This window comes from Kitasatospora sp. NPDC127111 (assembly GCF_042677465.1).
GTDB lineage: Bacteria > Actinomycetota > Actinomycetes > Streptomycetales > Streptomycetaceae > Kitasatospora.
In genome coordinates, this window is the sequence record NZ_JBHXTG010000052.1 from 1 (window position 1) to 57,219 (window position 57,219).

Annotated in this window: 49 protein-coding genes (1 of these 49 only partly in view); 41 read left to right on the forward strand and 8 right to left on the reverse strand. The window is 72.7% G+C overall.

Annotated features, from left to right (window positions below; all coding sequences use genetic code 11):
* The first annotated feature begins 28 nt into the window (after positions 1-28).
* From ACFVHB_RS26965 to ftsY, 5 genes are all read left to right on the forward strand, one after another.
* Positions 29-526, forward strand: a complete 498-nt coding sequence (locus ACFVHB_RS26965) for a winged helix-turn-helix transcriptional regulator (RefSeq protein ID WP_380327385.1) — start codon at positions 29-31, stop codon at positions 524-526.
* A 24-nt stretch (positions 527-550) separates the two neighbouring features.
* Complete coding sequence (locus ACFVHB_RS26970; protein ID WP_380327387.1) at positions 551-853, forward strand: acylphosphatase; 303 nt, start codon at positions 551-553, stop codon at positions 851-853.
* A 423-nt stretch (positions 854-1,276) separates the two neighbouring features.
* On the forward strand, positions 1,277-1,480 hold the full coding sequence (locus tag ACFVHB_RS26975) for a hypothetical protein (protein WP_045702518.1): 204 nt from the start codon (positions 1,277-1,279) through the stop codon (positions 1,478-1,480).
* Between the two features lie 236 nt (positions 1,481-1,716).
* The gene (gene smc, locus ACFVHB_RS26980; RefSeq protein WP_380327389.1) at positions 1,717-5,367 is read left to right on the forward strand and encodes a chromosome segregation protein SMC; all 3,651 of its coding nucleotides are present in this window, start codon (positions 1,717-1,719) and stop codon (positions 5,365-5,367) included.
* Positions 5,368-5,610: 243 nt separating this feature from the next.
* Positions 5,611-6,825 carry a signal recognition particle-docking protein FtsY gene (gene ftsY / locus ACFVHB_RS26985; protein WP_380327391.1) on the forward strand — a complete coding sequence of 405 codons (1,215 nt, stop codon included), beginning with the start codon at positions 5,611-5,613 and terminating at the stop codon, positions 6,823-6,825.
* A gap of 165 nt (positions 6,826-6,990) precedes the next feature.
* Here the strand turns inward: ftsY and ACFVHB_RS26990 are convergent, their stop codons facing one another.
* On the reverse strand, positions 6,991-7,665 hold the full coding sequence (locus tag ACFVHB_RS26990) for a bifunctional DNA primase/polymerase (protein WP_380327393.1): 675 nt from the start codon (positions 7,663-7,665) through the stop codon (positions 6,991-6,993).
* 668 nt (positions 7,666-8,333) lie between these two features.
* Here ACFVHB_RS26990 and ACFVHB_RS26995 point away from each other — a divergent pair.
* From ACFVHB_RS26995 to ACFVHB_RS27020, 6 genes are all read left to right on the forward strand, one after another.
* The gene (locus ACFVHB_RS26995; RefSeq protein WP_380327395.1) at positions 8,334-9,788 is read left to right on the forward strand and encodes a hypothetical protein; all 1,455 of its coding nucleotides are present in this window, start codon (positions 8,334-8,336) and stop codon (positions 9,786-9,788) included.
* A gap of 371 nt (positions 9,789-10,159) precedes the next feature.
* Entirely contained in the window at positions 10,160-11,521 is a 1,362-nt protein-coding gene (locus tag ACFVHB_RS27000; RefSeq protein ID WP_380327397.1) for an ammonium transporter, read from the forward strand.
* Positions 11,518-11,856, forward strand: a complete 339-nt coding sequence (locus ACFVHB_RS27005) for a P-II family nitrogen regulator (protein WP_360193156.1) — start codon at positions 11,518-11,520, stop codon at positions 11,854-11,856. Before ACFVHB_RS27000 ends, ACFVHB_RS27005 begins: the two co-directional genes overlap by 4 nt.
* A 229-nt stretch (positions 11,857-12,085) precedes the next feature.
* Positions 12,086-14,734 (forward strand): [protein-PII] uridylyltransferase, encoded by a 2,649-nt coding sequence (locus tag ACFVHB_RS27010; protein WP_380327399.1) that lies wholly within the window; start codon positions 12,086-12,088, stop codon positions 14,732-14,734.
* A 134-nt stretch (positions 14,735-14,868) separates the two neighbouring features.
* The gene (gene ffh, locus ACFVHB_RS27015; RefSeq protein WP_380327474.1) at positions 14,869-16,434 is read left to right on the forward strand and encodes a signal recognition particle protein; all 1,566 of its coding nucleotides are present in this window, start codon (positions 14,869-14,871) and stop codon (positions 16,432-16,434) included.
* Positions 16,435-16,694: 260 nt separating this feature from the next.
* A complete protein-coding gene (locus tag ACFVHB_RS27020) occupies positions 16,695-17,261 on the forward strand; it encodes a GNAT family N-acetyltransferase (RefSeq protein WP_380327401.1) in 567 nt (188 codons plus the stop codon).
* Between the two features lie 45 nt (positions 17,262-17,306).
* On the opposite strand, the gene ACFVHB_RS27025 is transcribed toward ACFVHB_RS27020, so the two are convergent.
* Entirely contained in the window at positions 17,307-18,131 is an 825-nt protein-coding gene (locus ACFVHB_RS27025) for a class I SAM-dependent methyltransferase (protein ID WP_380327403.1), read from the reverse strand.
* Between the two features lie 196 nt (positions 18,132-18,327).
* Between ACFVHB_RS27025 and proS the strand changes: the two genes are divergently transcribed.
* The 18 genes from proS to ACFVHB_RS27115 all read left to right on the forward strand — a co-directional run bounded on the left by proS (position 18,328) and on the right by ACFVHB_RS27115 (position 35,213).
* Positions 18,328-19,740 carry a proline--tRNA ligase gene (proS, locus tag ACFVHB_RS27030; protein WP_380327405.1) on the forward strand — a complete coding sequence of 471 codons (1,413 nt, stop codon included), beginning with the start codon at positions 18,328-18,330 and terminating at the stop codon, positions 19,738-19,740.
* 436 nt (positions 19,741-20,176) lie between these two features.
* Positions 20,177-20,755, forward strand: a complete 579-nt coding sequence (locus ACFVHB_RS27035) for a hypothetical protein (RefSeq protein WP_380327407.1) — start codon at positions 20,177-20,179, stop codon at positions 20,753-20,755.
* Between the two features lie 663 nt (positions 20,756-21,418).
* Positions 21,419-21,847 (forward strand): 30S ribosomal protein S16, encoded by a 429-nt coding sequence (gene rpsP / locus ACFVHB_RS27040; RefSeq protein WP_196946892.1) that lies wholly within the window; start codon positions 21,419-21,421, stop codon positions 21,845-21,847.
* Between the two features lie 2 nt (positions 21,848-21,849).
* The gene (locus ACFVHB_RS27045; RefSeq protein WP_030306741.1) at positions 21,850-22,089 is read left to right on the forward strand and encodes an RNA-binding protein; all 240 of its coding nucleotides are present in this window, start codon (positions 21,850-21,852) and stop codon (positions 22,087-22,089) included.
* A gap of 235 nt (positions 22,090-22,324) precedes the next feature.
* Positions 22,325-22,894 carry a ribosome maturation factor RimM gene (rimM, locus tag ACFVHB_RS27050; protein ID WP_380327409.1) on the forward strand — a complete coding sequence of 190 codons (570 nt, stop codon included), beginning with the start codon at positions 22,325-22,327 and terminating at the stop codon, positions 22,892-22,894.
* Between the two features lie 95 nt (positions 22,895-22,989).
* A complete protein-coding gene (trmD, locus tag ACFVHB_RS27055) occupies positions 22,990-23,808 on the forward strand; it encodes a tRNA (guanosine(37)-N1)-methyltransferase TrmD (protein WP_380327411.1) in 819 nt (272 codons plus the stop codon).
* Between the two features lie 154 nt (positions 23,809-23,962).
* The gene (rplS, locus tag ACFVHB_RS27060) at positions 23,963-24,313 is read left to right on the forward strand and encodes a 50S ribosomal protein L19 (RefSeq protein WP_063347674.1); all 351 of its coding nucleotides are present in this window, start codon (positions 23,963-23,965) and stop codon (positions 24,311-24,313) included.
* A gap of 77 nt (positions 24,314-24,390) precedes the next feature.
* On the forward strand, positions 24,391-25,284 hold the full coding sequence (gene lepB / locus ACFVHB_RS27065) for a signal peptidase I (protein WP_380327413.1): 894 nt from the start codon (positions 24,391-24,393) through the stop codon (positions 25,282-25,284).
* Positions 25,268-26,245 (forward strand): signal peptidase I, encoded by a 978-nt coding sequence (gene lepB / locus ACFVHB_RS27070; RefSeq protein ID WP_380327415.1) that lies wholly within the window; start codon positions 25,268-25,270, stop codon positions 26,243-26,245. Before lepB (ACFVHB_RS27065) ends, lepB (ACFVHB_RS27070) begins: the two co-directional genes overlap by 17 nt.
* Positions 26,246-26,490: 245 nt before the next feature.
* Positions 26,491-27,495, forward strand: a complete 1,005-nt coding sequence (lepB, locus tag ACFVHB_RS27075) for a signal peptidase I (RefSeq protein WP_380327416.1) — start codon at positions 26,491-26,493, stop codon at positions 27,493-27,495.
* Between the two features lie 145 nt (positions 27,496-27,640).
* Positions 27,641-28,393, forward strand: a complete 753-nt coding sequence (gene lepB, locus ACFVHB_RS27080; protein ID WP_380327418.1) for a signal peptidase I — start codon at positions 27,641-27,643, stop codon at positions 28,391-28,393.
* Positions 28,394-28,571: 178 nt separating this feature from the next.
* Positions 28,572-29,045 (forward strand): NUDIX hydrolase, encoded by a 474-nt coding sequence (locus ACFVHB_RS27085; RefSeq protein WP_380327419.1) that lies wholly within the window; start codon positions 28,572-28,574, stop codon positions 29,043-29,045.
* 55 nt (positions 29,046-29,100) lie between these two features.
* Positions 29,101-29,427 carry a DUF2469 domain-containing protein gene (locus ACFVHB_RS27090; RefSeq protein WP_148642766.1) on the forward strand — a complete coding sequence of 109 codons (327 nt, stop codon included), beginning with the start codon at positions 29,101-29,103 and terminating at the stop codon, positions 29,425-29,427.
* 168 nt (positions 29,428-29,595) lie between these two features.
* A complete protein-coding gene (locus ACFVHB_RS27095; RefSeq protein WP_380327421.1) occupies positions 29,596-30,153 on the forward strand; it encodes a YraN family protein in 558 nt (185 codons plus the stop codon).
* 1 nt (position 30,154) lies between these two features.
* Positions 30,155-31,900, forward strand: a complete 1,746-nt coding sequence (locus ACFVHB_RS27100) for a YifB family Mg chelatase-like AAA ATPase (protein WP_380327423.1) — start codon at positions 30,155-30,157, stop codon at positions 31,898-31,900.
* Positions 31,897-33,078 carry a DNA-processing protein DprA gene (dprA, locus tag ACFVHB_RS27105; RefSeq protein ID WP_380327425.1) on the forward strand — a complete coding sequence of 394 codons (1,182 nt, stop codon included), beginning with the start codon at positions 31,897-31,899 and terminating at the stop codon, positions 33,076-33,078. Before ACFVHB_RS27100 ends, dprA begins: the two co-directional genes overlap by 4 nt.
* Before the next feature lie 612 nt (positions 33,079-33,690).
* The gene (gene whiG, locus ACFVHB_RS27110) at positions 33,691-34,557 is read left to right on the forward strand and encodes an RNA polymerase sigma factor WhiG (RefSeq protein WP_380327476.1); all 867 of its coding nucleotides are present in this window, start codon (positions 33,691-33,693) and stop codon (positions 34,555-34,557) included.
* 83 nt (positions 34,558-34,640) lie between these two features.
* On the forward strand, positions 34,641-35,213 hold the full coding sequence (locus tag ACFVHB_RS27115; protein WP_380327478.1) for a TetR/AcrR family transcriptional regulator: 573 nt from the start codon (positions 34,641-34,643) through the stop codon (positions 35,211-35,213).
* Between the two features lie 40 nt (positions 35,214-35,253).
* Here the strand turns inward: ACFVHB_RS27115 and ACFVHB_RS27120 are convergent, their stop codons facing one another.
* Complete coding sequence (locus tag ACFVHB_RS27120) at positions 35,254-35,667, reverse strand: murein hydrolase activator EnvC family protein (protein WP_380327427.1); 414 nt, start codon at positions 35,665-35,667, stop codon at positions 35,254-35,256.
* Between the two features lie 936 nt (positions 35,668-36,603).
* Here ACFVHB_RS27120 and rpsB point away from each other — a divergent pair.
* The 6 genes from rpsB (at position 36,604) to rlmN (ending at position 42,684) form a co-directional block, all read left to right on the forward strand.
* On the forward strand, positions 36,604-37,440 hold the full coding sequence (gene rpsB, locus ACFVHB_RS27125) for a 30S ribosomal protein S2 (protein WP_380327429.1): 837 nt from the start codon (positions 36,604-36,606) through the stop codon (positions 37,438-37,440).
* Between the two features lie 129 nt (positions 37,441-37,569).
* Positions 37,570-38,409 carry a translation elongation factor Ts gene (gene tsf, locus ACFVHB_RS27130; protein ID WP_380327431.1) on the forward strand — a complete coding sequence of 280 codons (840 nt, stop codon included), beginning with the start codon at positions 37,570-37,572 and terminating at the stop codon, positions 38,407-38,409.
* A gap of 263 nt (positions 38,410-38,672) precedes the next feature.
* The gene (gene pyrH, locus ACFVHB_RS27135) at positions 38,673-39,437 is read left to right on the forward strand and encodes a UMP kinase (RefSeq protein WP_360192477.1); all 765 of its coding nucleotides are present in this window, start codon (positions 38,673-38,675) and stop codon (positions 39,435-39,437) included.
* A 118-nt stretch (positions 39,438-39,555) separates the two neighbouring features.
* On the forward strand, positions 39,556-40,113 hold the full coding sequence (gene frr / locus ACFVHB_RS27140; RefSeq protein WP_380327433.1) for a ribosome recycling factor: 558 nt from the start codon (positions 39,556-39,558) through the stop codon (positions 40,111-40,113).
* 236 nt (positions 40,114-40,349) lie between these two features.
* Complete coding sequence (locus ACFVHB_RS27145; protein WP_380327435.1) at positions 40,350-41,492, forward strand: phosphatidate cytidylyltransferase; 1,143 nt, start codon at positions 40,350-40,352, stop codon at positions 41,490-41,492.
* A 91-nt stretch (positions 41,493-41,583) separates the two neighbouring features.
* The gene (rlmN, locus tag ACFVHB_RS27150; protein ID WP_380327437.1) at positions 41,584-42,684 is read left to right on the forward strand and encodes a 23S rRNA (adenine(2503)-C(2))-methyltransferase RlmN; all 1,101 of its coding nucleotides are present in this window, start codon (positions 41,584-41,586) and stop codon (positions 42,682-42,684) included.
* Between the two features lie 36 nt (positions 42,685-42,720).
* On the opposite strand, the gene ACFVHB_RS27155 is transcribed toward rlmN, so the two are convergent.
* The 4 genes from ACFVHB_RS27155 to ACFVHB_RS27170 all read right to left on the reverse strand — a co-directional run bounded on the left by ACFVHB_RS27155 (position 42,721) and on the right by ACFVHB_RS27170 (position 46,761).
* Positions 42,721-43,872: a hypothetical protein gene (locus tag ACFVHB_RS27155; protein WP_380327439.1), complete on the reverse strand. Its 1,152-nt coding sequence runs from the start codon at positions 43,870-43,872 to the stop codon at positions 42,721-42,723.
* A gap of 27 nt (positions 43,873-43,899) precedes the next feature.
* Complete coding sequence (locus ACFVHB_RS27160) at positions 43,900-44,685, reverse strand: ABC transporter ATP-binding protein (protein WP_380327441.1); 786 nt, start codon at positions 44,683-44,685, stop codon at positions 43,900-43,902.
* A gap of 211 nt (positions 44,686-44,896) precedes the next feature.
* Positions 44,897-46,291, reverse strand: coding sequence for an aspartate aminotransferase family protein (locus tag ACFVHB_RS27165; RefSeq protein WP_360186265.1), 1,395 nt, complete (start codon positions 46,289-46,291; stop codon positions 44,897-44,899).
* Positions 46,288-46,761, reverse strand: a complete 474-nt coding sequence (locus ACFVHB_RS27170) for an Lrp/AsnC family transcriptional regulator (protein WP_030306695.1) — start codon at positions 46,759-46,761, stop codon at positions 46,288-46,290. The genes ACFVHB_RS27165 and ACFVHB_RS27170 overlap by 4 nt, the downstream gene beginning before the upstream one ends.
* 253 nt (positions 46,762-47,014) lie before the next feature.
* On the opposite strand from ACFVHB_RS27170, the gene ACFVHB_RS27175 reads away from it, so the two are divergent.
* The 3 genes from ACFVHB_RS27175 to ACFVHB_RS27185 all read left to right on the forward strand — a co-directional run bounded on the left by ACFVHB_RS27175 (position 47,015) and on the right by ACFVHB_RS27185 (position 51,363).
* The gene (locus ACFVHB_RS27175; protein WP_380327443.1) at positions 47,015-48,508 is read left to right on the forward strand and encodes a gamma-aminobutyraldehyde dehydrogenase; all 1,494 of its coding nucleotides are present in this window, start codon (positions 47,015-47,017) and stop codon (positions 48,506-48,508) included.
* Positions 48,509-48,739: 231 nt separating this feature from the next.
* Positions 48,740-50,098, forward strand: a complete 1,359-nt coding sequence (locus ACFVHB_RS27180; protein ID WP_380327445.1) for an aspartate aminotransferase family protein — start codon at positions 48,740-48,742, stop codon at positions 50,096-50,098.
* Positions 50,099-50,163: 65 nt separating this feature from the next.
* Entirely contained in the window at positions 50,164-51,363 is a 1,200-nt protein-coding gene (locus ACFVHB_RS27185; RefSeq protein ID WP_380327447.1) for a spermidine/putrescine ABC transporter substrate-binding protein, read from the forward strand.
* Between the two features lie 44 nt (positions 51,364-51,407).
* Here ACFVHB_RS27185 and ACFVHB_RS27190 read toward each other — a convergent pair whose 3' ends face one another.
* The gene (locus ACFVHB_RS27190) at positions 51,408-53,060 is read right to left on the reverse strand and encodes a PucR family transcriptional regulator (protein ID WP_380327449.1); all 1,653 of its coding nucleotides are present in this window, start codon (positions 53,058-53,060) and stop codon (positions 51,408-51,410) included.
* Between the two features lie 445 nt (positions 53,061-53,505).
* On the opposite strand from ACFVHB_RS27190, the gene ACFVHB_RS27195 reads away from it, so the two are divergent.
* The 3 genes in view from ACFVHB_RS27195 to ACFVHB_RS27205 are tightly spaced (at most 52 nt apart) and all read left to right on the forward strand, a layout consistent with a single transcriptional unit that may run on beyond the window.
* Entirely contained in the window at positions 53,506-55,017 is a 1,512-nt protein-coding gene (locus ACFVHB_RS27195) for a gamma-aminobutyraldehyde dehydrogenase (protein ID WP_380327451.1), read from the forward strand.
* Between the two features lie 52 nt (positions 55,018-55,069).
* The gene (locus ACFVHB_RS27200) at positions 55,070-56,323 is read left to right on the forward strand and encodes a spermidine/putrescine ABC transporter substrate-binding protein (RefSeq protein WP_380327453.1); all 1,254 of its coding nucleotides are present in this window, start codon (positions 55,070-55,072) and stop codon (positions 56,321-56,323) included.
* Positions 56,324-56,360: 37 nt separating this feature from the next.
* On the forward strand, positions 56,361-57,219 hold the 5' portion of the coding sequence (locus tag ACFVHB_RS27205; protein ID WP_380327455.1) for an ABC transporter ATP-binding protein. It continues 284 nt past the right edge of the window; only the first 859 of its 1,143 coding nucleotides appear in the window; the start codon lies at positions 56,361-56,363; the stop codon falls past the right edge of the window.

Below are 57,219 nucleotides of genomic sequence, written 5' to 3' on the forward strand. Positions count from 1 at the left end.
ACGCAACCCTGTGTGGCAGGCTGGCGGTGTGACCTCCCACACCCCCCCGGCCCCGCCCGCCCTGCCCGGCCGGCCCTGCTCGATCGCCGCCGCCCTGCACGTCGTCGGCGAGAAGTGGGCCCTGCTCGCCGTCCGCGAGCTGCTCTACGGCAACCACCGGTTCGACCGGATCGCCCGCAACACCGGCGCCCCCCGGGACCGGCTCACCGCGCGGCTGCGGGCCCTGGAGGAGGCCGGGGTGGTGGAACGCCGCGCCTACAGCGAGCGGCCGCCGCGGTTCGAGTACCACCTCACCGAGGCCGGCCGCGATCTCGTCCCGCTCACCCAGGCGCTGCTCAGCTGGGGCGACCGCTGGGTGCAGACCGAGCCGCCGGTCGGCCTGCGGCACACCCCCGACGGGCACCCGCCGCACCCGTACGACCCGGCCTGGGTCTGCCGTACCTGCGGCGAGGAGGGGAACCGCGCCGACCTCCGGATCGAGATCCACAGCCCGGGCTGGACCATGGAAGGCCCGGTGGAGCCGTGACCACCCTCCCGTTAGGGTCGGGGCATGCACGGTCGTGATGCCCACAGCGATGAACCGGTCCGGGTGACCGCCTGGGTGCGGGGGAAGGTCCAGCAGGTCGGCTTCCGCTGGTGGACCAGGGCGCGCGCACTGGAGATCGGCGGCCTGACCGGGTACGCGAGCAACCTCGGCGACGGGCGGGTCCAGGTGGTGGCCGAGGGCCTGGCGGCCGACTGCGAGCAGCTGCTGGCCCTGCTCCGCGGCCCCGACACGCCCGGCAGCGTCTCGGGTGTGACCGAGATCTGGACCGCCGTCGGCGCCGGCTACGAGAGCTTCGAGATCCGCTGAACCCGGTGCCGGAGCGGGTCGTGGGCCCGTCCGCGGGGGACGGCCGGGAAATGATCGGCAACCACCGGTGTCATACGGTTGCCATCCGGGCAGACTCGTGGTTGACTCCGCATCGAACGATGATCCACGAGCACCCGGTGGAGACCGGCCCGAGACCCCCTGGCGTGACCACACCGCCAGGCAGGTGACAGGGGCGCGGTAGCGTGCGGTGATCGTGTTGACCCTTTCCGTCTTTGGTGAGACGCTTGAAGCCCGCGCACACGACCGCGTTTGTCCGGTAGGCGCATACCCCGTGGGCCCAGCTCACGGTGGTTGTGCCATGGTGCCCAGCCAGCACTGCCGGTGACGCGCCGCGCGTGCGTCCCCCTTCCCCCTAGACCTCACCGTTCCGGTTCGGTCACTCAGCGTGGAGGACCATTCATCATGGCAAAGGCGCTTCTCGGGTACGTCGGCGGCCCCGACCCGCGAATGCTCTCCGAGATGCGACGGCTTCAGCAGCGCGTCCAGGACCTCGAAGCGGAGCTCCTTCGGATGCAGGCTGAGAACGACGCGCTCACCGCTGTCGCTGACGAGCACTCGCTGCTCAACAGCATCGATCTGGACCAGCGGGAGCCGGCTCTCACCTGAGTCCCGCCCGGTCTGAAGCAGATCGACGCCGCTGTGCACTGAGCCGCCCCGATCAAGGGACGCAGCTTGCAAGGGACGCCCCGCGTGGCGTCCCTTCGTCGTGTCCGGAGGCGTGGGGACCTTTCCGGCGGTGACCGGCGCGGACGTGTCCGGACGGGTCCGCGCCGGTCACCGCCGGATACAGTCGCCGCTGGGGCCTGGAACGACGGCCCGGTGAGCGATGAGGAGACCGCCGCGTGCACCTGAAGAGTCTGACGCTGCGCGGGTTCAAGTCCTTCGCCTCCGCCACCACCCTGCGGTTCGAGCCCGGCATCACCTGCGTGGTCGGGCCCAACGGCTCCGGCAAGTCCAACGTCGTCGACGCGCTCTCCTGGGTCATGGGGGAGCAGGGCGCCAAGTCGCTGCGCGGCGGCAAGATGGAGGACGTCATCTTCGCCGGGACCAGCGGGCGCGCCCCGCTCGGCCGCGCCGAGGTCAGCCTCACCATCGACAACTCCGACGGCGCGCTGCCGATCGAGTACGCCGAGGTGACCATCACCCGGACCATGTTCCGCAACGGCGGCAGCGAGTACGCGCTCAACGGCGACACCTGCCGGCTCCTGGACATCCAGGAACTGCTCTCCGACTCCGGAATCGGCCGCGAGATGCACGTCATCGTCGGCCAGGGCCAGCTCGACTCCGTCCTGCACGCCGACCCGACGGGCCGCCGCGCCTTCATCGAGGAGGCCGCCGGCGTCCTCAAGCACCGCAAGCGCAAGGAGAAGGCGCTGCGGAAGCTGGACGCGATGCAGGTCAACCTCAACCGCGTCCAGGACCTGGTCGCCGAACTCCGCCGCCAGCTCGGCCCGCTCGGCCGGCAGGCCAGGATCGCCCGGCGCGCGGCCGGCATCCAGGCCGACCTGCGGGACGCCCGGCTCCGGCTGCTCGCCGACGACCTGCTCACCCTCCGCCGCGCCGTCGAGGCCGAGGTCGCCGACGAACTGGCGCTCAAACTCCGCCGCTCCACCGTCGAACAGGAGCTGGCCCGGGCGATCCAGCGCGAGGCCGTCCTGGAGGCGCAGGTCCAGCAGCTCGGCCCGAGCCTGGAGGCGGCCCGGCAGACCTGGTACCGGCTCTCGGCCCTCGCCGAACGCACCCGTGGCACCGTCGGGCTGGCCGAGGCGCGGGCCCGGCACGCGGCCGCCGGCGGGCAGGCCGAGGAGCGGCGCGGCCGGGACCCGGAGGAGCTGGAGCGGGAGGCCGAGCGGGTGCGCGAGGAGGAGGCGGCGCTCACCGAGGCACTGGAGCAGGCCCAGTACGCCCTGGCCGAGGCGGTCGAGACCCGGAGCGAGCTGGAACGCGAGCTCGCCGCGGAGGAACGCCGGCTCAAGGACGCGGCCCGGGCCATCGCCGACCGCCGGGAGGGCCTGGCGCGGCTGCAGGGCCAGGCGGCCGCCGCCCGGTCCAAGGCGGCCGCCGCCCAGGCCGAGACCGGCCGGCTCGCCGAGGCCAGGGACGAGGCGCTGCTGCGCGCCGAGGCCGCCCGGCGGGAGTACGAGGAACTGCGCGACCAGGTCGACGGCCTGGCCGGGGACGACGAGCGCGCCGACGCCGCGCACGAGGCCGCCCGGGAACGGCTCGCCGCCGTCGAACGCGACCTGGCCGCCGCCCGCGAGGAGGCCGGTGCCGCCGAGCGGGAGCGGGCCGGGCTGATCGCGCGGCACGAGGCGCTGGCGCTCGGGCTGCGCCGAAAGGACGGCAGCGGCGCGCTGCTGGCCGCCGGGGACCGGCTGGCCGGGCTGCTCGGCCCGGCGGCCGCACTGCTGCGGGTCACCCCCGGCCACGAGACCGCCGTCGCGGCCGCGTTCGGTGCGGCGGCGGACGCGGTGGCCGTCGACTCGCCCGGCACCGCCGCCGAGGCGCTGCGCCTGCTGCGCACGGAGGACGCCGGCCGGGCCGCCCTGCTGATCGCGGGCGCCCCCGAACCGGCCCCCGCGGTGCAGGAGTCGCCGGCCGGCGCCCGCTGGGCCGCCGAACTGGTCGACGGGCCGCCCGAGTTGCTTCCGGCCGCGCGGGCCCTGCTGGCCGGCGTCGCCGTGGTCGGCTCGCTCGACGAGGCGGTGGCACTGGTCGGCGCACACCCCGGGCTGGCCGCCGTCACCGCCGAGGGCGACCGGCTCGGCGCGGGCTTCGCGCACGGCGGCGCGGGCGGCGCACCCAGCCTGCTGGAGACCCAGGCCGCGGTGGACGAGACCGCCCGGGCGATCGGCGAACTGGCCGTCCGCTGCGCCGAATCCGCCCAGCGGCTGGCCGAACTCACCGAGCTGCGCCGGGAGTCGGCCGCCGAACTGGAGCAACTCGCCGCCCGCAGGCGGCAGGCCGAGAAGGCGCGGGCCGAGGTGGCGGGCGCCCTCGGTCGGCTCGGCGGGCAGTCCCGGGCCGCCGCCGGCGAGGCCGAGCGGCTCACCGCCGCCGCCGACCGCGCCGAGCAGGGGCTGGCCGGCCTGCTCGCCACCGCCGAGGAGCTGGCCGAGCGGCTCGCCGCGGCCGAGGAGTCGGCGGAGGCGGGCGAGGACGAGCCGGACGCCGCCGAGCAGCAGCGGCTGGCCGGGGCCGCCACCACCGCGCGGCAGACCGAACTGGAGGCCAGGCTCGCCGTCCGCACCCACGAGGAGCGGGTGCGGGCGCTGAGCGGCCGCGCCGACCAGCTGGACCGGGCGGCCCGGGCCGAACGCGAGGCGCGCGCCCGGGCGGCCGAGCGCCGCCGGCGCGCCGAGCACGACGCCGGGGTGGCGAACGCCGTCGCGGCGGGCGCCCGGCAGCTGCTCGCCTGCCTGGAGGTGTCACTCGCCCGCGCCGACGCCGGGCGGGCCGCCGTCGAACGTGCGCGCGAGGAGCGCGAGGCGGAGCTCCGGGAGCACCGCGAGCACGGCCGAGAGCTCAAGGCCGAGCTGGACAAGCTGGTCGACGCCGGACACCGGGACGAGGTGCTGCGGGCCGAGAAGCGGCTGCGGATCGAGCAGCTGGAGTCCCGGGCGCTGGAGGAGTTCGGCATCGAGGGCGGCGAACTGCTCGCCGGCTACGGGCCGGACCAGCTCGTCCCGCCCTCCACGCCCGATGAGGGCCGGGATCCCGGCGAGCCGCGCCCGTACGACCGGGCCGAGCAGGAGAAGCGGCTGCGGGCGGCCGAGAAGGCGTACCAGCAGCTCGGCAAGGTGAACCCGCTGGCGCTGGAGGAGTTCGCGGCGCTGGAGGAGCGCCACACGTTCCTCGGCGAACAGCTGGACGACCTCAAGCGGAGCCGCCGCGACCTGCTCGACATCGTCAAGGACGTGGACGAGCGGGTCGAGCAGCTGTTCACCTCCGCGTACCACGACACCGCCGCCCAGTTCGAGGGCGTCTTCTCGCGGCTCTTCCCCGGCGGGGAGGGCCGGCTGGTGCTGACCGACCCGGACAACATGCTGACCACCGGCGTCGAGGTGGAGGCCCGCCCGCCGGGCAAGAAGGTCAAGCGGCTCTCGCTGCTCTCCGGCGGCGAGCGCTCGCTGACCGCGGTGGCGCTGCTGGTGTCGATCTTCAAGGCCCGGCCCAGCCCGTTCTACGTGATGGACGAGGTGGAGGCGGCGCTCGACGAGACCAACCTGCGCCGGCTGATCGGGATTATGGAGGAGCTGCGGGAGAGCTCCCAGCTGATCGTCATCACCCACCAGAAGCTGACCATGGAGTCGGCCGACGCCCTGTACGGGGTGACGATGAAGGGCGACGGGATCTCGCAGGTGATCAGCCAGCGGTTGCGCGTGGGGGCACCTCCCAGCCGCCAGGCCGGGGGAGAGCACCGTGAGCGCGAGCCGCGCGCGGTGCTTCCCCGGCAGCTCGACGAGGTGGGCGCCTCCGGGCCAACGGACTGACATCCGTCGGCCGATGCCGGGGCGGATGCCCTCGGGCGCCCCCGGATCACGGATACTGGATGGGTTGTGACTCCTCCCCCTCGCGCGCGAGGGGGCTTCTCACTCAGCCGTTGGACGACCTCGTGACGGCCAAGCCCTGACCGGTGCCGGACGGCACGGTGGTCAGCGTAGGGGAGGCGGGGACGCTCGTGCGTCGGTGACCGAAGGATCACTCTGTCGGGGGACCCAACGAAGGAGATTGATGTGGAATTCGTGATCCTTGCCGTAGTCATCGCCGTGGTCGCCGTCGCCGCGATCGCCGGCCTCGTCGTTTCCGGCAGACGACGCCGGCAACTGCCTCCCAAGTCGCAGGCGCCGGTCATCACGGCGCCCCCGACCCCGCGCGAGCCCGCCGTCGGGGAGGAGGCCGCGCCCCCGACCGAGGAGCCCCGCCGCACCGTCGAGGAGGTGGAGCTCCCGGAGGCCGAGGCCGAGCCCGAGGCGGTGACCGTCCCCGAGACGATCGAGGAGGAGGCCCCGGCCCTCGAAGTCCCCGAGCCCACCGCCGGCCGGCTGGTCCGGCTGCGCTCCCGGCTCTCCCGCTCCCAGAACTCCCTCGGCAAGGGCCTGCTCTCGCTGCTCTCGCGCGAGCACCTGGACGAGGACACCTGGGAGGAGATCGAGGAGACCCTGCTGACCGCCGACGTCGGCGTGGCCCCCACCCAGGAGCTGGTCGAATCGCTGCGCACCCGGGTCAAGGTGCTCGGCACCCGCACCCCGGACGAGCTGCGCGGGCTGCTCCGCGAGGAGCTGGTCGAGCTGGTCGGCAAGGACGCCGACCGGACCGTGCACTCCACCAAGCACGCGGAGGGCCCGGCCGTCGTCCTGGTCGTCGGCGTCAACGGCGTCGGCAAGACCACCACCACCGGCAAGCTGGCCCGGGTCCTGGTCGCCGACGGCCGCAAGGTGGTGCTCGGCGCCGCCGACACCTTCCGCGCCGCCGCCGCCGACCAGCTGCAGACCTGGGGCGAGCGGGTGGGCGCCCGGACCGTGCGCGGCCCGGAGGGCGGCGACCCGGCCTCGATCGCGTTCGACGCGGTCAAGGAGGGCATCGCCGAGGGCGCCGACACCGTACTGGTGGACACCGCCGGCCGGCTGCACACCAAGACCGGTCTGATGGACGAGCTGGGCAAGGTCAAGCGGGTCGTCGAGAAGCACGGCCCGGTGGACGAGGTGCTGCTGGTGCTGGACGCCACCACCGGCCAGAACGGGCTGATCCAGGCCCGGGTCTTCGCCGAGGTGGTCGACATCACCGGCATCGTGCTGACCAAGCTGGACGGCACCGCCAAGGGGGGCATCGTGGTCGCGGTCCAGCGCGAGCTGGGCGTTCCGGTCAAGCTGATCGGTCTCGGCGAGGGTGCCGACGACCTGGCGCCGTTCGAGCCGGGCGCGTTCGTGGACGCGCTGATCGGGGACTGAGGCTCCGCCGTTCGAAGGGTCCGCTCCCACCGGGGGCGGGCCCTTCGTCGTGCGCGCCGGGGGTGGGCCCTTCGTCGTGCGCCCCGGGGTGGGCCCTTCGTCGTGCGCCCCCGGGTGGGCTCGCGGGGAGCCGGGCGAGCTGGGTGTTCGGGCGAGCCGGGCGAGTTACGACGCGAGCCAGGCGGGCTCGGGGGTGCGCTCGCGGCCGCGGTGGCAGGCGTAGGCGAGCGTGCCGAGCAGCAGCCGGGCCTCGGGCGGACAGCCGGCGTTGTCGCGGGTCGGCCGGCGCAGCCAGCGCACCGGGCCGAGGCCGCCGAGCACGGTGGGCGGGGCGGCGACGTAGCTGCCCTCGCCGTGGCACGCGAGGTCGAGCGCCGCGTCGTCCCAGCCCATCCGGTACAGCAGGTCGGGCAGTCGGCGGGCGGTGCCGGCGGCGACCAGGAACTGCAGCCGGCCGGTGGGGGAGGCCAGCACCGGGCCGATCTGGGTGCCCATCCGCTCCAGCCGGACGAGCGCCCGCAGGCCGGCCTGCTCGGGGACGTCCAGCACGTCGAAGGCGCGGCCGGTGGGGAACAGCACCGAGACGTCGGCGCCGGACCGGGCGGCCGGCGCGCCACCGGGGGCCGGGTGCAGGCCGGGCGCGGCGCAGCGCGGGGCGCCGCAGTGGCAGTCGGCCGGGGCGGTGGCCGCACCGGCCGGGTTGCCGACGGCGACCGCCCAACCCCAGCGGCCGGTGTACTCCGCGGCCGCCTGGGACGCGGTGACCCGGGTGCGGCGGCGCGCGCCCAGCGGGGCCAACCGCAGGTGCCCCAGTCGAAGTTCGCCGAACAGGTTGTCCATGCCTCCCCCAACAGGTTCTGGTTGCCGATGGTTACGGGATGGTGACTTTGCGTTGATTGTCCGTTGCGTGGTGCGTTGTGCGGTGGCGGCGCGCGGCGCGTGGCGTGCGCCAGGTGTGCGCTTGCGCCTCGGGCGCCCCTTGTGACGGGCGGTGCCGATGCCGGATCGTCGTGTGCGCGGGAGGGCCGTCGACCGGGCGGGCGGCGAATCCGCCGGTGGCTGCTGCGGGTTGCCTGCGGGCCGGGGCCGGTGGGGACTTGGCGGCCCGCATATGCCGGACCGTCGGGACTTCTAGTGAAGCGTGTGCGGACTTGCTTCGGTTCACTCCTGGGGGTGGCGAAAGGTGGCGTTTCGCCAGGGGCGCTCCCCCGGGTGGCGCACGGGGCACTACGTTCAGCACACGGACGTCGTCGGAGAGTCCGCTCCAGGCCCTCTGGGCGCGGGAGTTGGGGAACCTGACGGCTCGTCCGCCAGGATGGCACACCAGTACGACCAACGGTTCGACGAGCGAATCCGGGGCCGGAGATACCGGCGAACGGGGCGGGTGGTACGGGCCGGCGGCCGCGGCACCACCGCAGGTACGGCACGGCCGGCAAGAGCCCGCAACCGTCGGGCGGTCACGATCGGGGGCCCCGAAGCAGGGGCCGGGCGGGATGGGGACGTTACCCATGGCAGAGAAGCAACCCAATGAGAAGCTGACCACGTGGTTCACCCGCAGCGGTTGGTCGAAGGGCGAACTGGCCCGTCAGGTCAACCGCCGGGCCCGGCAGATCGGCGCCCACCACGTCTCCACGGACACCTCACGGGTGCGCCGCTGGCTCGACGGCGAGCAGCCCCGCGAGCCGATCCCGAAGATCATGTCGGAACTCTTCTCGGAGCGGTTCGGCTCCGTGGTCTCCATCGAGGACCTCGGGCTGCGGGCCGCCATCCCGGTCTCCACGGTGGGCGGCGGGGTCGACCTGCCGTGGAGTGCGCCGCAGACCGTCCAGCTGATCAGTGACTACTCCCGCAGCGACCTGATGCTCAACCGGCGCGGCTTCCTGGGCACGTCGCTCGCCCTGACGGCCGGCGCCGCGCTGATCGAGCCGATGCAGCGCTGGCTCGCCCCCGGCCCGACCGGCATGCCCACCCCGATCCTGACCGCGGCCAACGGCGGCGAGCCGTTCACCGGCCGGCTCTCCGAACCCGAGCTCGAACTCCTCGAACAGACCACCGTCATGTTCCGCCAGTGGGACGCCCAGAACGGCGGCGGGCTGCGCCGCAAGGCCGTCGTCGGCCAGCTCCACGAGGTCACCGACCTGCTCCAGGAGACGTACCCCGAGCAGACCACCAAGCGGCTCTTCCGGCTCACCGCCGAGCTGGCCCACCTGGCCGGCTGGATGTCGTACGACGTCGGCATGCACCCGAGCGCGCAGAAGTACTACGTGCTGGCACTGCACGCGGCCAAGGAGGCCGGCGACCGCCCGTTCGGCGCGCTGATCCTCACCGACATGAGCCGGCAGATGATCCACCTCAACCGCGGTGAGGACGCCCTGGAGCTGATCCACCTGGCCCAGTACGGCAGCCGCGACACCGCCACCCCCCGCCAGCAGTCGCTGCTCTACGCGATGGAGGCGCGGGCCTACGCCACGATCGGCGAGGTGAACCGCTGCGCCCGGGCGGTGCGGCTGGCCGAGGACACCTTCACCGACATCCGCGAGGGCGACGGCGACCCGGACTGGCTGAAGTTCTTCTCACCGGCCGAGCTGAACGCGGAGAACGCGCACTCGTTCCGCGACCTCGCCTACCACTCGGACAACGCCGAGCTCTACGCCTCGATGTCCGCCCCGGTGATGGAGCGCGCGGTGGACCTCTTCCGGCAGGACGGCGACCACGTCCGCTCGTACGCCTTCAACCTGATCGGCATGGCCAGCGTGCACCTGCTGCAGAAGGAGCCGGAGGAGGCGGCGGTCTTCGCCGAGCAGGCGGTGGACATCGCCACCAAGGTGCGCTCGGAGCGGCTGAACTCCCGGGTGCGCAAGACCACGGAGGCCGCGGCCGCCCGCTACCAGGGCGTGGACGCGGTGAGCCGGCTCAAGGAGCGGGTGGTCCAGGACATCCCGGAGTACGTCTCGGTGGTGTGAGTCGCCGTGGGTCACGGCGGGCCACCCCGACGGGTGGGCCCGCCGTGACCCACGGCCTTCGCCGTCGCGGGCGGTGGCCGTGGTGCTCGCGGCCTTCGCCGTCGGCGGCCGTGGTCTTCACGGCCGTCGCGGTCGGTCGCGGCCGCGGCACTCCTCGTGCCGTGCGGCGGCACGGTAACCCATCCGGCCGGGTGGCGCGGCCGTGGTTCACGCAGGCGTAACCCCTGCGTCGCCGCCGTCACGGTCGTGAAACAACCGGCCGCATCGGCCGAAACCAGCCTTCGGCACTCTCCTTCTCATCGCCGACACCCCGGGTGGCACGGGACAGGTAACCCGGATGTGGAGCGGCTTCCATTCATGAGGAGACGCCGATGCCGGACGGCTTCAGCGCGGGCGATACCGCCTTCGTGCTCATTTGTGCGGCCCTGGTCATGGTGATGACCCCGGGCCTGGCCTTCTTCTACGGAGGCATGGTCAGGGCCAAGAGCACACTCAACATGCTGGCGATGAGCTTCCTCTCGCTCGGCATCGTCAGCGTGCTCTGGGTCCTCTACGGGTACTCGCTCAGCTTCGGGCCCGACGCGGGCGCCGGCCTGATCGGCAACCTGGACTTCCTCGGGATGCGCGGCATCGGGCTGAACGACCTGGCCGGGACGATCCCGGTCACCGCGTTCTCCGCCTTCCAGCTGATGTTCGCGATCATCACCCCGGCGCTGATCAGCGGCGCCATCGCGGACCGCGCCAAGTTCACCGCCTGGGGCCTGTTCATCGCGCTCTGGGTGACCGTCGTGTACTTCCCGGTCGCGCACTGGGTCTTCTTCTTCGACGGCGGCAACGGCGGCTGGCTCGGCGACCGCAACGGTGTGATCGACTTCGCCGGCGGCACCGCCGTGCACATCAACGCGGGCGTCGCCGGCCTGGCACTCTGCCTGGTCCTCGGCAAGCGGATCGGCTTCCGGAAGGACCCGATGCGCCCGCACAGCCTGCCGCTGGTGATGCTCGGCTCCGGGCTGCTCTGGTTCGGCTGGTTCGGCTTCAACGCGGGCTCGGCGCTGGCCGCCAACGGCGTCGCCGCGATGGCCCTGATCAACACCCAGGTCGCCACGGCGGCCGCGCTGGTCGGCTGGCTGATCTACGAGAAGCTGCGGCACGGCGCGTTCACCACGCTGGGCGCCGCCTCCGGCGCGGTGGCCGGCCTGGTCGCCATCACCCCGGCCTGCGGCTCGGTCTCCCCGATCGGCGCGGTGGCGATCGGCCTGATCGCCGGCGCCCTCTGCGCCGCGGCGATCAGCCTCAAGTACCGCTTCGGCTTCGACGACTCGCTCGACGTGGTCGGCGTGCACGCGGTCGGCGGCGCGGTCGGCTCGCTGCTGGTCGGCCTCTTCGCCACCGGCACCGTCGGCCAGACCGCCAAGGGCCTGTTCTACGGCGGCGGCCTGGAGCAGCTCGGCAAGCAGGCGATGGGCGTGGCCGTGGTCGGCGCGTACTCCTTCGTCCTCTCCTGGCTGCTGGCCAAGGCGATCGACAAGACGGTCGGCTTCCGGGTCGCCGAGGAGGTCGAGGTGGCCGGCATCGACCAGGCCGAGCACGCCGAGTCGGCGTACGACTTCAGCGCGGTCGGCGCCGGGCTGGCCCGGACCACCCCCGCCCCGGCCGTGGCCGTGGTCGCCGCCCCCGCCGCCGGATCCGCCGCTCCGCAGACCACCGAGAAGACCGAGGTCGACGCCCGATGAAGCTCATCACCGCCGTCATCAAGCCGCACCGCCTGGACGACGTGAAGGCCGCCCTGCAGGCCTTCGGCGTGCACGGCCTGACCGTCACCGAGGCCAGCGGCTACGGCCGCCAGCGCGGCCACACCGAGGTCTACCGGGGCGCGGAGTACACCGTGGACCTGGTACCCAAGGTCAGAATCGAGGTCCTGGTCGAGGACGACGACGCCGACCAGCTGATCGACGTCCTGGTCAAGGCGGCCCGGACCGGCAAGATCGGCGACGGCAAGGTCTGGAGCATCCCGGTCGACACCGCCGTCCGGGTCAGGACCGGCGAGCGCGGCCCCGACGCCCTCTAGCGCGGCCCGGACGCGCCCTAGCATTCGGCTCGTCCGGCTCGTTCAGTCCGCAGCTCATACGGCTCGTACGGCTGGTACAGCTCGTTAGTTCGTACGGCTCGTTCGGTTCGTACGGCTCGTACGGATCGACCCACCCGCTGGCGGGCCTGCGACCACACCGTGGCCGCAGGCCCGCTGGCGGCGTATTTCAGTGCAGCCCGCTCAACCGCACGACGGACGGGGACTTCGCATGGCCACCGGAACCGACGACTCCCTCGACTACGGCGCCGCCCGCGCCCGGCTGCTGGACGCACCCGGCCCGGCCGGTCGGGCCCGTCGCGCCGCGCTGTCCGCGCTCACCGACGAGTGGCTGACCGGCCTGCTCGCGGCGGCCGGCGCCCCGGCCGGTGTCGCCCCGGCCGGTGTCGCCCTGGTCGCGGTCGGCGGCTATGGGCGCGGCGAGCTCTCCCCGCGCAGCGACCTCGACGTCCTGCTGCTGCACGACGGCCCGCTCGACCCCGGGCTGCCCGAGCGGATCTGGTACCCGGTCTGGGACGCCGGCACCGCCCTCGACCATTCGGTGCGCACCCCCGCCGAGGCCCGCGCCGTCGCCGCCGCCGACCTCAAGGCGCAGCTCGGCCTGCTGGACGCCCGGCACATCGCCGGCGACCCCGCGCTCACCGCCGAGCTGCGTTCCGCCGTCCTCGCCGACTGGCGGGCCGCGGCCCCCAAGCGCCTGCCCGAGTTGCGCGAGCTCGGCCGGGAGCGGGCCGAGCGCCACGGCGAGCTCTCCTTCCTGCTGGAGCCCGACCTCAAGGAGGCCCGCGGCGGCCTGCGCGACGTGGTCACGCTGAACGCGATCGCCGCCACCTGGCTGGCCGACGCCCCGCGCGACGGCCTGGACGCCGCGGCGCTGCGGCTGGCCGACGTCCGCGACGCGCTGCACCTGGCCACCGGCCGGGCCACCGAGCGGCTCAGCCTGCAGGACCAGGACCAGGTCGCCGAGCGGCTCGGGGTGCTGGACGCCGACACCCTGCTGCGCCAGGTCTACGAGGCCGCCCGCACCGTCGCCTACGCGAGCGACGTCACCTGGCGGTCGGTGGACCGGGTGCTGGCCGCCCGCTCCGGCCGGGGCCGCCGCTCCGCCCGGCTCTCCTTCCCGTTCACCGGTGCCGGGCGCGGCGCGGGCGCGGTGGCCCGGGGCGCCGTCGACCGCCGCCCGCTCGCCGAGGGCGTGGTCGAGCAGGACGGCGAGGCGGTGCTGGCCCAGGGCGCCCGCCCGGCGGCCGATCCGGTGCTGCCGCTGCGCGCCGCGGCCGCCGCCGCGCAGAACGGGCTGACCATCTCCTACGCGACGGTGCGCCGGCTGGCCGCCGAGTGCCGCCCGCTGCCCGTGCCGTGGCCGGACGAGGCCCGGGAGCAGCTGGTCACCCTGCTCGGCGCGGGGGAGGCCTGTCTGCCGGTCTGGGAGGCGCTGGAGGCCGAGGGGCTGATCACCCGGCTGCTGCCGGACTGGGAGCGGGTCCGCTGCCGGCCGCAGCGCAACGCGGTGCACCGCTGGACGGTGGACCGGCACCTGGTCGAGACGGCGGTGCGGGCCGCCGCGATGACCCGCCGGGTGGCCCGGCCGGACCTGCTGCTGGTGGCCGCGCTGCTGCACGACATCGGCAAGGGCTGGCCCGGTGACCACAGCGAGGCCGGCGAGGTGATCGTCCGCGACGTGGCGGTCCGGATGGGCTTCGACGAGGAGTCGGTGGAGACGCTGGCGATGCTGGTCCGCCACCACCTGACCCTGGTGGACACCGCGACCCGGCGGGACCCGGACGACCCTGCCACCGTGGAGGCGATCACCAAGGTGGTCGCCACCGTGCCGCAGCTGGAGCTGCTGCACGCGCTGACCGAGGCCGACGCGACCGCGACCGGCCCGGCCGCCTGGAGCCGCTGGCGGGCCTCGCTGGTGGACGGTCTGGCGGCCCGGGCCGCCGCCCAGCTGGCCGGCGGCCATCCCTTCCCCGCCGAGGCCGAGCCGACCGCCGAGCAGGAGCGGCTCGCGGTGGAGGCGGCCCGGACCGGCGGTCCGGCGCTCTCGCTGCTCGCCCAGGCCGAGGCACCGCCCGAGGCCGGAGAGCCGGGCCGGTCCGGGGCGTGGTCCCGGTCCGGGGCGCATGCCGGGGGGTCGTCACAGGTCGGGGGGTCGTCACAGGTCGGGGGGCCGTCACAGGCCGGGGGGTCGGCCCGGGCCTGGGGGCCGGGCCGCGGCGGGACGGCGGCGTCGGGTGAGGCTGCGGCCCGGGACGCGGGCCGGGCCGTGGCGGCGACCGGACCGGGCACCGAACCCATGGGCGTGCAGCTGACCCTCGCCGTGCCGGACCAGCCGGGGCTGCTCGGCACCGTCGCCGGGGTGCTGGCGCTGCACCGGCTGACCGTCCGCTCGGCCGGCCTGCGCGAGCTCGACCCGATCGGCGCCGGCCCGGTGCTGCTGCTCTCCTGGACGGTGGCCGCGGAGTTCGGCGAGCTGCCGGAGGCGGCACGGCTGCGGGCCGACCTGCGCCGGGCTCTGGAGGGCTCGCTGGACGTCTCGCGCCGGCTCGCCGAACGCGACGCGGCCGCCCCGCGCCGGCGCGGCATCCCGACCCCGCCGCCGCTGGTCGCGGTGGCGCCCGCGGTGGCCTCGGCCAGCGCGACCGTGCTGGAGGTGCGGGCCCACGACGCGCCCGGCCTGTTGCACCGGATCGGCCGGGCGCTGGACGGCGCCGGCGTCAGGGTCCGGACGGCGCACGTCTCCACCCTGGGCGCGGACGCCGTCGACTCGTTCTACCTGACCGACGACGCGGGCCGGCCGCTCTCGGCCCAGCGGGCCGGGGAGGTGGCGGCGGCGGTCCGGGCGGCGCTGGGCTGAGGTCCGGGGCGACCTGCCCCGGGGAGGCCCCGGGAGGGAGTCGTCCCGGGGGTGGAGACCGTTCCCGGAGTCGCCGGATACCCTTGGGGGCGACGACCGTACCGATTCCGATGCCGCAGAGGACCCGCGCCGACGTGTTCGACACCCTTTCCGATCGCCTCGCAGCGACGTTCAAGAACCTCCGGGGCAAGGGCCGCCTGAGCGAGGCGGACATCGACGCCACCGCCCGCGAGATCCGCATCGCGCTGCTGGAGGCGGACGTCGCGCTGCCGGTCGTGCGGGCCTTCATCAAGCAGGTCAAGGAGCGCGCGCTCGGTGCCGAGGTCTCCCGCGCGCTGAACCCGGGCCAGCAGATCATCAAGATCGTCAACGAGGAGCTCATCACCATCCTCGGTGGCGAGACCCGCCGGGTGCGGTTCGCCAAGACCGGCCCCACGGTGATCATGCTCGCCGGTCTCCAGGGTGCCGGTAAGACCACCCTCGCGGGCAAGCTCGGTTTCTGGCTGAAGAAGCAGAAGCACACCCCGCTGCTGGTCGCCTGCGACCTCCAGCGCCCCAACGCCGTCAACCAGCTCCAGGTGGTCGCCGACCGCGCCGGCGTGGCCTTCTACGGCCCGCAGCCCGGCAACGGCGTCGGCGACCCGGTGCAGGTCGCCAAGGACTCGATCGAGTACGCCAAGCAGAAGCAGTACGACGTCGTCATCGTCGACACCGCCGGCCGCCTGGGCATCGACGCCGAACTGATGCAGCAGGCCGCCGACATCCGCGCCGCGGTGAACCCGGACGAGGTCCTGTTCGTCGTCGACGCGATGATCGGCCAGGACGCGGTCACCACCGCGCAGGCCTTCCTCGACGGCGTCGACTTCACCGGTGTGGTGCTCTCCAAGCTCGACGGCGACGCCCGCGGTGGTGCCGCGCTGTCGGTCGCGCACGTCACCGGCCGCCAGATCATGTTCGCCTCCAACGGCGAGAAGGTCGACGACTTCGACGCCTTCCACCCGGAGCGGATGGCCTCGCGCATCCTCGGCATGGGTGACCTCCTCTCGCTGATCGAGAAGGCGGAGGACACCTTCTCGCAGGCCGAGGCCGAGAAGATCGCCGCCAAGCTGCGCGGCGGCCCGAAGCAGTTCACCCTGGACGACTTCCTGTCGCAGCTGGAGCAGGTCCAGAAGATGGGCTCGATCTCCAAGCTGCTGGGCATGCTGCCCGGGATGGGCCAGATCCGCGAGCAGATCAACAACATCGACGACAAGGACGTCAACCGGGTCGGCGCGATCATCAAGTCGATGACCCCGGCCGAGCGCGCCGAGCCGGAGCTGATCAACGGCTCCCGCCGGGCCCGCATCGCCAAGGGTTCGGGCGTCCAGGTCGGCGAGGTGAAGAACCTGGTCGAGCGGTTCTTCGAGGCCCGCAAGATGATGTCGGCGATGGCCTCCGGCAAGGGCATGCCCGGCATGCCGGGGATCCCGGGCATGGGCGGCGGCTCGAAGAAGTCCGCCAAGAAGGCTCCGCAGGCCAAGGGCAAGCGCAAGAGCGGCAACCCGCTGAAGCGGGCGCAGGAGGAGGCCGCGGCCGCCGAGCGGCGCGCGCTCGGTGCGGGCGGCGCCCAGGCGCCGGCCGACGGCGGTGCGTTCGGGCTCGGCGCGGGCAAGGGCCCGGCCGACTTCGAGCTGCCGAAGGAGTTCAAGGACCTGCTGTAGGCGTGGTCCCGCTGCGTGTGCGCGGCCCGTCGTCCGGTTCCCCCGGGCGGCGGGCCGCGCGCGTTCGGTCCTCGGGGTGGGGCAGGGCGGGGGCGGGGGCGGCCTGTGGCCTGCGGGCGGCGGGTCCGGTGCTTCCGGTGGCCGGTTCGGAGGCTCGGTGACGGGTCCGGGGTGGCCGGTTCGGAGGCTCGGTGACGGGTCCGGTGGCGGCCGGTTTGGTGGGTCGGTGACCGGTCCGGTGGCCCCGGTGATCCGTCGGCATGTCCGGGGACGTGGGGGGAGGGGATGATGAGGGGGTGAGAGTGACGATCAGGGCCCCGCGGGCCGAGGACGAGGTGGCGTACGCCGAGGCGGTCCGACGGTCCGCCGCGCACATCGGACGGTGGAACCCGGTCGAGCCGGACGGGCTCCCGGACCTGTTGGAGCGCCAAGGCGCCGGGCTCCGAACGTTCCTGATCATCGATCAGGAGACCGGCGGGCTGGTCGGCAAGGTGAACGTGGCCAACATCGTGATGGGCCGGTTCTGCAACGCTGCGCTCGGCTACGACTCCTACCTCCCGTTCGCCGGCACCGGCCGGATGACCGAGGGCATGCGGCTGGTGCTGGACCGCTGCTTCGCCCCGCAGGCCTCCGGCGGCCTCGGGCTGCACCGGCTGGAGATCAACGTGCAGCCGGACAACGAGCGGTCGGTCGGGCTGGCCAAGCGGCTGGGCTTCCGGCACGAGGGCTTCACGCCCCGGATGCTGTTCCTGCAGGGCGCCTGGCGGGACCACGAGCGGTTCGCGCTGACCGCCGAGGAGTGGCCGGGCTCGGACGCCGCGGCGTAGGCCCCCGCGGGCGGGACGGGGGCGTGCGGGGCGGGGCGGAGCGGGTCACCGGGGCTGCTCGGCGATCAGGTAGCGGAAGACGTTCTCCATCCGGACCGAGCCGTCCGGGCGCAGGTACGGGTGCAGGACCTCGGCCAGCTCCTTCGCCACCAGGGGCAGCCCCGAGAACTCCGCCGCGGCGTCGTACAGGCCGGTGGAGAGCAGCCCGCGCACCGCACTGTCCAGGTCCGGGTAGGCGAACGGGCAGCCGACCCGGCCGCTGCCCGCCGGGCGCAGGCCGGCCGGGGCCAACAGGTCCTCCAGTGCGCCGGGGGAGCTCAGCCCGAACGGGTCGCGCGCCGTGGTGCGCCCGGCCATCCGCCGGGCCACGTCCAGCACGGCCGCGCTCTCGCACCGCTCCGGCGGTCCCCAGGCGGCCAGCACCACGTGCCCGCCGCGGAGCGTCAGCCGGGCCGCTTCGGTCACCACCCGCTGCGGGTCGGCCGCCCCCGGCAACTGCTCGAAAACCGTGACCAGCGAATGGGCCGAGCGGGGGACGGCCGTCGCCGTCCGGGTGCTCGCGCCCACCTGCAGCCGGCGCCCGCGGGCCAGCTCGCGCAGCTCGTCCTGCGGCTCCAGACCGGCGACCTGAGCGCCCCGCTCGGCGGCCAGCAGCAGGGCCAGGCCCGACCGGCAGCCCAGGCCGAGCACGCTGGTCGCCGGGCCGACCTCCAGCCGGTCGTAGACCGCCTCGTAGAGCGGTACCAGCATGCGTTCCTGGATCTCCGCCCAGTCGCGCGCCCGCGCGGGCCACGCGCCCGCGGGCTGCGGGTCGTGCGGGCGCGCGCCCGCGGGTCGTACGGTCGTGCCGGTCGTCCGAGCTGAAGCCATCGCGGCCTCCCATCCGGTCCTTCGGTGTGCTGCTACGGCCTCCCCCAAAGTCCCGCCCCACTCCAGCGAACAGCGGCTCGGGCGCGGCGTCCAGAGGGGTGCAGGGTGGTGCGCGCGTGTCGCGGTCGTGCGCCCCCGGGTGCCGGTCGCGTTACCGATTCGAAGTCAGGGCCCCGCTCCCCGTACCATTCGCCCCATGGCAAAGGCACCCGTTCTCACCCCCCAGGCGGACGACTTCCCGCGCTGGTACCAGGACCTCATCAACAAGGCCGAGCTGGCCGACAACGGTCCGGTGCGCGGCACCATGGTCATCCGACCGTACGGCTACGGCCTGTGGGAGCGGATGCAGCAGGAGATGGACGCGCGGATCAAGAAGGCCGGCGCGCAGAACGCCTACTTCCCGATGTTCATCCCGCAGTCCTACCTGACCAAGGAAGCCGAGCACGTCGAGGGCTTCGCCCCCGAGCTCGCGGTCGTCACCCACGGCGGCGGCAAGCAGCTGGAGGAGCCGGTCGTCGTCCGGCCCACCTCCGAGACGATCATCAACGAGTACTTCTCCAAGTGGGTGCAGAGCCACCGCGACCTGCCCCTGCTGATCAACCAGTGGGCCAACGTGGTCCGCTGGGAGCTGCGTCCGCGCGTCTTCCTGCGCACCACCGAGTTCCTCTGGCAGGAGGGCCACACCGCCCACGCCACGTACGAGGACGCCCGTGACTACGCCTCGATGATCCACACCCAGGTCTACGGCGACTTCATGACCAACGTGCTCGGCATCGACGTCGTGCTCGGCCGCAAGACCGCCAAGGAGCGCTTCGCCGGCGCCATCAACACCCTCACCCTCGAGGGCATGATGGGCGACGGCAAGGCGCTGCAGATGGGCACCAGCCACGAGCTGGGCCAGAACTTCGCCAAGGCGTTCAACACCACCTACCAGCTGCAGGGCGCCGAGCGCGAGTACGTCTGGCAGACCTCCTGGGGCGTCTCGACCCGCATGGTCGGCGGCCTGATCATGTCCCACGGCGACGACAACGGCCTGCGGGTGCCCCCGCGCCTGGCCGCCGTCCAGGCCGTCGTCCTCGCCATCAAGGGCGACGACGCGGTCATCGCCAAGGTCCGCGAGATCGGTGCCGCCCTGGAGGCCGCCGGCGTCCGCGTGGTCGTGGACGACCGCACCGACACCCCGTTCGGCCGTCGTGCCGTCGACTGGGAGCTCAAGGGCGTACCGGTGCGCATCGAGGTCGGCCCGCGCGACCTGGAGAACGGCACCGCGATGCTGGCCCGCCGCATCCCCGGCGGCAAGGAGCCGGTCTCCATCGACGCCCTGGCGTCGCTGCTCCCGGGCGTGCTGGAGGAGGACCAGGCGCTGCTGCTGCGCCAGTCCCGCGAGCGCCGTGAGGCCCGCACCGTCGACGTCAAGGACATCGACGAGGCCGTCGAGGCCGCCGCGACCGGCTGGGGCCGGATCTCCTGGGCCGAGCTCGGCCCGGAGGGCGAGGCCAAGCTGGCCGAGCAGGGCGTCTCGGTGCGCTGCATCGTGGCCGCCGACGGCTCGGTGCCGGCCACGGACGACCAGGACGGCAACATCGCGATCGTCGCGCGCGCCTACTGACGCCCGCGGCAGATCCGGGGATGCCGGAGATGTCGAAAATCCGATGAGTACTGATGAGTAGTGGCGCTCGTTGACAAGCGCCGCCGGGAATTCCGGCGGTAAGCGTCCGGCGCTCGTCTCATCCGTCGACATCCCTACTCACCGGTCAACTCCCGGTATTAACGGAATAGCGGTACGGTGTACGGCCCGTGGCCCTGTCAACTCGACAGGATCATGGGCCGTACGTACGTCCGGGGGGCGACAGCCCGTTCCCCCGGGCGGAAAAGGTGACCAGGCCCGCCGAGCTACGTCGGGCCCAAACGTGCAGGGGGTTGGTCTTGCGACAGAACCGGAACGCGCATTTCGCGCGCGCTTGTACATTCCTGAGAGTTTCCTGGGAAATCCCGGAGAACGGGAACGCGCGGAACATCGGCTCGCACTGCATCGTTGGTCTAGCGTGAGCACGACACAGCCCCTCGTTCTCGCGGCCGAACTGGCCGCCGCCTGGAGCGACATCCAGGCCTTCCACCAGGACCTCCCCGACCTCGCCTCGCCCGAGGCGCTGATCGGCGAGTCCTCCTCGGCCTGTGGTACGCGGCTCGGTTTCGAGCGGCTCCTCCACGAGGCTGCCCACGGTCTCGCCGCGGCCCGGGACATCCGGGACACCTCGCGGGCCGGCCGCTACCACAACCGGCGCTTCCTGCTCCTCGCCTCGGAGCTGGGCCTGGCGCACCCGGTCGAGCCGCACGCGAGCAGCGGCTTCTCCCAGGTGACCATGCTCAAGGAGACGCGGGAGCGGTACGCCGAGACCATCGAGCGCCTGGACCGCGCCCTCGGCGCCCACCAGGAGGCGGTGACCGGGGACGGCGCGTCGCGCGCCTTCCGCGGGCCGGCCGCCCGGCACGGCTCCTCCGGGGGCGGCGTCCGGGTCAAGGCGGTCTGCGGCTGCGGCCGCAACGTCCGGGTGGTGCCGTCGGTGCTCGCGCAGGCGTCCATCGTCTGCGGTGCCTGCCAGCAGCCGTTCAAGATCGCGTAGCTGGTAGGGACGGCGACGTAGCGCAACGCGTACGGCGTAGTGCGACGCGTACGGCGCAGTGCGGCGTAGTGCCTCGTCCGTCATGCGCGAGACGTGGTGCCGCGGTACGGGTGCCACGGAGTGCGCGCACCGCGAGGTGCGCGTGGTGCGGAGCGCCTGCTCCGGTGGCCGGGTGTCCGGCGCCGGGGGCAACGGATGGTTCCGGGAGACCGGTCGGCGGCTGTGCGGGCAGCGGGTCCGGCCGGAGCGGTTGGCGGTACCGAGCGGCATCCGGCCGATCGGTGGTTGTACGTTGGGCTGACCGGGAGCGGGGGCTCCCGGTCGGACCTGCTCCTCTTGCCCCGGCCCTGCTGTGCCGGCCTCTGCGGGCGGCCCCTGCTGTGCAAAGGCCATTGACGTGGTGGCCCTGTTGTGTCGGGCTCTTGCCGTGCCGGCCCCTGGTGTGTCGGCCCCTGTTGTGTCGGGCCCTGCTGTGCCGCGCCGGGCGGCCGGAGGGCGGTCAAGGCGGTTCGCGCCGGTATGGCACAATGGACAGCTGAGTACTCGGCAGCCGAGCAGGACCCCTCTCTCCTACGGCTGGCGTGTCCCTTGAACGGCCCGCCCCGCAACCCCACGCGGTGGTGGAGCTGCTCACCCACGTCAACACCAGGAGAATCCACTCCCGTGGCAGTCAAGATCAAGCTCAAGCGTCTCGGCAAGATTCGCTCCCCGCACTACCGCATCGTCGTCGCCGACGCCCGCACCAAGCGTGACGGTCGCGCGATCGAGGAGATCGGCATCTACCAGCCGACCTACAACCCCTCGAAGATCGAGGTCGACAGCGACCGCGCCCAGTACTGGCTGTCCGTCGGCGCCCAGCCGACCGAGCCGGTGCTCGCCATCCTCAAGCTGACCGGCGACTGGCAGAAGTTCAAGGGCCTGCCGGCTCCGGAGCCGCTGAAGGTCGCCGAGCCGAAGGTCGAGGACTTCTCGCACCTGTTCGCGAAGGCCGTCGCCGGCTTCGAGGACGCCACCACCGGTGTCGCCATCACCCCGAAGGCCAAGAAGTCGGACAAGGCCGAGGCTGAGGCCGACGCCGCCGCCGAGGCCTGATCGTGATCGAGGACGCCCTCGACCACCTGGTGAAGGGCATCGTCGAGCACCCCGACGAGGTGCAGGTGCGTTCGCGCAACCTGCGTCGGGGCAACACCATCGAGGTGCGTGTGCACCCCGATGACCTCGGCAAGGTGATCGGCCGGGGCGGCCGGACGGCGCGCGCACTGCGCACCGTGGTCGGCGCCCTCGGCGGTCGCAACGTCCGGGTCGACCTCGTCGACGTGGACAGCATTCGCTGACGCTGCTGCTCGTTCAGCCGTCAGGCTTGAGGCCGGCCGGGACGCATGTCGTCCCGGTCGGCCTTCGCCGTTCCCCGGTTCGTCCCGGTCCGCGCCCGGCTCATCCGGGTTCCCCGGGCTCGTTGAGCTCGGGGCTCACCGGGCTCCGGGCCGACTGGGCTCCGATCCTTCCGAGCCCTTTCCGTTTCTGATCTTCCTAGGCCTTCCCTAGCACCCATCCAGGAGAACGATCACCGTGCAGCTCGTCGTCGGCAAGATCGGCCGCGCCCACGGCATCAGGGGGGACGTCAGCGTCGAGGTCCGCACCGACGAGCCGGAGCTCCGGCTCGGCCCCGGTGCCGTCCTGCTCACCGACCCCGCGTCGGCCGGGCCGCTGACCGTCGAGTCCGGCAAGGTGCACAGCGGCCGGCTGCTGCTGCGTTTCGCCGGCGTCAAGGACCGCAACGCCGCCGAGGCGCTGCGCGGCACCATCCTGATCGCCGAGGTCGACCCGGACGAGCGCCCGGACGACCCGGAGGAGTACTACGACCACCAGCTGATCGGCCTGGACGTCGTGCTGCTCGACGGGACCCCGGTCGGCGAGCTGACCGAGGTCGTCCACCTGCCGTACCAGGACCTGCTCACGGTGACGAAGCCGGACGGCACGGAGGCGCTGGTGCCGTTCGTCGCCCGCATCGTGCCGACCATCGACCTGGAGAACCAGCGGGCCGTGATCGACCCGCCGCCGGGTCTGATCGACCCGGAGCAGGCCGAGGTCGCGCGCGGCGCGGCCGAGGAGTCGGAGGAGTCGGAGGAGTCGGAGTGACCACCGAAGACCTGTCGTCCGTGTCGGAACCGATGTCCGCGCCGGCACCGTCGTCCGCGTCCGGGCCCGCTGAGTCGTCCTCCGTTCAGGACGGGATGCGGATAGACGTCGTCACGATCTTCCCGGAGTACCTCGAGCCGCTGAACATCTCGCTGGTCGGCAAGGCCCGTGCCCGTGGCCAGCTCGACGTGCACGTCCACGACCTGCGCGACTGGACGTACGACATCCACCGGACGGTGGACGACAGCCCCTACGGCGGCGGTCCCGGCATGGTGATGAAGCCCGAGCCGTGGGGCGAGGCGCTGGACGCCGTCGTCGGCCGCGGCCCGGCGGGGGAGGTGCCCACGCTGGTGGTGCCGACCCCGAGCGGGCGCCCGTTCACCCAGGAGCTCGCCCAGGAGCTCGCCGGGCGTCCGTGGCTGGCCTTCACGCCCGCCCGGTACGAGGGCATCGACCGCCGCGTGATCGAGGAGGCGGCCACCCGAATGCCGGTGGTCGAGGTGTCGATCGGCGACTACGTCCTGGCCGGCGGAGAGGTCGCCGTGCTGGTGATGGTCGAGGCGATCGCCCGGCTGCTGCCCGGAGTGCTCGGCAACGCCGAGTCCCACCGGGACGACTCCTTCGCGCCCGGCGCGATGGCCGACCTGCTGGAGGGCCCGGTCTACACCAAGCCCGCCGAGTGGCGCGGCCGGACCGTGCCGGACGTGCTGCTGAGCGGCAATCACGGCAAGATCGCCCGCTGGCGGCGCGAGCAGGCCTTCGCCCGCACCCTGGCGAACCGGCCCGACCTGGTGGAACGCTGGCAGTACGGCGCCTTCGACAAGAAGGACCGCGAGGCGCTCAGCATCCTCGGTCTGGCCTGGGACGGACAGCTCGGCCGATTTCGGTCCGTGGCCGATGGTGTGGAAGAATAGGCCGCTGCTGTCTGTCGCTGGGCTCCTCCCGTAGGGGTCACGTGGACCGGTGCCCCCGCCACGGGGGGATCACCGCCAGCCGATGCGGCCCGCAGCAGACCCCATTGTGACGAACTTCCGTGGGCGGCCCGTGGCGCCTGCGATGGAGAGCAACATGAGCAACAAGCTCGCTGCTGTCGACGCGGCCTCGCTGCGTAGCGACATCCCGGCCTTCCGCGCCGGTGACACCCTGAAGGTTCACGTCCGGGTCATCGAGGGCAACCGCTCCCGTGTCCAGGTCTTCCAGGGCGTCGTCATCCGCCGCCACGGCGCCGGTGTCGGTGAGACCTTCACCGTCCGCAAGGTCAGCTTCAACGTCGGCGTGGAGCGCACCTTCCCGGTGCACACCCCGGTCGTCGAGAAGATCGAGGTCGTGACCCGCGGTGCGGTTCGCCGCGCCAAGCTGTACTACCTGCGTGACCTCCGCGGCAAGGCCGCGAAGATCAAGGAGAAGCGCGACCGCTGATCCACCGGCCCCCGGTTCCACCCGGGGATCGGAGCGCTCTGGGGGGCGCGGCTGCCGCACGGTAAGCTCAGCCCCCGATGAGCACGCACGAACCACCCGCGGACCGCGACGACAGTCCCGCACCCACCGGTGCGGACTCGCCGTCGCGGTCCGCGGCCGTTTCCACGGTTCCCGCGGAGCCGGAGGTGGTTCCCGCGGAGCCGGGGGCGGAGCTCGCTGCGGGAGCGGGAGCGGGCACAGGGGCGGGCGCGGAGTCGGAGTCGGAGCCGGTAGAAGGGGACGCCGATGAGCCGGTCCGCTCGCGCTCGCGTGACCTCCTTCTGCTGGCCGGCATCTGTCTGCTCACCCTGCTGCTGGTGAACGCCTTCGTGGCGCGGCCGTTCGCGGTGCCCTCCGCTTCGATGGAGAACACCCTGCTCACCGGCGACCGCCTGATCGCGAACCAGCTGGCCTACTCCTTCGGGGGGCATCCGCAGCGCGGTGATGTCGTGGTGTTCGACGGGACGGGCTCCTTCCGGCGGGAGCCGGCCGAGCCGGCCGGCTTCGGGGACGGACTGCGGGGGCTCGCCCGGGACCTCGGACTGGCCCCGGCCGGTGACTCGGTCTACGTCAAGCGCGTCATCGGCGTCGGCGGCGACCGGGTGACCAGTACCGGCCCGGGCGCGCGGATCACCGTCAACGGTGTGCCGATCGACGAGTCCTCCTACCTCGCGCCGGGTGACGAGCCGTCGAACGTGCCCTTCGACGTGGTGGTGCCGGCCGGCGAACTCTGGGTGATGGGGGACCATCGCAGCGCCTCCCGGGATTCGCGCGACCATCTGGGTGAACCCGGCGGCGGCTTCGTGCCGGAGTCCAAGGTGATCGGCCGGGCGGAGTGGGTGGTCTACCCGGTGGGCCACTGGCACAGCCTGGACCGGCCGGCGTCCTTCGCCGCGACAGGGGGGACTGGTGGCCATGGGGACCAGAGGTAGAGGCCGGCTGACCGACCGCCCGGTGCACCGCCCGGCCGGGTACTCCGGCGGCCGCACCGCCACCGGGTCGGTGCGGGAGAGGGCGGGAACGGCGGCGCCGGAGGCCTCGGCGCCGATACGGGGGCGGGCCGAGCGCCGCCGCACCGCCCGCCGCGCGGCCCGCCGCCGCAGGCGTTCCGTGCTGCGCGAGTTCCCGCTGATCGTCTTGGTGGCACTGGTCGTCGCGCTGGTGATGAAGACCTTCCTCGTGCAGGTCTTCGTGATCCCCTCCGGCTCGATGGAGCAGACCATCCAGATCGGGGACCGGGTGCTGGTGGACAAGTTCACCCCCTGGTTCGGTGCCGAGCCGGAGCGCGGCGACGTGGTGGTGTTCAAGGATCCGGGCGGTTGGCTGGAGTCCGATCACCAGCCGTCCACCGACGGGCCGGTGCTGCGCGGTGCCAAGCAGGTCCTCACCTTCGTCGGGCTGCTGCCGTCCGACAGCGAGCAGGATCTGATCAAGCGGGTGATCGGCGTCGGCGGGGACACCGTGGAGTGCTGTGACGAGCAGGGCCGTCTCAGCGTCAACGGCACGCCGGTGGACGAGACCTACCTGTCGCCGGGAAACCCGCCGTCCCGGCAGCCGTTCAAGGTGAAGGTGCCGCAGGGCCGGCTCTGGGTGATGGGTGATCACCGGGACGTCTCCGCCGACTCCCGCTTCCACATGGGGAACGAGGGCCAGGGCACCATCCCGGTGAGCGGAGTGGTCGGCCGGGCGTTCATGATCGCCTGGCCGGTGAACCGGATCCATCAACTTGATGTACCGGCTTCACTCTCCAAGGTGGCGCGGGCCCCGCAGGCTCGCGGAACTGCGCCGAACTCGATGGGGGTTGGGCCGCTTCCGGAGGAACCTCCGCTCGTTATGGGTGTGTTGGGCATCCTTCCGCTTGTCGGCCGCAGGCCGGAGCGTTCCCCGGAGTAGGCCGGTCCGTCCGGCCGCCGGCCGGGCCGCGCGTGTGGGAGCGTCGGCCGGATGCCCCGGAGTGATAGAGAAGTGCTGACGCGGCCGGTGTGCGACAACGGCCGCGTCCGAAGGCTGTGCTGGTGTCAGGTGAGTCCCGGGAGGGCAGCCCTGAGGCGTTCACGGTCGATGGTGGAGCGTGGTGCCCGCTGTGCGGCACTGTGAGCGCGGGCGCGCGGGCGTCCGCACAGCAGGGAGGAGACGTTGTGGGGGATTTGGTGATCGGCGCCCGCTCAGGCGCCGGAGAGCCCGAGGGCTCCGGCGGTCGGGCGGCCCGGTCCACGGAGTCCGCGGTGCCCTCGGCATCCGCCGAGGACTCGGCGGCCCAGTCCGCCGGCGAACAGGGCAACGGCACCGGGGACACCTCGGACGACACTCGGGACGACATGGGGTCGGCGGAGCGGTCGGAGGAGGCGTCCACCGAGAAGGACCGCAAGCAGCGCTCCTTCTGGAAGGAGCTGCCGATCCTGATCGGCATCGCGCTCGTCCTGGCGCTGGTGATCAAGACGTTCTTCGTCCAGGCGTTCTCCATTCCGTCGGAGTCGATGCAGAACACGCTTCAGGTCGGTGACCGCGTCCTGGTGGACAAGCTCACCCCGTGGTTCGGGGCCGAGCCCGAGCGCGGCGAGGTCGTGGTGTTCCACGACCCGGGCGGCTGGCTGGCCGACGAGCCCACCAAGCAGAGCAGCAACTCCTTCGTCCGGGGCGTCCAGGACGTGCTCAGCTTCGTCGGCCTGATGCCATCCGACAACGAGAAGGACCTCATCAAGCGGGTCATCGCGGTCGGCGGGGACACCGTCGAATGCCACGGCGACGGTCCGGTGAAGGTCAACGGGGTCGCTCTCGACGAGCCGTACGTCTACCCGGGGAACACCCCCTGCCAGGTGAAGGACTTCGGTCCGGTGACGGTGCCCAAGGGTTCGATCTGGGTGATGGGCGACCACCGCGGGAACTCGCTGGACTCCCGCTTCCACATGGACCAGCCGGGTGGCGGTGCCGTTCCCGTGGACGAGGTGATCGGCCGCGCGTTCGTGGTGGCCTGGCCCATCGACCGGTGGGCGACGCTCCCGGTGCCGGAGACCTTCGACCAGAAGGGTCTGGCGGCGGCCGCGCCGCTCGTGCCGCCGCTGGCCGGGGCCGTCGGCGCCGTCGGCGTGCTTCCGCTGGTGCGTCGGCTGCGGGACCGGGGGGACCACGGGAAGCAGTCCTGACCTCAGACGGGTCGCCCCCGGGTCTTGCGCGGGCCGTGGTACCGACGAGTAATCTGCTCGGACGTGCCACGGCCCGCCGGGTTTTCCGCCTGTGGCCCCGGCGCACCGTGAGCGTTTCCGGGTCGGCCGGGGTTGGGCGGTATCGATGAGCAGTGTCGTGGAAGAGACGGCGGCGGAGCGCCCGGCTGCCGTCGCGCGGCCTCGGCGCAAGCCCGCCGCGGTGCTGCAGGGCGTGCTGATCGGCCTCGGGCTGCTCCTGCTGGTCGGCGGTTTCGTCGTCATGGCGCTGGACTACCGGCCGTACGGCATCCCGACGGGCTCGATGACGCCCACGCTCAAGGTCGGCGACACCGTGCTCGCCCGGCAGATCGACGGCACGACCGTCGGCCGGGGCGACGTCGTGATCTTCCGCGACCACGCCTGGGGCGGCGAGCTCATGGTGAAGCGGGTGGTCGCGGTCGGTGGTGACACCGTCGCCACCGGGAACGACCAGCGGCTGACCGTCAACGGCAAGCCGGTGGATGAGCCGTACCTCGCGGCGCAGGACTCCCAGGGCACTGCCTTCAGCGTCGAGGTGCCGCCGGGTCGGCTCTTCCTGCTGGGTGACAACCGGCAGGGCTCGATGGACTCCCGCCTCCACCTGGAGATCGACGGCGGCACGATCCCCGCGAGTGAGGTGGAGGCCCGGGTCGAGGCCACCGTGCTGCCCTTCGGCCGCACCGGCCTCTTCGCCCGGACCTCGGCCTTCGACGGCATCGCCGGGCCGAAGGCCGGTGAGCCGGGACCGCTGGAGCCGGCCTTCTACGCCACCGTTGTAGGCGCGGCGCTGATCGTCGTGACCTCCGGGGTGGGCGCGGCGGCGGGCGTCGCGCGCCGACTGCGCCGCCGCGCGGCCTGACCAGTACGACAGCCGCGACCGCAGCCGCCGCAGCCGGGACCGCAGGGACGGCCGCGCCGGCCGCGACCGGCGCCGCCCCCGACCGGGCGGCTCTGCCGAACATCGCCCCGGACGGTCGTGCCGGGTGGCAGGATCGGGAGAGTCAGCGGGACCGATGAGAGGAGGGGGAAGAGCCGTCATGGAGCCGAAGCGTCGCAGAGCGTCCCGGATCCTGCTGCTGGACGGGCGGGACCGCCTCCTCCTCTTCCGGGGATCCGACCCGGCGGTGCCGGACGTCACCTGGTGGTTCACCCCCGGGGGCGGTTTGGAAGCGGGGGAGAGCGTGCGCGACGCGGCGGTGCGGGAACTCACGGAGGAGACCGGACTGCGGGGCGTGGAACTGGGACCGGTGGTTGCGTACGGCACGGTTTCGTTCTCCTTTCGAGGGCAGCGTTACGAGCAGGAGCAGTGGTTCCACCTGGCCCGGACCGCGGACACGGTGCTCGACCACTCGGGAATGGGGGCGGAGGAGCACGCCGAACTACTCGCGGCGCGCTGGTGGACGATCGAGGAGCTGAGGAGAACCGCCGAGACGGTCTACCCCGTCGGGCTGGCGGACTTCCTGGAGCGGCTGGTGGCGGAGGGGCCGCCGGGAACTCCGGTCAGGCTCTGAGGGTGGGTGCGGTGGTCCACAATGGGTGGACGTGACAAGTTGAGGGGACGCCTGGATGAGTGCCGAAGATCTCGAGAAGTACGAGACCGAGATGGAGCTCAAGCTCTACCGGGAGTACCGGGACGTCGTCGGCCTGTTCAAGTACGTGATCGAGACCGAGCGACGTTTCTACCTCACCAACGACTACGAGCTGCAGGTGCACTCGGTCCAGGGCGAGGTCTTCTTCGAGGTGTCGATGGCGGATGCGTGGGTCTGGGACATGTACCGGCCGGCCCGGTTCGTCCGCAAGGTCCGGGTGCTGACCTTCAAGGACGTGAACATCGAGGAGCTCGCGAAGAGCGATCTGGAGCTGCCCTCGGACGACTCCGGCTTCGGGAACTGACGTTGGACCGTCCGGTCCAGCGGTGTCCAGGGGAATTCGCGGTTTTCCGGGATTCTCACCCCTGCGGGTGACGGAAGTTATCCACAGGGCCGAGTTATCCACAGGAAATAGCAAGCCTCTGGCCCGGTTCCGGGCTGCACGGAAACCTCCCCGGCGGAGGTGGTCACCGTGCAGGACACCAAGCGCACCAAGCGCACCACGCGCAAGCAGGCACCGCGGGCCCAGCAGACGCCGGCACCGAAGGGCGGTCCGGACCGGAACAGCCCGGACCGGACCGCCCCGGGCACGGGCAGCCCGGGGCGCGGCACCAACAACGGTCTCGGCCGTTACGGGGAGCGGGTGGCCGCCCGCCGCCTCGCCGAGAGCGGGCTGCGCATCCTGGACCGCAACTGGCGGTGCGTCGAGGGTGAGCTCGACATCGTCGCCCTCGACGGCGACACCCTCGCGGTCTGCGAGGTCAAGACCCGCTCCGAGCGGGGGTTCCAGCAGCCCAGCGAGGCCATCGACCAGGCCAAGGCCGCCCGGCTGCAGCGGCTCGCCGAGCGCTGGATGGCCGAGCGCTGGCCGGGCCACTTCGCCAGGCTGGCCGGCCCCGGGTACCAGCCCGCGCCCGCCGATCCGCAGTGGCCGCCGATCCCGCCGGGAGGCGTCCGGATCGACCTCGTGGCCGTCATCAACCGGGTCCGCGGCGCCGCCTCGGTGGACCACCTGCGGGGGGTGGTCTGAGATGGCCTTCGCCCGTACCTGCTCGGTGGCCCTGGTGGGTGTGGACGGCGTGATCGTCGAGGTCCAGGCCGACCTGGAGCCGGGGGTCGCCGCGTTCACCCTGGTCGGCCTGCCCGACAAGGCACTGTCCGAGGCCCGCGACCGGGTGCGCGCGGCCGTCGTGAACAGCGGCGAGGCCTGGCCGCAGCGGAAGCTGACGGTCGGGCTCAGCCCCGCCTCGGTGCCGAAGAGCGGCAGCGGCTTCGACCTCGCCGTCGCCTGCGCCGTGCTCGCCGCCGCGGAGCGGCTGGACCCGTCCTCCATCGCCGATCTGCTGATCATCGGCGAGCTCGGACTGGACGGCCGGGTGCGGCCGGTGCGCGGCGTGCTCCCGTCGGTGCTCGCCGCCTCCGACGCCGGATACCAACGGGTCGTGGTGGCGGAGCAGACCGCCGCCGAGGCAGCCCTCGTCCCGGGCGTCACCGTCATCGGCGTGCGCAGCCTGCGCCAGCTGATCGCCGTGCTGACCGGCACCCCGGCGCCGGAGGAGCCGCCCGACCCGATCAGCAGCCGCCCCGACACGCTGATGGCCGGGCTGATGCTCCCCACCGCGGGCGTGCGCGGCCTTCCCGACGACAAGGCGTCCCGGCTCGACATGGCCGACGTGGCCGGGCAGTACGAGGCGCGCCGGGCCCTGGAGATCGCCGCCGCCGGCGGTCACCACCTGTACCTGAAGGGCCCGCCGGGCGCGGGGAAGACGATGCTGGCCGAGCGGCTGCCCGCGCTGCTTCCCCCGCTGACCCAGAAGGAGGCCCTGGAGGTCACCGCCGTTCACTCCGTGGCGGGGCTCCTCCCGGCGGGCCGGCCACTCATCGACAGCCCGCCGTACTGCGCCCCGCACCACTCCACCACGATGCCGGCGATCGTCGGTGGCGGAAGCGGTCTGCCCCGACCGGGCGCGGTCTCGCTGGCGCACCGCGGCGTGCTCTTCCTGGACGAGGCGCCGGAATTCCCGGTCCGGGTCCTCGACGCCCTGCGCCAGCCGCTGGAATCGGGCGAGGTGGTGATCGCCCGCTCGGCCGGGTCGCTCCGGCTCCCGGCCAGGTTCCTGCTCTGCCTGGCGGCCAACCCCTGCCCCTGCGGGCGGTACTCCCGCCGGGGGGAGGGCTGCGAGTGCACGCCCGCGATGGTCAGCCGGTACCAGGGGCGGCTTTCCGGGCCGCTGCTCGACCGGGTCGACCTCCAGGTCCAGGTCGCCCCGGTGACCAGGGTCGAGTTGATGGAGCGCGACAGTACGGCCGAGACCACGGAGACCGTCGCGGCCCGGGTGCTGGCCGCGCGGGAGCGTGCGGCGGCCCGACTGGCCAACACGCCGTGGCGCACCAACGCCGAGGTGCCCGGCCATGAGCTGCGCACCCGCTGGCACCTGGCGCCCGGCGCGCTGAACGACGCCGCGCGTCAACTGGAACGAGGGCTGCTGACCGCCCGGGGCCTGGACCGGGTGCTCCGGGTCGCCTGGACGGTCGCCGACCTCGCGGGCCGCGACCGTCCGGACCAGCGCGACGTGCGGACCGCCCTGGTCATGCGGACCGGCGCCGAACACGGGCTGCCGCTGACCGAGCGCGCCTTCGGGCGGCCCGGTGCGCGCCCGCTCCCGGAGGACGCGCCGAAGGGCGGGAAGCAGGCCCGGCCCCGCCCCACCGACGTGACCGAGGACCGGGCGGCCCGCCCGGACGGCCGGCCCGAGCACGAGGAGACCCAATCGTGAACCAGACGATGAACCACCGTCAGCCTGTCGCCGGACCGGCCCCGGAGGCCGAGCCCGAACGCCTCGCCCGGGCGGTGCTGAGCCGGCTCAGCGAACCGGGTGATGCCGTCCTGGGCCGGTGGCTGTCCCAACTCCCCGCCGTCGACGTGGTCCGGGCGATCCGCGACGGGACCGTGCCCGACCACCCGGGGCTGGACGCGGACCGGTTGGCCGCCTACCGGGCCAGACTCGTCGGCGTGGATCCCGCCGCCGATCTGGAGCGGGTGCGAACTGCCGGCGGGCGCTTCATCATTCCGGGCGACATGGAGTGGCCGAGCCAACTGGACGATCTGGGAGACGGCAGACCGATCGGGCTCTGGCTGGCCGGGACGGGCTCGCTGCGCCTGCTCGCGCTCCGGTCGGTGGCGGTGGTCGGGGCACGGGCCTGTACGGCGTACGGCGCACACGTGGCGGGGGAGTTGTCGGCGCAGCTGGCCGAGCGCGGCTGGGTGGTGGTCTCGGGTGCGGCGTACGGGATCGACGCCGCCGCCCACCGGGGGGCGCTGGCCGTCGGCGGGATGACCGTCGGCGTCCTCGCCTGCGGTGTGGACGTGGCCTATCCGCGCGGCAACGCCGACCTGATCCGGCGGATCGCCTCCCAGGGGCTGCTGCTGAGCGAACTCCCGCCGGGGGAGCACCCGAACCGGTTCCGGTTCGTGCTGCGCAACCGGGTCATCGCGGCGCTCACCCGTGGCACGGTGGTGGTCGAGGCTGCGCTTCGCAGCGGGGCGCTCAGTACGGCCAGACGCGCCCGTGACCTCAACCGGCACACCATGGGCGTGGCGGGGCCGGTGACCTCCGCGCTGTCCGCCGGGGTGCACGCCCTGATCCGCAGCGGCGGGGCCACCCTGGTCACCGACGCGGCCGAGGTCGCCGAGTTGATCGGGGCGATCGGAGACGACCTGGCGCCGCAGCGAAGCGGTCCGGTGTTGCCCAGGGACCTGCTGGAACCGGCGGTGGCGCGGGTGCTGGAGGCCGTGCCGGCCACGGCGGAGGGCGCGCCGGTGGAGCGTCTGGCCCGGCAGTCGGGGCTGCCGCCGGACGAAGTCCTGCAACGCCTCTACGAGTTGGGCTCGCTCGGCTACGTCGAACGGCACGGCGCGCACTGGCGGTTGGTGAGGAGGAGGGGAGGCGACTGAGGGGAGGGACTGAGGCGCCCGGCTGGATGGCGGGGCGGAGCGGGTCGGGCGGCCACCCCGGCCGCGAGAGCCACGGTGACGACCGGGCAGGGAGGAGGTGGGGAAGGGAAGGCCGCGGTTCGTCCACCTGCGGTGCCCGGATCCGGCGACACGAACGCCACCGGATCGGGGGACGACCGAGTGGCGGTAGCACATTGCAGTGAGTCGGTCACGCTACGCTCGCCATGCCTTCCCTATCAGCACATGACTCGGCAGAACGGCGCAGACCAACGCATGCCCACACACATTCCCGGACACAGAGTGACCGGTGGCGCCCGGTCCTCGGGAGGGCCGCGGACCGAGCGGCGCCCCGTGACCGAGTTCCCGCCCAAGGCGACGGGTGCGATGGGGGCCCTCGCCCGGCAGGGCGGTCGGCCGGCGAACGCCGGGGCGTACGCCGACCGGCCGGGAGCGCCCGTTACACCGGACGCTCCCGAGCAACCCGGCGCCCCGGACGCCGAAGCCCCGGATGCCGAGGCCCTGGACGCGGAGGCCCCGGCCGCCGAAGCCCCGGGACCCGGAGCGCCCGACGCCGGAACCACCGCCGGAACGGTGCCCCCGCCCGCCGAGCGGGTGACCCCGGCGGTCGAGCCGTCGTCGCCCGCCGGAGCGCATGCCGCCGCCGGGGCGCACGGCACCGCCGAGGCGCCCGCGCCCCGGCGGGAGTCGGGCGCCCCCGAACGCAGCGCGCTCGAAGAGCTCTGGCGCGCCTACAAGGACACGGGTGACCAGCGGCTGCGGGAGCAGCTGATCCTGCACTACTCACCCCTCGTCAAATACGTCGCCGGCCGGGTCGGGGTCGGTCTGCCCTCCAACGTCGAGCAGGCCGACTTCGTCTCCTCCGGTGTCTTCGGGCTGATCGACGCGATCGAGAAGTTCGACATCGACCGCGCCATCAAGTTCGAGACGTACGCGATCAGCCGGATCCGCGGCGCGATCATCGATGAGCTCCGTGCGCTCGACTGGATCCCGCGCTCGGTGCGGCAGAAGGCCAAGGCCGTCGAACGGACGTACGCGACCCTGGAGGCCCGGCTGCGCCGGACGCCGCACGATCCCGAGGTCGCGGCCGAGATGGGCATCGCGATCGAGGACCTGCACACGATCTTCAGCCAGCTCTCCCTCGCGAACGTGGTGGCGCTCGACGAACTGCTCCACCCAGCCGGCGAGGGCGGGGACCGGCTGAGCCTGGTGGACACCCTGGAGGACCACGGCGCGGACAACCCCGTCGAGGTGGCCGAGGACCGGGAGCTGCGACGGCTGCTGGCCCAGGCGGTCAACACCCTCCCGGAGCGGGAGAAGACGGTGGTGACGCTCTACTACTACGAGGGGCTGACCCTCGCCGAGATCGGCCAGGTCCTCGGGGTGACGGAGAGCCGGGTCAGTCAGATCCACACCAAGTCGGTCCTGCAGCTGCGCGCCAAGCTGTCCGACATCCGGTAGGCGCGCCCGCGGTGCGCGGCGCCGTATCGGCCGGATGTAGGGCTCCGTACAGTGGGAGGGTGCCGAAGATCCGAGCGGCCACGTTGGCCGAGCATCGCCAGCTGCAGCGGGCAGCCCTCCTCGACGCTGCCCGCAGCCTCCTCACCGAAGGGGGGATGGAGGCATTGACCTTCCCCGCGCTCGCGGCGCGCACCGGGCTGGCGCGTTCCTCGGTCTACGAGTACTTCCGTTCCCGGGCCGCCGTGGTCGAGGTGCTCTGCGAGGTCGACTTCCCGCTGTGGGCGGCCGAGATCGAGGCTGGCATGGAGAGCTGCGACACCGCGGCCGGCCGGGTCGAGGCGTACGTCCGGGGCCAGCTCGCGCTCGCCGGGGACCCGCGCCACCGGGCGGTGGCGGCGATTTCGGCGCTGGAGCTGGACGAGGCGGCGCGCGAGCGCATCCGGGCGGCGCACGGGAAGCTGGTGGGTCTGGTGGTCCAGGCCCTGGAGGATCTCGGCCACGATCAGCCCCGGCTGGCGGCGGCGCTGCTCCAGGGGATCGTGGAGGCCGCCGTCCGGCAGACGGAACAGCGTGCCGGCGCCGGTCGAGCCGAGGAACCGGACGTGATCGCGGACGCCGCCGTCGCCCTCGCCCTGCACGGACTCGGCGGGAGCTGAGCGGAGAAGGGCGGGCGAAGGGGGCCGGAGGGGAGCGGATTCACCCGTCCCGGCCGAGCGGGAGCAGCCGTGCGGCTCCCGCACCGAACAGGGCCAGCGGGTCGAGGTAGCGCCCGCCGCGGAGCAGCCCCCAGTGCAGGCAGTCACGCCCGGCACAGTGACCGGTGGCGGGCGCGAGCCGTCCGATCACCTGACCGGCCGCGACCGTGGTGCCCACGGCGACGGTGCCGGTGACGGGCAGATAGGTGGTCCGCAGCGGGGGAGTGCCGGACGCGGGGTGCGTGACGGTGACCACCGGATGCCCGGCCACCAGGCCGGAGAAGGTGACCACACCGGGGGCGGCCGAGCGGATCTCCGCGCCCGGGGCAGCGGCCAGGTCGACGCCCCGGTGCCCGGCGGCCCACGGCTTCGGCGGCGCCTCGAAGCGCGCGACCAGCCCACCCGGCCCGCCCACCGGCCACGCCCGCCCGGAACCGGAGGCAGCCCCGCCATCGGAGCCGCTCCCGGCCCCACCCCCACCCCCACCCCCGGCCCCGACCCCGCCCCCGGCACGGCGTCCAGCGGCCGCATGCCCCACCGGCTCCGGCAAGGTGACCAGCAGCAGTGTCATCAGCACCAACAGCGCCAGCATCACCACCCGGCGGTCGCGCCCGGGCCCGGGCGGCACCGGCGCCGGTACAAGAACCAGCGATGAGGCGCGATCGGCGTCGGAAGCACCCGCCGGAACGGGAACGAGGAAGCCGGGAACCCCGGCGAAGCCGGCGGCAACGGCAGCAGCAGTCATGCGCCCGAGGCTCCCCGCGCTCCGCCACCCCGGCCAGCCCACCCCCGCTTCCTGTGGACAACCCGCCCCTGTGGACAACCGACGTCCCCCGAACGGCCGCCCCTTCCCCCGAACGGGCGGGCACACGCCCCCCGGCCCCGGGGCCGTCCCCCGACCGATCGCCGACCCCCCCGACCCACCCCCGCCCCGACCGATCGCCGACCCACCACCCCCGCCCCGCCGCGCCCCCACCCCACCTGCCTCGCCCCCTCACGGCCCACCCGTCCCGCTGGAGTCGCCCGCCGCTCGGCGCTTCCCGTACACTTCACACGCGACCCGGTCCGCCGGGTCGACTTCGCACGCCCCGCCACCGGTGGACGGATGCGGCTCAGCCGCCGCCCCCGCCAGGTGCGAGTGCCGCTCGGTCCGCCGAGCCCGACCGGTCCCGGACCGCTCGGGCAGAAGCGGCTCGGCACGTTCGGGGCGTCAGGCGTGGCTGTCACCTGGCCGCCACGGACAAAACCGAGCCTGACCCGGCCGTACGCAGACGCCCGAGCGGGGAGCGCCACCGCGCGAACCGTGACGTCGCTGTGCCAGAGCCGGGCGTAACACCTGAGGAGCACGGCTATGGCCGTCGTCACGATGCGGGAGCTGCTGGAGAGCGGCGTCCACTTCGGTCACCAGACCCGCCGCTGGAACCCGAAGATGAAGCGCTTCATCATCACCGAGCGCAACGGCATCTACATCATCGACCTCCTGCAGTCGCTGAACTACATCGACCGCGCCTTCGAGTTCATCAAGGAGACCGTTGCCCACGGCGGCAGCGTCCTCTTCGTCGGCACGAAGAAGCAGGCCCAGGAGGCCATCGCCGAGCAGGCCACCCGCGTGGGCATGCCCTACGTGAACCAGCGCTGGCTCGGCGGCATGCTGACCAACTTCTCGACCGTCTACAAGCGCCTGCAGCGCCTCAAGGAGCTCGGCGAGCTGGACTTCTCGGACGTGGCCGGCTCCGGCCTCACCAAGAAGGAGCTCCTGGTCCTCCAGCGCGAGCACGACAAGCTGGAGAAGACCCTCGGCGGTATCCGCGACATGCAGCGCGTTCCCAGCGCCGTCTGGATCGTGGACACCAAGAAGGAGCACATCGCGGTCGGCGAGGCCCGGAAGCTCAACATCCCGGTCGTCGCCATCCTCGACACCAACTGCGACCCCGACGAGGTCGACTACAAGATCCCGGGCAACGACGACGCGATCCGCTCCGTCACCCTGCTGACCCGTGTGATCGCCGACGCCGTCGCCGAGGGCCTCAAGGCCCGCGCGGGTGTCGCCAAGGGCGACGCGAAGGCCGAGCCGGGCGCCGACCAGCCGCTGGCCGACTGGGAGAAGGACATCCTCGAGGGCGAGAAGAAGGCCGAGGAGGCCCCCGCTGCCGAGGCCGCCGCCGAGGCTCCGGCCGAGCAGGCCTGACGTACCAAGGGTGAGGGGCACCCGCCGGTACGACACCGGTAGGTGCCCCTCTCTCCCGCGCCGGGACCGAACCAGCGGTCCCGGCGCAACCCCACGCAGACACGCGAGACGCGAGAAGAGATTCACACCATGGCGAACTTCACCGCCGCGGACGTCAAGAAGCTCCGTGAGCTCACCGGCGCCGGCATGATGGACTGCAAGAAGGCCCTGGACGAGGCCGAGGGCGACGTCCAGAAGGCCGTCGAGCTCCTGCGCATCAAGGGCCAGAAGGGCGTTGCCAAGCGCGAGGGCCGCGACGCCTCCAACGGCGCCGTTGCCGCGCTGATCGCCGAGGACAAGAAGTCCGGCGTCCTGGTCGAGCTGAACTGCGAGACCGACTTCGTCGCCAAGGGTGACAACTTCGTCCAGGTCGCCGACGCGATCGCCGCGCACGTCGCGAAGACCGCCCCGGCCGACCTGGACGCCGCCCTGGCTTCCGAGATCGAGGCCGGCAAGACCGTCCAGCAGTTCGTGGACGAGGCCAACGCGACCCTGGGCGAGAAGATCGTCTTCCGTCGCTTCGCCCAGTTCGACGGTGACGGCTTCGTCGCGGTCTACCTGCACAAGACCAGCCCCGACCTGCCGCCGGCCGTCGGCGTCCTGGTCGAGCTGGACAAGGAGAACGCCGAGGTCGCCAAGGACGTCGCGCAGCACATCGCCGCCTTCGCGCCGAAGTACCTGTCCCGCGAGGACATCCCGGCCGAGGACATCGAGAACGAGCGCCGCGTCGCCGAGGCCACCGCTCGCGAGGAGGGCAAGCCGGAGGCCGCCCTGCCGAAGATCGTCGAGGGTCGCGTCACCGGTTTCGTGAAGGAGAACTCCGTTCTGGAGCAGGCCTTCGCGAAGGACAACAAGAAGACCGTCGCCAAGGTCCTCGAGGAGAACGGCGTCGCCCTCAAGCGCTTCGCCCGCTTCCGCGTCGGCGCCTGAGCCACGTTCCACCGGACTCCCGGCACGCTTAGGCTGGGAACCGCCCCCGCCCGCTGACCAGGGCGGGAGGGACGCGCCGAACGGGCTCACCCCAGCGTCATCCGTCTACGGGCGGGCCGCGTCGGCACCATGAACGACGAGGAGGCCATTGCCGTGCAGGACACCGAACCGGTTCCCGCGGCAGTGGCCTCCTCGCGTGTACGCGCAGGCCTGGGATCCGCACCCCAGCGTCTGTGAACCAGTAGGTGTAGAAGGAGAAGTCCATGCAGGAGACGCAGGAGACCGCGCAGGACCCCCAGGACGGCTCGCGCCGCCGGGTGCTGCTGAAGCTGTCCGGTGAGGCCTTCGCCGGTGGTGGCGGGCTCGGCGTCGACCCGGACGTCGTGCACGCGATCGCCCGCGAGATCGCGACCGTCGTCCGCGCCGGTACCGAGGTAGCGGTGGTCATCGGCGGCGGCAACTTCTTCCGCGGCGCCGAGCTGCAGGTCCGCGGCATGGACCGGGCCCGCTCCGACTACATGGGCATGCTCGGCACCGTGATGAACTGCCTCGCGCTGCAGGACTTCCTGGTCAAGGAGGGCATCGAGACCCGGGTCCAGACCGCCATCACGATGGGCCAGGTCGCCGAGCCGTACCTGCCGCTGCGCGCCGTCCGGCACCTGGAGAAGGGCCGCGTGGTGATCTTCGGGGCGGGTATGGGCATGCCGTACTTCTCCACCGACACCACGGCCGTCCAGCGCGCGCTGGAGATCCACGCCGACGTGCTGCTGATGGGCAAGAACGGCGTGGACGGGGTCTACGACTCCGACCCCCGGACCAACCCGGACGCGGTCAAGTTCGACGCGCTGGAGTACTCCGAGGTCATCGCCCGCGACCTGAAGGTCGCCGACCTCACCGCGATCACGCTGTGCAAGGACAACAACCTCCCGATGCTGGTCTTCGAGCTGCTGGCGGAGGGCAATATCGCGCGTGCGGTCAAGAGTGAGAAGATCGGCACACTCATCAGCCAGGATTCTGTCCGGGCCTGAGCAGCACTCAGCCGTACCGGAGGGCACCGGCACCACGACCGGCGCCCTCCACACCGCGACCGGCTTCGACGCGACACCGGTCGGGACACCAGCAGATGAACCGGACAGGGAGTACACAGTGATCGAAGAGACCCTCCTCGAGGCCGAGGAGAAGATGGAGAAGGCCGTCGAGGTCGCCAAGAACGACTTCGCCGCCATCCGCACCGGCCGCGCCCACCCGGCGATGTTCGCCAAGATCGTGGCCGAGTACTACGGCGCCGTGACGCCGATCAACCAGCTGGCCTCCTTCTCCGTGCCGGAGCCGCGGATGGCGGTCGTCTCGCCGTTCGACAAGACCGCGCTGAAGGCCATCGAGCAGGCGATCCGCGACTCCGACCTGGGCGTCAACCCGAGCAACGACGGCTCCATCATCCGGGTGGTGCTCCCCGAGCTGACCGAGGAGCGCCGTCGCGAGTACATCAAGGTCGCCCGCGGCAAGGGCGAGGACGCCAAGGTCTCGATCCGTTCCGTGCGCCGCAAGGCCAAGGACGCCATCGACAAGCTGGTCAAGGACGGCGAGATCGGTGAGGACGAGGGCCGCCGTGCGGAGAAGGAGCTCGACGACACCACGGCCAAGTACGTGGCCAGCGTCGACGAGCTGCTGAAGCACAAGGAAGCCGAGCTGCTCGAAGTCTGATGAACGACGCCCCTGACGCCCCTGGCTATTGGGGCCCATCCGACCAGCAGTACCCGCAGTACCAGGAGCGGCAGCCCCAGCGGCAGCCGCAGCAGCCGCACCACCCGTACCAGCCCGTGCAGCCGGCGCACCAGCAGCCGGCGCCGGGAGCCGCTGTGGGTGACCCCGGTCACCGAACGGGTCACTCGCAGCAGCCCCCGGTGTACTGGGGCGGTGACGCGGAGGAGACTCAGGTCATGCCTCCCGTCCCGGCCGACCCAGGGCCCGCCCCCGCCGAGGGGCCGGCCCGGGAGGCCGGGCGGCTGAGCGGCCCGCTGTTCCGGGACGAGCAGCCCCGGGCGGCGGTGCCGGGTGCGTCGGAGACGGTCGTGCTCCGTGCGGTCACCGACGGTGCCGCTCCCGCACCCACCCGCGCCCCCGGCGGTCCGCCGCACCCGGGGGCCTCGGCGTACCCCGCGCCGTCCCAGAGCCACCCGGCGGCCGGGCAGCCCCACCCTGTGCCGTCGTCCCACCCAGGGCAGGAGACACCCGTGGCCCAGCCCGACCCGCAGCCGCAGGCGCGCAAGCAGCGCGGTGGTCGCAACCTCCAGGCCGCGATAGGCGTGGGGGTCGGCCTCGGTGCGGTGATCATCGCTTCGCTGTTCGTCGTCAAGGCGCTGTTCCTGGTCGTGGTGATGGCGGCCGTGTCGGTCGGCGTCTGGGAGCTGACCAGCCGGCTGTCCGAGCGCAAGCAGATCAAGGCGCCGCTGGTCCCGCTGGTCGCGGGCGGCATCGCGATGATCGCCACCGGCTACTGGTCCGGCGTGCAGTGGGCGGCGGCCTCGCTGGCGCTGACCGGGCTGGCGGTGATGGTCTGGCGGATGGCCGAGCCGCCGGAGAACTACCTGCGGGACATAACGGCGGGTGTGTTCACCGCCTTCTACGTGCCGTTCCTGGCCACCTTCGTGGCGCTGATGCTGGCGGCCGACGACGGCCCCCAGCGGATCGTGCTCTTCCTCATCGTGACGATCTGCAGCGACACCGGCGCCTACGCCGTGGGCTACAAGTTCGGGAAGACCAAGCTCGCCCCGACGATCAGCCCCGGCAAGACCCGCGAGGGCCTGGCCGGCGGCATCGGCCTGTCGATGCTGGCGGGCGCGCTGCTGATGCAGCTGATCATCGACGACGGCAGCTGGTGGCAGGGCCTGATCCTGGGCGGCTGCGCGGCGGTCACCGCGACCCTGGGCGACCTGGGCGAGTCGATGATCAAGCGCGACCTCGGCATCAAGGACATGGGCACGCTGCTGCCCGGCCACGGCGGCATCATGGACCGGCTGGACTCGCTCCTGCCGACCGCCCCGGTGGTCTGGCTGCTGCTGGCGGCCTTCGTCGGCAGCTGACCGACCGGAACCGAGCAGGGCCCCGGACGCCAGGCGTCCGGGGCCTTCGCCGTCCGCCCACCCCCGCGGCGTCTGCGACACTGGAACAACCATGCCTAAGCCCGGAGAACTCACGTTTGTCGCGCCGCGCGGCGCCAAGCCCCCGCGACACCTCGCCGATCTGAGCCCCGCCGAGCGCAAGGAGGCCGTCGCCGAGCTGGGCGAGCAGCCGTTCCGCGCGAAGCAGCTCTCCAACCACTACTTCGGCCGGATGTCGAACGACCCGGCGAACTGGACGGACATCCCCGCGGCCAGCCGGGAGAAGCTCACCGGGAGCCTGCTGCCGGAGCTGATGTCGGTGGTCCGGCACGTCTCGTGCGACGACGACACCACCCGCAAGACGCTCTGGAAGCTCTTCGACGGCACGCTCGTCGAGTCGGTGCTGATGCGTTACCCCGACCGGGTCACCATGTGCATCAGCTCGCAGGCCGGCTGCGGCATGAACTGCCCGTTCTGCGCCACCGGCCAGGCCGGGCTGACCCGCAACCTCTCCACCGCCGAGATCGTCGAGCAGATCGCGGCCGGGATGCGCGCGCTCAAGGCCGGCGAGATCCCGGGCGGCGAGGCCCGGCTGTCCAACGTCGTCTTCATGGGCATGGGCGAGCCGCTGGCCAACTACAACCGGGTGCTGGCCGCGATCCGTCGCCTCACCGACCCGGCGCCGGACGGCTTCGGGCTCTCCCAGCGCGGCATCACCGTGTCCACCGTGGGTCTCGTCCCCGCGATGAACCGGCTGGCCGACGAGGGGCTGTCCTGCCGGCTGGCGCTGTCGCTGCACGCCCCGGACGACGAGCTGCGGGACGAGCTGGTGCCGGTCAACACCCGGTGGAAGGTCGCCGAGGTGCTGGACGCGGCCTGGAACTACGCGGAGAAGTCCGGGCGCCGGATCTCCATCGAGTACGCGCTGATCAAGGACATCAACGACCAGGCGTGGCGGGCGGACCTGCTCGGCCGGCTGATCAAGAACCACCGGGTGCACGTCAACCTGATCCCGCTGAACCCGACCCCCGGTTCCAAGTGGACGGCCTCCCGGCCCGAGGACGAGCGGGAGTTCGTCCGCCGGCTCCAGGCGCACGGCGTGCCGACCACCGTCCGGGACACCCGGGGCCAGGAGATCGACGGCGCCTGCGGTCAGCTCGCCGCGGCGGGCTGACCGCGGCGGGCGGGCGGAGCCGGCCGGGGCGGTGGTTCAGCGGAGCCCGGCGGCCGCGAGGACAGCGGTCAGCCCGCCGGTGACCAGCAGCACCGTGCCGACCGCCAGGGTCCGCAGCGCCACCGCCCCGGCCAGCAGCCGGGGCGCGGCCCCGAGCCGCAGCAGCGCGTCGGCGACGTCCCGGCGGGCGCTGCGGAGCTCCGCCAGCCGGGCCACCACGGCGGCAGCCGTGCAGCCCAGCACCAGGCAGGCCTCGACGGCGGGCAGGGCGTCGGCGCTGTCGGGCGTGCCGATCCAGTAGCGGATGGTGGTGAGCACCAGCGCGAGCGCCAGGGCGAGCACGGCCAGCGGCGGCCCGAGCCGCCGGGCCTGCGCGGTGAGCCCGCGCCCGGCCAGCAGCCGCAGCGGGGTCGGCCGGCCGAGCGCGAGCAGCCGGCCGGCCCAGGAGAGCAGCGGGCCGGTGAGCAGGGCGAGGCCGAGGGCGCTCGCCGCCCAGCCGCCGAGGGCGGCGGTGCTGGTGGTGCCGAGGCCGGCGGGCAGGTGGATCGGGCGGCCGTCGACGGCGGCGCCGGGGCGCAGGGCGATCAGCTCCAGCGCGAGGCCGATCACGGTGAGGCCGACCGGCAGGGCGATCCGCCACGGGCCGAAGCCGGTCCGGGCGGGCCGCGGGCGGCCGGGCAGGGTCTCGGCGAGCGGTACCGCGCCGGCCGCGGCGACCCCGGCGGTCAGCGGGACCAGGGCGAGCAGGGTGATCGGCGCGGCGGCCGGCAGCCTGACGCCCATGCCGAGGTCGGCGGCGAGCGAGGGCCCGGCGATGTCGTTGCGCAGGACCAGGAAGAGCAGCAGGGTCAGCACCGAGCCGAGGGTGCAGGCGAGCGCGACCTCGCCGGCGATCAGGGCCCGGATCCGGGCCGCACCGGCACCGGCGGCGGTGAGGCCGGTGATCCGCTCGGGACGCTGGGCGGGCACCGCCCGGGCGGCCACCGCGGCGAACCACGCGACGGCGGCCAGCGGCGGCAGGCACCAGAGCAGCCGGGCGACGGTGTCGGCGCCGCCGGGCGGGTCGCTCATCGCCCGGCCGAGGGCCCGCAGCAGGAAGGCGGCGACGACCGCGCCGGCCACGGCGGTGAGCAGCCAGCGGCCGAGGTCGAGCACCCGGTAGCCCCGGGCCAGACGGAGATAGAACACGTCGACTCTTTCAGCGGCGGGGCGGCGTCAGCGGCGGGTGGCCGACACGGCGGACGCCCCGGCGGTTCCCGGCGCGGCGGTGGTTCCGGCCGTCCCGGCCGGGGTCGTGGTGGTGCGCGGCACGGGCGCGGCGGGGGCGGCCAGCCGCCCGTCGACGAGGGCGACGGCACGGTCCGCGAACCGGACGAGCTCGGGGTCGTGGGTGGCCAGGACGAGCGTGAGCTGGTGCGAGCGGGCCGCGCTGGTCAGTATCCGCAGGACTTGGTCGGCGGCCTCGCGGTGCAGCGGGGCGGTGGGGTCGTCGGCGAAGACGACCGGCGGCAGCGGGGCGAGCGCGCGGGCGACGGCGATCCGCTGGCGCTGGCTCTGGACCAGCCGGTCGGGTCGCAGCCGGGCGATCTCGCCGACGTCCAGGCGCTCCAGCCACTCGTCGGCGGCGGTGTACGCGGCCTTGTTGCCGGCCCCGGCCAGCAGCAGCGGCAGGGCGACGTTCTCCCGGGCGGTCAGTTCGGGCACCAGGTGCGGTTCGGAACCGACGAAGCCGAAGCGGTCGCGGCGCAGCCGCTCGCGGCCGGCCCGGCCGAGGGTGTGGACGGGGGAGCTGTTGAACCAGACCTCGCCCTCGTCGACCGGGAGGAGGGCGGAGAGACAACCGAGCAGGGTGCTCTTGCCGGAGCCGCGCGGGCCGGTGACGGCCAGCACCTCGCCCTCCCGGACGCCGAGCGAGATGCCGCGCAGGGCGGGGGTGCCGTGATGGGACTTGACGATCCCCCGGGCCCACAGCACGTCGTTGTCAGGCGGGGCCGCTGACATGAGGTTCCATCCTGGGTGGCCGCAGGGATATGACAGTCGTCAGATTAGAACGATTGGGGCCGGGCGCGGGTGCGGCGCACTGGTCCATCGGGGGCAAATCACCCGCAATCAGGCGTGTTTGGTCGGGGTGATCGGCCGGAAACACCGAAGGGCGGCCCCGCGGGAAACGGGACCGCCCTTCGGCGGAGGGTGGGGAAGAAGGATCAGGTGATCAGAGCTTCGCCCACGCGTCGGTGAGGCTGGTCCGCAGGATCTGCTCGATCTCGTCGAAGGTCGACTGGTCGGAGATCAGCGGCGGGGCCAGCTGGACGACCGGGTCGCCACGGTCGTCGGCGCGGCAGTACAGGCCGTTGTCGAAGAGCGCCTTCGACAGGAAGCCGTAGAGCACGCGCTCGGTCTCCTCGTCGTTGAAGGTCTCCTTGGTGACCTTGTCCTTGACGAGCTCGATGCCGTAGAAGTACCCGTTGCCGCGGACGTCGCCGACGATCGGCAGGTCGCGCAGCTTGCTCAGGGTGCCGAGGAAGCGCGACTCGTTGTCGAGCACGTGCTGGTTCAGGCCCTCGCGCTCGAAGATGTCGAGGTTGGCCAGCGCCACGGCGGAGGAGACCGGGTGCCCGGCGAAGGTGTAGCCGTGCAGGAAGGTGTTGTCACCCTTGTAGAACGGCTCGGCGATGCGGTCCGAGATGATCGTGGCGCCGATCGGGGAGTAGCCCGAGGTCATGCCCTTGGCGCAGGTGATCATGTCCGGCACGTAGCCGAACTTGTCGGCGCCGAACATGGTGCCGAGGCGGCCGAAGGCGCAGATGACCTCGTCCGAGACCAGCAGCACGTCGTGGCGGTCGCAGATCTCGCGCAGGCGCTGGAAGTACCCGGGCGGCGGCGGGAAGCAGCCACCGGCGTTCTGCACCGGCTCGACGAAGACGGCGGCCACGGTCTCGGGGCCCTCGAAGAGGATCGCCTCCTCGACCTGGTCGGCGCACCAGCGGCCGTAGGCCTCGGGGTCGACGGTGCCGTCGGGGCCCTCGAGGTACTGCGGGGCGCGGTAGATGTTGGTGTTCGGGGCCTTGTGGGTGCCCGGCACCAGCGGCTCGAACGGGGCCTTCAGGCCCGGCAGGCCGGTGATCGACAGGGCGCCCTGGGGGGTGCCGTGGTAGGCGATGGCCCGGGAGATGACCTTGTACTTGGTCGGCTTGCCGGTCAGCTTGAAGTACTGCTTGGCGAGCTTCCAGGCGGTCTCGACGGCCTCGCCGCCACCGGTGGAGAAGAAGACCTTGTTCAGGTCACCCGGGGCGTAGTTCGCGAGGCGCTCGGCCAGCTCGACGGCCTTCGGGTGCGCGTAGCTCCAGATCGGGAAGAACGCGAGTTCCTTGGCCTGCTTGGCGGCGACCTCGGCGAGCTCGGTGCGGCCGTGACCGGCCTGCACGACGAACAGGCCGGCCAGGCCGTCGATGTACTTCCGGCCCTTGTCGTCCCAGATGTAGGTGCCTTCGCCCTTGACGATCGTCGGCACGGGGGAGTTCTCGTACGACGACATGCGGGTGAAGTGCATCCACAGGTGGTCGTAGGCGGTCTTGGAAAGGTCCTTCTGCGCCGGGTCGGCTGTCATCGGGTGCCCCAGGTGTAGGTCTGTTTCCGGAGCTTCAGGTAAACGAAGCTCTCGGTGCTCCGCACGCCGGGAAGCGCGCGGATGCGCTTGTTGATCATTTCGAGCAGGTGCTCGTCGTCCTCGCAGACCAGTTCGGCCAGGAGGTCGAACGAGCCTGCGGTGCAGACGACGTAGTCGACCTCGTCGAGGGCGGCCAGCGCGTCGGCGACGGGCTCGATGTCGCCCTCGACCCGGATTCCGACCATCGCCTGGCGGGTGAAGCCGACGGTGAGCGGGTCCGTGACGGCGACGATCTGCATCACGCCCTGGTCGAGCAGCTTCTGGACGCGCTGTCGTACGGCCGCCTCGGACAGGCCGACGGCCTTGCCGATGGCGGCGTACGGGCGGCGCCCGTCCTCCTGGAGCTGCTCGATGATCGCCTTGGAGGCGGCGTCGAGGGGAACGCTGGCGTTCCGGTCGCGGTTGGCCACGCCGCAACTGTGCCTGATCGTTCCCACGTTCGCAAGCGAGGAAACTACTGATTTCGTTGCGATCTTGGAAAACGCGTACGGATTTCATCGCGTGGCCGGACTTGGCCTGTCGAACTCGGCAGTAGTCCCGCTACCCTGGCCACGGTACGCGCGCTGCTCCGCAGCGCCGCGCGCGTTCCGCCAAATCAGTGGACCGCGCCGCTTCCGGCGCGGCCATTCGGCGCCCTTCGTCCGTCGCATCCGCCGACGTACCATGGCGCCGGAATCTGCAACGCCGCAGGCCCAGACCGAGGAGAGACCCGTGAGCGACCTTCGCACGCTGCGTAACTACATCAACGGTGAGTTCGTCGATGCGGCGGACGGCCGCACGCTCGACATCGTGGACCCCACCACCGGTGAGGTCTACGCGACGTCGCCGCTGTCGGGCGCCTCCGACGTCGACGCCGCCATGGCCGCCGCCGAGGCGGCGTTCCCGGCCTGGCGCGACGCCACCCCGAGCACCCGGCAGAAGCTGCTGCTCAAGATCGCGGACGCGGTCGAGGCGCGCGCCGACGAGATCGTCGACGCCGAGGTGCGCAACACCGGCAAGCCGCGCGCGCTGACCCTCTCCGAGGAGATCGGCCCGATGGTGGACCAGATCCGCTTCTTCGCCGGCGCCGCCCGCCTGCTGGAGGGCAAGGCCGCGGGCGAGTACATGGACGGGATGACCTCGATCATCCGCCGCGAGCCGGTCGGCGTCTGTGCCCAGGTCGCGCCCTGGAACTACCCGATGATGATGGCCGTCTGGAAGTTCGCCCCGGCCATCGCCGCGGGCAACACCGTGGTGCTCAAGCCCTCCGACACCACCCCGGCCTCCACCGTGCTGCTGGCCGAGATCATCGGCGGCATCCTCAAGGAGCTGGAGCTGCCGGCCGGCGTCTTCAACGTCATCTGCGGTGACCGCGAGACCGGCAAGCTGATGGTCGAGCACAAGACCCCGGCGATGGCCTCCATCACCGGCTCGGTGCGCGCCGGCATCTCGGTCGCCGAGTCCGCCTCCAAGGACGTCAAGCGCGTCCACCTGGAGCTGGGCGGCAAGGCCCCGGTCGTGGTCTTCGAGGACGCCGACATCGCCGAGGCGGTCGAGGGCATCTCGGTGGCCGGCTTCTTCAACGCCGGCCAGGACTGTACGGCCGCCACCCGCGTGCTGGTGCACGAGTCGATCCACGACGCCTTCGTCGAGGCGCTGGCCAAGGCCGCGGCCGAGACCAAGACCGGTGGCGTGGACGACGAGGACGTGCTCTACGGCCCGCTGAACAACGCCAACCAGCTGAAGCAGGTCTCCGGCTTCATCGAGCGCCTGCCCTCGCACGCCAAGGTCGAGGCCGGTGGCCACCAGGTCGGCGACAAGGGCTACTTCTACGCCCCGACCGTCGTCTCCGGCCTGAACCAGGACGACGAGATCATCCAGAACGAGGTCTTCGGCCCGGTCATCACCGTGCAGAAGTTCACCGACGAGGACCAGGCCGTCGACTACGCCAACGGCGTCGAGTACGCGCTGGCCTCCTCGGTGTGGACCAAGGACCACGCCCGCGCCATGCGGATGTCGCGCCGGCTGGACTTCGGCTGCGTGTGGATCAACACCCACATCCCGCTGGTCGCCGAGATGCCGCACGGTGGCTTCAAGAAGTCCGGCTACGGCAAGGACCTCTCCTCCTACGGCTTCGAGGACTACACGCGCGTCAAGCACGTCATGACCGCGATCTAGCGGGTCATGACCATCGGATCGGGTCGTGACCATCGGATCCGTATGACCGCGATCTAGCGGGTCATGACCGATCGGATCCGTATGACCGCGATCTGATCAATCGTCTGATCTGACAATGGGCCCGGGTCGTTTCGACCCGGGCCCCGTGTCTTGTCACCCTGTCGGCCGATCGCGTGACCGCCTGACAAGATGAACCTGCCCTTCGCGCGCGGCACTCCCTAGCCTTGCGGCATGAGCATCCCCACCGCTGACTCAGCCGCCGGCCAGGCCGTCAAGGCCGCCGACCGCGCGCACGTCTTCCACTCGTGGTCCGCCCAGGCGCTGATCGACCCCCTCGCGGTGGCCGGCGCCGAGGGCTCCTACTTCTGGGACTACGAGGGCAACCGCTACCTGGACTTCTCCTCGCAGCTGGTGAACACCAACATCGGGCACCAGCACCCGAAGGTGGTCGCGGCGATCCAGGAGCAGGCCGCGAAGCTCTGCACCATCGCGCCCGGCTTCGCCGTCGAGTCCCGCAGCGAGGCGGCCCGGCTGATCGCCGAGCGCACCCCCGGCGACCTCGACAAGATCTTCTTCACCAACGGCGGCGCCGAGGCCAACGAGAACGCCATCCGGCTGGCCCGGCTGCACACCGGCCGGCAGAAGATCATGTCGACCTACCGCTCGTACCACGGCGCCACCGCCAACGCGATCGCCCTCACCGGCGACCCGCGCCGCTGGGCCAACGAGACCGGCGTCTCCGGCGTCGTCCACTTCTGGGGCCCCTACGCCTACCGCTCGAACTTCCACGCCGCGAACGAGGCGCAGGAGTGCGAGCGCGCGCTGCGGCACCTGGAGGAGGTGATCGCCTTCGAGGGGCCGGGCACCATCGCGGCGATCATCCTGGAGACGGTGGTCGGCACCGCCGGCATCCTGATCCCGCCGCCGGGCTACCTGGCGGGGGTGCGGGAGATCTGCGACCGGTACGGGATCGTCTTCATCCTGGACGAGGTGATGGCCGGCTTCGGCCGCACCGGCGAGTGGTTCGCCGCCGACCACTGGGGCGTCACCCCGGACCTGCTGACCTTCGCCAAGGGCGTCAACTCCGGCTACGTGCCGCTGGGCGGCGTGGCGATCAGCGCGGAGATCGCCGCCGACTTCGCCGAGCGGCCCTTCCCCGGCGGGCTCACCTACTCCGGCCACCCGCTCGCCTGCGCCTCGGCCGTCGCCACCATCAACACGATGGCGGAGGAGGGCATCGTCGAGAACGCGAAGCACATCGGTGACGACGTGCTCGGCCCCGGCCTGCGCGAGCTGGCCGAGCGCCACCCGTCGATCGGCGAGGTGCGCGGCCTCGGCGTGTTCTGGGCGCTGGACCTGGTGAAGGACCGGGCCACCCGCGAGCCGCTGGTGCCGTACAACGCGGCCGGCGCCGCCAACGCGCCGATGGCCGAGCTGGCCGCCGCCTGCAAGCAGCGCGGCCTCTGGCCGTTCGTCAACATGAACCGGTTCCACGTCGTCCCGCCGTGCACCATCACGGAGGAGGAGGCGAAGACCGGCCTGGCGGTGCTCGACGAGGTGCTGTCGCTCACCGACGCGCACACCGTCTGACGTACCGACAGGACGGCCCCGGGTGCCCGTGCGCCCGGGGCCGTCCCACGCCCCGGAGGCCCACCATGTCCCGCACCACCCCCACCCGCCGCCCGGCCGGCCGCCGGAGGCCCACCCGCCGCAGCGTGCTCGGCACCGCCGGGCTGCTCGGCGTCACCACCCTGACCGGCTGCGGCATCCCGTCCGCGTACGTCGCCGAGGACCGTCGCTCGGCGCCCGACCGCTCGGAGCGGGAGCAGCGGCTGGCCTTCTCCAACTGGACCCAGTACATCGACACGGACGACGAGGGCCGGCGGCCGACCCTGGACGCGTTCACCGAGCGGACCGGGATCGCGGTCACGTACACCGAGGACATCAACGACAACGACGAGTTCTTCGGGAAGATCGGCCCGGTGCTCACCCAGGGCACCGACCCCGGCCGCGACCTGATGGTGGTCAGCGACTGGATGGCCGGGCGGTACGTCTCGCTCGGCTGGGTGCAGACCATGGACCGGGCCAACCTCCCCAACGTCACGGCCCACCTGGACCCGCAGCTGGCCTCCCCGGCCTTCGACCCCGGGCGCCGGCGCAGCGTTCCGTGGCAGTCCGGGATCACCGGCATCGCGTACAACCGCAAGGAGCTGGGCCGCGAGCTCAGGTCCACCGCCGACCTCTGGGCGCCCGACCTCAAGGGCCGGGTCACGCTGTTCGCCGGGCTGGACGAGGCGCTCGGCCTGCTGATGCTGTCGCACGGCGCCGACCTCGCGGCCTTCACCGACGACGACGCGCACCGGGCGATGGACCTGGTGCAGCGGATGGTCGACGCCCGGCACATCCGCCGCTTCACCGGCAACGACTACACCAGCGACCTGGCCTCCGGCGCCGCGCTGGCCTGCCAGGCGTACTCCGGCGACGCCGTCCAGCTCACCGCCGAGAACCCGGACATCGCCTTCGTGGTGCCCGAGGAGGGCGGCGAGCTCTGGGCCGAGAGCCTGCTGATCCCGAACCGGGCCGGGCACAAGCGCAACGCCGAGCTGCTGATCGACCACTACTACCAGCCCGAGGTGGCCGCCGAACTGGCCGCCGCCGTGCAGTACATCTGCCCGGTGCCGGCGGCCCGCGAGGTGCTGGCGGCCAGCGGGGAGAAGGAGAAGGCGGAGCTGGCGGAACACCCGCTGGTCTTCCCGACCGAGGAGATGCGCGCCCGGCTGCACACCATGCGCGACGTCACCTCGGCCGAGCGGCCCGGCCTGCACAAGGTCTGGGGCCGCATCACCGGGGTCTGACCCCCGCGCCGGCCCGCCGGCCCACCGGGGCGCCGGGGCCCGGCCTACCGGCGCACCGCGTCCAGCGCGAGCAGGGCGACGTGCAGGGAGAGGCAGGACTCGACCTGGTCGAGGTCGACGCCGAGGATCCGCTCGACCTTGTGCAGCCGGTCGTAGAACGACGGCCGGGACAGGTGCGCGGCGTCGGCCGCCGCGGACTTGTTCCGGCCCTGCTCCAGGTAGATCCGCAACATCTGCACCAGCTGGGAGTTGTGCTCGGCGTCGTAGGCGAGCAGCGGTCCCAGCTCGCGCTCCACGTAGGTCTGCAGCCGGGCGTCGTCGCGCAGCAGGTGCAGCAGGCCGCGCAGCCGGACATCGGGGAGCCGGTAGTACGCGGCCGCCCGCCCGCCGGGGGCGTCGTGCAGGGCGGCGTCGGCGACCTGGGTGGCCTCCAGCAAGGTGCGCCGGGCGTCCCGGACCGACCCGACCGAGGAGCCGGCCGCGACCACCGGGGCCGGGGCGGGGGAGCCGTCGCGGTGCGCCTCCGCGGTGAGCCGGCGCAGCGCCGCGGCGAAGGCGTCCAGCGCGGCGTGTTCGTCCTGCTGGGCGCCGAGCGCGATCAGCACGCCCACGCCCTCGTCGTCCAGCGCGCCGACCAGGGCGGAGAGCCGGCAGCTCCGGACGGCGCTCGCCGCCAGCTCGGTGAAGTCGCGCAGCCGGGCCTGCGCCTCCAGGGCGGCCGGGATCGGCCCGCGGCGCTGCCGCAGCACCACGCCGACCAGCCGCCGGCCGTCCAGCGGCACGCCGAGCGCCTGGGCGCGCAGGGCCACCTCGGAGACGGTCAGCGCGTGGGTGAGGATGCCGGACAGCAGGGTGCGGTGGGTCTGCCGCTCCAGGCTCTCCCGGTCGCGGACCACCAGCCGGTTGAGCGCCAGCGCGGAGGCGCCGCGCTCCAGCAGCATGGTGTGCGGGTGGGCGCCGCCGTCCGGCAGCGGACCGGGGTCCTGCACCAGGACGAGCCGGCCCCAGTCCTGGCCGCGGGCGCCGACGGTGGTCACCAGCCAGCCGCTGCGCGGGTCGTGGCCGGTGCGTCCGGCCGGACGGACCCCGCGCGAGCGGCGTTCCCAGTCCTCCAGCAGTTCCGTCTCGGGCCGGCCGGCGGTGTCGTGCGCCAGCACCTGGTGGGCGAGGTTCTCCAGGACGACCGGCCCGCCGGCCATCCGGGCCACCTGGCGGACCACCTCGGCCGGTTCGGCGCCCTCCACCACCAGCTCGTTGAAGACCTGGTGGACCGCCTCCGAGGTGCGCAGCTGCTCCAGCTGGGCGTTGACGACCAGGGCGTGCACGGCCTCGGTGACGGCGACGAAGCGCAGCTCGCGGCGGAGCGCGATCAGCGGCAGGCCGCGCTGCTCGGCGGCGTGCACCAGGGCGCGCGGCAGCGTGTCGAAGTAGCGCCGGCCGAACTCGATGACCAGCCCGGCGACGCCGACCTCGTCCAGCTCGCGGACGTACCGGGCCAGGCCCTCGCGGTCCTCGGGCAGCGCGATGCCGGTGGTCAGCACCAGCTCGCCGCCCTGCAGGACGCCGGCGACGTCGGGCAGTTCGCTGACGTGGACCCAGCGGACCGGGCGCTCCAGGTGGCCGGCGCCGGCGACGACCTGGGGGAGGCCGCGCCGCATCACCTCCAGGTCGAGAACGCGGGCGACGGTGGGGAGCATCGCGGGCCTCCAGGGTCCAGAGTGTCAGGTAAATCATCCATCGCGGCGACGACTTGTCGCCCTGACCGAACCCTTGCACCCTGTAAGGCTCTTCACGCCGGGCTTGCCGAAGTGACCCTTGTCACGCTCCGGCGCCAACGGGCATGGTCAGCGGGTCGGCTGCGGCGGGAACACGACATCACCGCCGGAATCCGTCGCGTAACCGGAAAGCAACAGCGGGATCCCTTGCCGGGGTAACGCACGGCTGTCAGGATCGCGCTCCTCGGTGATCAACCGGACCGGATTCCCCCCGTACCCGGGCGCGGTGACTCGACCAGTCGTCCGACGCCGGTACGGGCCCTCGCGGCCGTCGGCACGCGCAGCACGACGGAGACCGGCCGCCCCGCACGCCGCACCGGCGGCCGGGCCGCGGGCGACCGAACCACCGGGCACTTGGAGGAACCAGATGGACCTGACCGAATTCGGCGCGGGCGCGCAGTACATCGCGGGCCGGCAGAGCCGGGGCAGCGGCGAGCCCTTCCAGGTCGTCAACCCGGCCGACGGCAGCGTGGTCGAGCAGGTCACGCTGGCCTCCACCGACCAGGTCGACGCCGCCGTGGCCGCCGCCCGGGCGGCCCTGCCCGGGTGGGCCGGCACCACCCCGGGCGCCCGCTCCGAGGCGCTGACCCGGCTGACCGCCGTGCTCACCGACGCCGCCGCCGACCTCGCCCAGGTGGAGACCGCGCAGACCGGCAAGCCGGTCAAGCTCGCCACCGAGTTCGACGTCCCCGGCACCATCGACAACACCGCCTTCTTCGCCGGGGCCGCCCGCAACCTGGAGGGCAAGGCGGCCGGCGAGTACTCCGGCGACCACACCTCGTACGTGCGGCGCGAGCCGGTCGGCGTGGTCGGCTCGATCTCGCCGTGGAACTACCCGCTGCAGATGGCCGCCTGGAAGATCCTCCCGGCGATCGCCGCGGGCAACACCATCGTCCTCAAGCCGGCCGAGCTGACCCCGCTGACCTCGCTGATGTTCGCCAGGGCCTGCACCCTGGCCGGCATCCCGGACGGCGTGGTCAACGTCGTCACCGGCGCCGGACGCACCGCGGGCGAGCACCTGGTCTCCCACCCGGACGTCGCGATGGTCTCCTTCACCGGCTCCACCCCGGTCGGCCGGCGGGTCGCCGAACTCGCCACCGCGACCGTCAAGCGCACCCACCTGGAGCTCGGCGGCAAGGCCCCCTTCGTGGTCTTCGACGACGCCGACCTGGACGCCGCCGTGCACGGCGCGGTCGCCGCCTCGCTGATCAACGGCGGCCAGGACTGCACCGCCGCGACCCGCGCCTACGTGCAGCGGCCGCTCTACGAGGCCTTCGTGGCCGGCGTCGCCGAACTGTACGGCGCGATCCGGCTCGGCGACCCGCGGGACCCGCGGACCGACCTCGGCCCGCTGGTCTCCCACGTCCACCGCGACCGGGTGGCCGGCTTCGTCGAGCGCGCCCGCTCCTACGCCACCGTGGTCACCGGCGGGTCCGCCCCCGAGAAGGGCCACGACGGCACCGACCTCACCCGCGGCGCCTACTACCTGCCCACCCTGGTCACCGGCGCCGCCCAGGACAGCGAGATCGTCCAGGGCGAGGTCTTCGGCCCGGTCCTGGTCGTGCTGCCCTTCGACAGCGACGACGAGGGCCTGCGGCTGGCCAACGACACCCCCTACGGCCTGGCTGCCTCCGCCTGGACGAGCAACGTCCACCGCTCGCTGCGGGCCACCCGGGAGATCGCGGCCGGCTGCGTCTGGGTCAACGACCACATCCCGATCATCAGCGAGATGCCCCACGGCGGCTACAAGTCCTCCGGCTACGGCAAGGACATGTCGCAGTACTCGCTGGACGAGTACACCCAGGTCAAGCACGTCATGTTCGACACCACCGCGGTCGCCCGCAAGGACTGGCACCGCACCGTCTTCGGAGACAGATAACCGGACCGGGTGGACCCCCACACCCCCCTTCGCCCCCCAGGAGGCCCGTCCCATGGCGTTCAACGAGCTCACCGACGGTCTGTCGGAACCGGTCCGCAAGGCCTGGGAACGCAGCCTGACCAGCGGCCGGGCCGCCCTCAGCCGGCGCACCGTGCTGCGCGCCGCCGCCCTCACCGCCGGTGCCGGCACCCTGGCCGCCTGCGGCATCCCGCCCGCCAGGACCACCGGCAGCGGTGACTCCGCCGCGAACGCCGCCAAGGACCTCTCCGACAGCGAGCGGGAGGTGAACTTCTCCAACTGGCCGCTCTACGTCGACACCGACGAGAACGACAAGGAGAAGCACGGCACCCTGGAGGCCTTCACCGCCGCCACCGGGATCAAGGTCAAGTACACCGAGGACGTCAACGACAACGTCGAGTTCTTCGGCAAGGTCAAGCCGCAGCTCGCGGCCGGCCAGGACACCGGCCGCGACCTGATGGTGCTCACCGACTGGATGGCCGCCCGGCTGATCCGCCTCGGCTGGGCCCAGAAGCTCAACCCGGCCAACGTCACCACCGCCATCACCAACGTCGAGGCCCGCTTCCGCGCACCCGACTGGGACCCGGGCCGGCTCTACTCCTACCCGTGGGCCGGCATCCAGACGGTGGTCGCCTACAACAAGAAGGCCACCAAGGGGAAGGAGGTCACCAGCGTCGCCCAACTGCTGGAGGACACCGACCTCAAGGGCCGGGTCACCTTCCTCTCCGAGATGCGCGACAGCATCGGCATCACCCTGCTGGACATGGGCAAGGACCCCGCGAAGTTCACCGCCGACGACTACGACGCGGCGATCGCCCGGCTGCAGAAGGCCGTGGACAACAAGCAGATCCGCCGCTTCACCGGCAACGACTACGGTCAGGAGCTCTCCTCCGGCGACATCGCCGCCTGCGTCGCCTGGGGCGGCGACCTCATCCAACTCCGCGCCGACAACCCGGACATCGAGTTCGTCATCCCGGAGAAGGGCTTCGTGACCAGCACCGACAACCTGCTGGTGCCGGCCAAGGCGCAGCACAAGGCCAACGCGGAGAAGCTGATCGACTTCTACTATCAGCCCAAGATCGCGGCGCAGCTGGTCGCGGGCATCGGCTTCGTCTCCGCCGTCACCGGGATGAAGGAGGAGCTGGCCGCCCTCGCACCGGACAGCGCGGACAACCCGCTGGTCGTCCCCACCCCCGACATGGCGGCCAAGGCGCACGTGTTCCGGACCCTCACCGAGGCCGAGGAGAGCGGCTTCGAGGAGAAGTTCTCCAAGCTCATCGGCGCCTGACCCCCCGACGGCAGAGAAACCAGAGAGACACCGACCCATGACAGAGCAGCAGCGCCCGGCGGCCACCGGCGGCGACGTCCGCCTCACCGGCATCGGCAAGACCTACGGCTCCTTCACCGCCGTCCACCCGCTCGACCTGACCGTCCCGCAGGGCTCCTTCTTCGCCCTGCTCGGCGCCTCCGGCTGCGGCAAGACCACCACCCTGCGCATGATCGCCGGGCTGGAGGAGCCCACCACCGGCACCGTCCTGATCGGCGGCCAGGACGTCACCGCCCTGCCCCCGTACAAGCGGCCGGTGAACACCGTCTTCCAGAGCTACGCGCTCTTCCCGCACCTCGACATCTTCGAGAACGTCGCCTTCGGCCTGCGCCGGCGCGGCCGCAAGGACGTCAAGAAGCAGGTCGACGAGATGCTGGAGCTGGTCGAACTCGGCCAGTACGCCCGCCGCAAGCCGCACCAGCTCTCCGGCGGCCAGCAGCAGCGCGTCGCCGTCGCCCGCGCCCTCATCAACCACCCGCAGGTGCTGCTCCTGGACGAGCCGCTCGGCGCCCTCGACCTCAAGCTGCGCCGCCAGATGCAGCTGGAGCTCAAGCGGATCCAGACCGAGGTCGGCATCACCTTCGTCCACGTCACCCACGATCAGGAGGAGGCCATGACCATGGCCGACACCATCGCGGTGATGAACGGCGGCCGGGTGGAACAGCTCGGCGCGCCCGCCGACCTCTACGAGAACCCGGCCACCACCTTCGTGGCCAACTTCCTCGGCCAGTCCAACCTGCTGCCCGCCGACGTCACCGGCAGCGAGGGCGGCGACCTGCTGCTCAGCGCCGGCGGCAGCCGGCTCGCCGTGCCGAAGGCCCGCTGCGCCACCGAGGCGAAGAAGGTCCACCTCGGCG

What these genes read in the sequence shown, in the direction of transcription:
- ACFVHB_RS26970 (WP_380327387.1), top strand. Translation starts at nt 551, where the DNA reads ATGCACGGTCGTGATGCCCACAGCGATGAACCGGTCCGGGTGACCGCC.
- ACFVHB_RS26975 (WP_045702518.1), top strand. Translation starts at nt 1,277, where the DNA reads ATGGCAAAGGCGCTTCTCGGGTACGTCGGCGGCCCCGACCCGCGAATG.
- ACFVHB_RS26990 (WP_380327393.1), bottom strand. Translation starts at nt 7,665, where the DNA reads ATGGACAACCTGTTCGGCGAACTTCGACTGGGGCACCTGCGGTTGGCC.
- ACFVHB_RS26995 (WP_380327395.1), top strand. Translation starts at nt 8,334, where the DNA reads ATGGCAGAGAAGCAACCCAATGAGAAGCTGACCACGTGGTTCACCCGC.
- ACFVHB_RS27000 (WP_380327397.1), top strand. Translation starts at nt 10,160, where the DNA reads ATGCCGGACGGCTTCAGCGCGGGCGATACCGCCTTCGTGCTCATTTGT.
- ACFVHB_RS27005 (WP_360193156.1), top strand. Translation starts at nt 11,518, where the DNA reads ATGAAGCTCATCACCGCCGTCATCAAGCCGCACCGCCTGGACGACGTG.
- ACFVHB_RS27010 (WP_380327399.1), top strand. Translation starts at nt 12,086, where the DNA reads ATGGCCACCGGAACCGACGACTCCCTCGACTACGGCGCCGCCCGCGCC.
- ACFVHB_RS27020 (WP_380327401.1), top strand. Translation starts at nt 16,695, where the DNA reads ATGTCCGGGGACGTGGGGGGAGGGGATGATGAGGGGGTGAGAGTGACG.
- ACFVHB_RS27025 (WP_380327403.1), bottom strand. Translation starts at nt 18,131, where the DNA reads ATGGCTTCAGCTCGGACGACCGGCACGACCGTACGACCCGCGGGCGCG.
- proS (WP_380327405.1), top strand. Translation starts at nt 18,328, where the DNA reads ATGGCAAAGGCACCCGTTCTCACCCCCCAGGCGGACGACTTCCCGCGC.
- trmD (WP_380327411.1), top strand. Translation starts at nt 22,990, where the DNA reads ATGCGGATAGACGTCGTCACGATCTTCCCGGAGTACCTCGAGCCGCTG.
- rplS (WP_063347674.1), top strand. Translation starts at nt 23,963, where the DNA reads ATGAGCAACAAGCTCGCTGCTGTCGACGCGGCCTCGCTGCGTAGCGAC.
- lepB (WP_380327413.1), top strand. Translation starts at nt 24,391, where the DNA reads ATGAGCACGCACGAACCACCCGCGGACCGCGACGACAGTCCCGCACCC.
- lepB (WP_380327415.1), top strand. Translation starts at nt 25,268, where the DNA reads ATGGGGACCAGAGGTAGAGGCCGGCTGACCGACCGCCCGGTGCACCGC.
- lepB (WP_380327418.1), top strand. Translation starts at nt 27,641, where the DNA reads ATGAGCAGTGTCGTGGAAGAGACGGCGGCGGAGCGCCCGGCTGCCGTC.
- ACFVHB_RS27085 (WP_380327419.1), top strand. Translation starts at nt 28,572, where the DNA reads ATGGAGCCGAAGCGTCGCAGAGCGTCCCGGATCCTGCTGCTGGACGGG.
- ACFVHB_RS27090 (WP_148642766.1), top strand. Translation starts at nt 29,101, where the DNA reads ATGAGTGCCGAAGATCTCGAGAAGTACGAGACCGAGATGGAGCTCAAG.
- ACFVHB_RS27100 (WP_380327423.1), top strand. Translation starts at nt 30,155, where the DNA reads ATGGCCTTCGCCCGTACCTGCTCGGTGGCCCTGGTGGGTGTGGACGGC.
- rpsB (WP_380327429.1), top strand. Translation starts at nt 36,604, where the DNA reads ATGGCCGTCGTCACGATGCGGGAGCTGCTGGAGAGCGGCGTCCACTTC.
- tsf (WP_380327431.1), top strand. Translation starts at nt 37,570, where the DNA reads ATGGCGAACTTCACCGCCGCGGACGTCAAGAAGCTCCGTGAGCTCACC.
- pyrH (WP_360192477.1), top strand. Translation starts at nt 38,673, where the DNA reads ATGCAGGAGACGCAGGAGACCGCGCAGGACCCCCAGGACGGCTCGCGC.
- ACFVHB_RS27145 (WP_380327435.1), top strand. Translation starts at nt 40,350, where the DNA reads ATGCCTCCCGTCCCGGCCGACCCAGGGCCCGCCCCCGCCGAGGGGCCG.
- rlmN (WP_380327437.1), top strand. Translation starts at nt 41,584, where the DNA reads ATGCCTAAGCCCGGAGAACTCACGTTTGTCGCGCCGCGCGGCGCCAAG.
- ACFVHB_RS27160 (WP_380327441.1), bottom strand. Translation starts at nt 44,685, where the DNA reads ATGTCAGCGGCCCCGCCTGACAACGACGTGCTGTGGGCCCGGGGGATC.
- ACFVHB_RS27165 (WP_360186265.1), bottom strand. Translation starts at nt 46,291, where the DNA reads ATGACAGCCGACCCGGCGCAGAAGGACCTTTCCAAGACCGCCTACGAC.
- ACFVHB_RS27175 (WP_380327443.1), top strand. Translation starts at nt 47,015, where the DNA reads ATGGCGCCGGAATCTGCAACGCCGCAGGCCCAGACCGAGGAGAGACCC.
- ACFVHB_RS27180 (WP_380327445.1), top strand. Translation starts at nt 48,740, where the DNA reads ATGAGCATCCCCACCGCTGACTCAGCCGCCGGCCAGGCCGTCAAGGCC.
- ACFVHB_RS27185 (WP_380327447.1), top strand. Translation starts at nt 50,164, where the DNA reads ATGTCCCGCACCACCCCCACCCGCCGCCCGGCCGGCCGCCGGAGGCCC.
- ACFVHB_RS27190 (WP_380327449.1), bottom strand. Translation starts at nt 53,060, where the DNA reads ATGCTCCCCACCGTCGCCCGCGTTCTCGACCTGGAGGTGATGCGGCGC.
- ACFVHB_RS27195 (WP_380327451.1), top strand. Translation starts at nt 53,506, where the DNA reads ATGGACCTGACCGAATTCGGCGCGGGCGCGCAGTACATCGCGGGCCGG.
- ACFVHB_RS27200 (WP_380327453.1), top strand. Translation starts at nt 55,070, where the DNA reads ATGGCGTTCAACGAGCTCACCGACGGTCTGTCGGAACCGGTCCGCAAG.